52 protein-coding genes and 1 pseudogene (1 of these 53 only partly in view) are annotated in these 57281 nt (G+C 63.2%); 21 read left to right on the forward strand and 32 right to left on the reverse strand.

All coding sequences use genetic code 11. The features are described 5' to 3' along the window. From EOB80_RS05840 to EOB80_RS05860, 5 genes are all read right to left on the reverse strand, one after another. Positions 1-1467 (reverse strand): sugar ABC transporter ATP-binding protein (locus tag EOB80_RS05840; RefSeq protein ID WP_245466255.1); only part of this gene is annotated, 1467 nt, incomplete at its 3' end. Further along, positions 1464-2108, reverse strand: a complete 645-nt coding sequence (locus EOB80_RS05845) for a DUF2291 family protein (RefSeq protein WP_127326977.1) — start codon at positions 2106-2108, stop codon at positions 1464-1466. The genes EOB80_RS05840 and EOB80_RS05845, both read right to left, overlap by 4 nt. A gap of 95 nt (positions 2109-2203) precedes the next feature. Further along, positions 2204-3145: a D-ribose ABC transporter substrate-binding protein gene (locus EOB80_RS05850; RefSeq protein ID WP_127269049.1), complete on the reverse strand. Its 942-nt coding sequence runs from the start codon at positions 3143-3145 to the stop codon at positions 2204-2206. 328 nt (positions 3146-3473) lie between these two features. Then, entirely contained in the window at positions 3474-4301 is an 828-nt protein-coding gene (locus tag EOB80_RS05855) for a phosphogluconate dehydrogenase C-terminal domain-containing protein (RefSeq protein WP_127269048.1), read from the reverse strand. Positions 4302-4592: 291 nt separating this feature from the next. Continuing rightward, complete coding sequence (locus EOB80_RS05860; protein ID WP_013533053.1) at positions 4593-5267, reverse strand: GntR family transcriptional regulator; 675 nt, start codon at positions 5265-5267, stop codon at positions 4593-4595. 219 nt (positions 5268-5486) lie between these two features. Between EOB80_RS05860 and EOB80_RS05865 the strand changes: the two genes are divergently transcribed. The 7 genes from EOB80_RS05865 to EOB80_RS05895 all read left to right on the forward strand — a co-directional run bounded on the left by EOB80_RS05865 (position 5487) and on the right by EOB80_RS05895 (position 13973). Next, positions 5487-6614, forward strand: a complete 1128-nt coding sequence (locus EOB80_RS05865; protein WP_127326978.1) for a sugar ABC transporter substrate-binding protein — start codon at positions 5487-5489, stop codon at positions 6612-6614. 82 nt (positions 6615-6696) lie between these two features. Next, complete coding sequence (locus tag EOB80_RS05870) at positions 6697-8229, forward strand: sugar ABC transporter ATP-binding protein (protein ID WP_127326979.1); 1533 nt, start codon at positions 6697-6699, stop codon at positions 8227-8229. Next, positions 8226-10310 (forward strand): ABC transporter permease, encoded by a 2085-nt coding sequence (locus EOB80_RS05875; RefSeq protein WP_127326980.1) that lies wholly within the window; start codon positions 8226-8228, stop codon positions 10308-10310. The genes EOB80_RS05870 and EOB80_RS05875 overlap by 4 nt, the downstream gene beginning before the upstream one ends. Before the next feature lie 13 nt (positions 10311-10323). Then, positions 10324-11130, forward strand: coding sequence for an SDR family oxidoreductase (locus EOB80_RS05880; protein ID WP_027036215.1), 807 nt, complete (start codon positions 10324-10326; stop codon positions 11128-11130). A 10-nt stretch (positions 11131-11140) separates the two neighbouring features. Then, a complete protein-coding gene (locus EOB80_RS05885; protein WP_127326981.1) occupies positions 11141-12088 on the forward strand; it encodes a 3-hydroxyacyl-CoA dehydrogenase in 948 nt (315 codons plus the stop codon). After that, positions 12085-13047, forward strand: coding sequence for a 3-keto-5-aminohexanoate cleavage protein (locus tag EOB80_RS05890; protein ID WP_127326982.1), 963 nt, complete (start codon positions 12085-12087; stop codon positions 13045-13047). Before EOB80_RS05885 ends, EOB80_RS05890 begins: the two co-directional genes overlap by 4 nt. Before the next feature lie 47 nt (positions 13048-13094). Beyond that, positions 13095-13973: an SMP-30/gluconolactonase/LRE family protein gene (locus tag EOB80_RS05895; protein WP_127326983.1), complete on the forward strand. Its 879-nt coding sequence runs from the start codon at positions 13095-13097 to the stop codon at positions 13971-13973. Between the two features lie 129 nt (positions 13974-14102). Here the strand turns inward: EOB80_RS05895 and EOB80_RS05900 are convergent, their stop codons facing one another. Beyond that, positions 14103-14864 (reverse strand): GntR family transcriptional regulator, encoded by a 762-nt coding sequence (locus tag EOB80_RS05900; protein WP_127326984.1) that lies wholly within the window; start codon positions 14862-14864, stop codon positions 14103-14105. Between the two features lie 149 nt (positions 14865-15013). Between EOB80_RS05900 and EOB80_RS05905 the strand changes: the two genes are divergently transcribed. From EOB80_RS05905 to EOB80_RS05930, 6 genes are all read left to right on the forward strand, one after another. Next, a complete protein-coding gene (locus EOB80_RS05905) occupies positions 15014-16261 on the forward strand; it encodes an enolase C-terminal domain-like protein (RefSeq protein ID WP_127326985.1) in 1248 nt (415 codons plus the stop codon). 62 nt (positions 16262-16323) lie between these two features. After that, positions 16324-17400: an ABC transporter substrate-binding protein gene (locus EOB80_RS05910; RefSeq protein WP_127326986.1), complete on the forward strand. Its 1077-nt coding sequence runs from the start codon at positions 16324-16326 to the stop codon at positions 17398-17400. Positions 17401-17413: 13 nt separating this feature from the next. Further along, a complete protein-coding gene (locus tag EOB80_RS05915) occupies positions 17414-18904 on the forward strand; it encodes a sugar ABC transporter ATP-binding protein (RefSeq protein ID WP_245466256.1) in 1491 nt (496 codons plus the stop codon). 61 nt (positions 18905-18965) lie between these two features. Continuing rightward, positions 18966-19871: an ABC transporter permease gene (locus tag EOB80_RS05920; RefSeq protein ID WP_245466267.1), complete on the forward strand. Its 906-nt coding sequence runs from the start codon at positions 18966-18968 to the stop codon at positions 19869-19871. Continuing rightward, on the forward strand, positions 19868-20806 hold the full coding sequence (locus tag EOB80_RS05925) for an ABC transporter permease (RefSeq protein ID WP_127326988.1): 939 nt from the start codon (positions 19868-19870) through the stop codon (positions 20804-20806). Before EOB80_RS05920 ends, EOB80_RS05925 begins: the two co-directional genes overlap by 4 nt. Next, the gene (locus tag EOB80_RS05930; protein ID WP_164762525.1) at positions 20803-21507 is read left to right on the forward strand and encodes a cyclase family protein; all 705 of its coding nucleotides are present in this window, start codon (positions 20803-20805) and stop codon (positions 21505-21507) included. Before EOB80_RS05925 ends, EOB80_RS05930 begins: the two co-directional genes overlap by 4 nt. A 7-nt stretch (positions 21508-21514) precedes the next feature. Here the strand turns inward: EOB80_RS05930 and EOB80_RS05935 are convergent, their stop codons facing one another. Then, on the reverse strand, positions 21515-22531 hold the full coding sequence (locus EOB80_RS05935; protein ID WP_127326990.1) for a Zn-dependent oxidoreductase: 1017 nt from the start codon (positions 22529-22531) through the stop codon (positions 21515-21517). 374 nt (positions 22532-22905) lie between these two features. Here EOB80_RS05935 and EOB80_RS05940 point away from each other — a divergent pair, with 374 nt between their 5' ends. Continuing rightward, the gene (locus tag EOB80_RS05940) at positions 22906-24345 is read left to right on the forward strand and encodes a DHA2 family efflux MFS transporter permease subunit (protein WP_127326991.1); all 1440 of its coding nucleotides are present in this window, start codon (positions 22906-22908) and stop codon (positions 24343-24345) included. A gap of 107 nt (positions 24346-24452) precedes the next feature. Here EOB80_RS05940 and EOB80_RS05945 read toward each other — a convergent pair whose 3' ends face one another. From EOB80_RS05945 to EOB80_RS05955, 3 genes are read right to left on the reverse strand one after another with little or no spacing between them, the layout of a single operon-like run. After that, complete coding sequence (locus EOB80_RS05945; protein WP_127326992.1) at positions 24453-25715, reverse strand: RhtX/FptX family siderophore transporter; 1263 nt, start codon at positions 25713-25715, stop codon at positions 24453-24455. After that, on the reverse strand, positions 25712-26092 hold the full coding sequence (locus EOB80_RS05950) for a hypothetical protein (RefSeq protein WP_127326993.1): 381 nt from the start codon (positions 26090-26092) through the stop codon (positions 25712-25714). The genes EOB80_RS05945 and EOB80_RS05950 overlap by 4 nt, the downstream gene beginning before the upstream one ends. Position 26093: 1 nt before the next feature. Beyond that, positions 26094-28175, reverse strand: coding sequence for a TonB-dependent receptor (locus EOB80_RS05955; RefSeq protein ID WP_245466257.1), 2082 nt, complete (start codon positions 28173-28175; stop codon positions 26094-26096). Positions 28176-28531: 356 nt separating this feature from the next. On the opposite strand from EOB80_RS05955, the gene EOB80_RS05960 reads away from it, so the two are divergent. From EOB80_RS05960 to EOB80_RS05970, 3 genes and pseudogenes are all read left to right on the forward strand, one after another. Beyond that, entirely contained in the window at positions 28532-29461 is a 930-nt protein-coding gene (locus tag EOB80_RS05960) for an AraC family transcriptional regulator (protein ID WP_164748649.1), read from the forward strand. A 148-nt stretch (positions 29462-29609) separates the two neighbouring features. Then, positions 29610-30266, forward strand: coding sequence for a GntR family transcriptional regulator (locus EOB80_RS05965; protein WP_127327076.1), 657 nt, complete (start codon positions 29610-29612; stop codon positions 30264-30266). A 123-nt stretch (positions 30267-30389) separates the two neighbouring features. Then, positions 30390-31951 (forward strand): annotated as a pseudogene (locus EOB80_RS05970) (putative 2-aminoethylphosphonate ABC transporter permease subunit); the annotation flags it as partial. A 27-nt stretch (positions 31952-31978) separates the two neighbouring features. Here the strand turns inward: EOB80_RS05970 and EOB80_RS05975 are convergent. The 8 genes from EOB80_RS05975 to EOB80_RS06010 all read right to left on the reverse strand — a co-directional run bounded on the left by EOB80_RS05975 (position 31979) and on the right by EOB80_RS06010 (position 39276). Next, complete coding sequence (locus tag EOB80_RS05975; protein ID WP_164762536.1) at positions 31979-32434, reverse strand: MaoC/PaaZ C-terminal domain-containing protein; 456 nt, start codon at positions 32432-32434, stop codon at positions 31979-31981. Further along, entirely contained in the window at positions 32431-33507 is a 1077-nt protein-coding gene (locus EOB80_RS05980; protein WP_127326996.1) for a Gfo/Idh/MocA family oxidoreductase, read from the reverse strand. The genes EOB80_RS05975 and EOB80_RS05980 overlap by 4 nt, the downstream gene beginning before the upstream one ends. Continuing rightward, a complete protein-coding gene (locus EOB80_RS05985) occupies positions 33500-33829 on the reverse strand; it encodes an L-rhamnose mutarotase (protein WP_027036189.1) in 330 nt (109 codons plus the stop codon). The genes EOB80_RS05980 and EOB80_RS05985 overlap by 8 nt, the downstream gene beginning before the upstream one ends. Before the next feature lie 9 nt (positions 33830-33838). Further along, a complete protein-coding gene (locus tag EOB80_RS05990) occupies positions 33839-34951 on the reverse strand; it encodes a mandelate racemase/muconate lactonizing enzyme family protein (RefSeq protein ID WP_127326997.1) in 1113 nt (370 codons plus the stop codon). 5 nt (positions 34952-34956) lie between these two features. Next, the gene (gene ugpC / locus EOB80_RS05995; protein WP_127326998.1) at positions 34957-36054 is read right to left on the reverse strand and encodes a sn-glycerol-3-phosphate ABC transporter ATP-binding protein UgpC; all 1098 of its coding nucleotides are present in this window, start codon (positions 36052-36054) and stop codon (positions 34957-34959) included. A gap of 4 nt (positions 36055-36058) precedes the next feature. Continuing rightward, positions 36059-36925 (reverse strand): carbohydrate ABC transporter permease, encoded by an 867-nt coding sequence (locus EOB80_RS06000; RefSeq protein WP_127267476.1) that lies wholly within the window; start codon positions 36923-36925, stop codon positions 36059-36061. Between the two features lie 2 nt (positions 36926-36927). After that, positions 36928-37824 (reverse strand): sugar ABC transporter permease, encoded by an 897-nt coding sequence (locus tag EOB80_RS06005; protein WP_023808865.1) that lies wholly within the window; start codon positions 37822-37824, stop codon positions 36928-36930. 132 nt (positions 37825-37956) lie between these two features. Beyond that, positions 37957-39276 (reverse strand): sugar ABC transporter substrate-binding protein, encoded by a 1320-nt coding sequence (locus tag EOB80_RS06010; protein WP_127326999.1) that lies wholly within the window; start codon positions 39274-39276, stop codon positions 37957-37959. A 169-nt stretch (positions 39277-39445) separates the two neighbouring features. Here EOB80_RS06010 and EOB80_RS06015 point away from each other — a divergent pair, with 169 nt between their 5' ends. Both EOB80_RS06015 and EOB80_RS06020 read left to right on the forward strand, forming a co-directional pair. Beyond that, complete coding sequence (locus EOB80_RS06015) at positions 39446-40231, forward strand: IclR family transcriptional regulator (RefSeq protein ID WP_127267478.1); 786 nt, start codon at positions 39446-39448, stop codon at positions 40229-40231. A 64-nt stretch (positions 40232-40295) separates the two neighbouring features. Beyond that, positions 40296-41135, forward strand: coding sequence for an amidohydrolase (locus EOB80_RS06020; RefSeq protein WP_127327000.1), 840 nt, complete (start codon positions 40296-40298; stop codon positions 41133-41135). A 9-nt stretch (positions 41136-41144) separates the two neighbouring features. Here EOB80_RS06020 and EOB80_RS06025 read toward each other — a convergent pair whose 3' ends face one another. From EOB80_RS06025 to EOB80_RS06060, 8 genes are all read right to left on the reverse strand, one after another. After that, a complete protein-coding gene (locus tag EOB80_RS06025; protein ID WP_127327001.1) occupies positions 41145-42116 on the reverse strand; it encodes an ABC transporter permease in 972 nt (323 codons plus the stop codon). Position 42117: 1 nt separating this feature from the next. Next, entirely contained in the window at positions 42118-43068 is a 951-nt protein-coding gene (locus EOB80_RS06030; protein WP_127327002.1) for an ABC transporter permease, read from the reverse strand. Next, on the reverse strand, positions 43065-43823 hold the full coding sequence (locus EOB80_RS06035; RefSeq protein ID WP_127327003.1) for an ATP-binding cassette domain-containing protein: 759 nt from the start codon (positions 43821-43823) through the stop codon (positions 43065-43067). The genes EOB80_RS06030 and EOB80_RS06035 overlap by 4 nt, the downstream gene beginning before the upstream one ends. Continuing rightward, positions 43816-44553, reverse strand: a complete 738-nt coding sequence (locus EOB80_RS06040) for an ATP-binding cassette domain-containing protein (RefSeq protein ID WP_127291252.1) — start codon at positions 44551-44553, stop codon at positions 43816-43818. Before EOB80_RS06040 ends, EOB80_RS06035 begins: the two co-directional genes overlap by 8 nt. Positions 44554-44624: 71 nt before the next feature. Beyond that, positions 44625-45812 (reverse strand): ABC transporter substrate-binding protein, encoded by a 1188-nt coding sequence (locus tag EOB80_RS06045; protein ID WP_127327004.1) that lies wholly within the window; start codon positions 45810-45812, stop codon positions 44625-44627. Between the two features lie 25 nt (positions 45813-45837). Next, on the reverse strand, positions 45838-47007 hold the full coding sequence (locus EOB80_RS06050) for an extracellular solute-binding protein (protein ID WP_127327005.1): 1170 nt from the start codon (positions 47005-47007) through the stop codon (positions 45838-45840). Continuing rightward, complete coding sequence (locus EOB80_RS06055; RefSeq protein WP_127255131.1) at positions 47004-48164, reverse strand: CaiB/BaiF CoA-transferase family protein; 1161 nt, start codon at positions 48162-48164, stop codon at positions 47004-47006. Before EOB80_RS06055 ends, EOB80_RS06050 begins: the two co-directional genes overlap by 4 nt. Positions 48165-48166: 2 nt before the next feature. Beyond that, positions 48167-48718: a MaoC family dehydratase gene (locus tag EOB80_RS06060; RefSeq protein ID WP_127270127.1), complete on the reverse strand. Its 552-nt coding sequence runs from the start codon at positions 48716-48718 to the stop codon at positions 48167-48169. 199 nt (positions 48719-48917) lie between these two features. Between EOB80_RS06060 and EOB80_RS06065 the strand changes: the two genes are divergently transcribed. Further along, on the forward strand, positions 48918-50015 hold the full coding sequence (locus tag EOB80_RS06065) for a lactonase family protein (RefSeq protein WP_127327006.1): 1098 nt from the start codon (positions 48918-48920) through the stop codon (positions 50013-50015). Between the two features lie 41 nt (positions 50016-50056). Here EOB80_RS06065 and EOB80_RS06070 read toward each other — a convergent pair whose 3' ends face one another. The 3 genes from EOB80_RS06070 to EOB80_RS06080 all read right to left on the reverse strand — a co-directional run bounded on the left by EOB80_RS06070 (position 50057) and on the right by EOB80_RS06080 (position 52636). Continuing rightward, positions 50057-51043 (reverse strand): Tim44 domain-containing protein, encoded by a 987-nt coding sequence (locus EOB80_RS06070; RefSeq protein WP_127327007.1) that lies wholly within the window; start codon positions 51041-51043, stop codon positions 50057-50059. A gap of 68 nt (positions 51044-51111) precedes the next feature. Beyond that, the gene (locus EOB80_RS06075; RefSeq protein ID WP_127270121.1) at positions 51112-51414 is read right to left on the reverse strand and encodes a zf-TFIIB domain-containing protein; all 303 of its coding nucleotides are present in this window, start codon (positions 51412-51414) and stop codon (positions 51112-51114) included. A 232-nt stretch (positions 51415-51646) separates the two neighbouring features. Beyond that, positions 51647-52636 carry a zinc-dependent alcohol dehydrogenase family protein gene (locus tag EOB80_RS06080; RefSeq protein ID WP_127327008.1) on the reverse strand — a complete coding sequence of 330 codons (990 nt, stop codon included), beginning with the start codon at positions 52634-52636 and terminating at the stop codon, positions 51647-51649. A 102-nt stretch (positions 52637-52738) separates the two neighbouring features. Here EOB80_RS06080 and EOB80_RS06085 point away from each other — a divergent pair, with 102 nt between their 5' ends. Then, positions 52739-53641, forward strand: a complete 903-nt coding sequence (locus tag EOB80_RS06085) for a LysR family transcriptional regulator (RefSeq protein WP_127327009.1) — start codon at positions 52739-52741, stop codon at positions 53639-53641. A gap of 20 nt (positions 53642-53661) precedes the next feature. Here the strand turns inward: EOB80_RS06085 and EOB80_RS06090 are convergent, their stop codons facing one another. The 3 genes in view from EOB80_RS06090 to EOB80_RS06100 are tightly spaced (at most 48 nt apart) and all read right to left on the reverse strand, a layout consistent with a single transcriptional unit that may run on beyond the window. Continuing rightward, a complete protein-coding gene (locus tag EOB80_RS06090; RefSeq protein WP_127327010.1) occupies positions 53662-55689 on the reverse strand; it encodes a CocE/NonD family hydrolase in 2028 nt (675 codons plus the stop codon). Between the two features lie 48 nt (positions 55690-55737). Continuing rightward, a complete protein-coding gene (locus tag EOB80_RS06095) occupies positions 55738-56715 on the reverse strand; it encodes an ABC transporter ATP-binding protein (protein WP_127327011.1) in 978 nt (325 codons plus the stop codon). Beyond that, a protein-coding gene (locus EOB80_RS06100; protein WP_127327012.1) for an ABC transporter ATP-binding protein crosses the window boundary here: on the reverse strand, positions 56712-57281 show its 3' portion. It continues 414 nt past the right edge of the window; only the last 570 of its 984 coding nucleotides appear in the window; its start codon lies beyond the right edge, outside the window; the stop codon is at positions 56712-56714. Before EOB80_RS06100 ends, EOB80_RS06095 begins: the two co-directional genes overlap by 4 nt.

The raw sequence follows: 57281 nt of genomic DNA on the forward strand, positions 1-57281 counted from the left end.
ATCGAACATGCCGGTCAGTTTTCCGTTGCTCATCACCGCGATGCGGTCGGACAGCGCCATCACCTCGTCGAGGTCGGAGGTGGCGAACAAAATCCCCAAACCGTCGCGGGACAGTTTGCGCATGGTGCGGAAGACGTCTGCCTTGGCGCCGACATCGATGCCTCGGCTGGGCTCGTCCATCAGCAGCACCTTGGGTTCGGTGAGCAGCGCCTTGCCGATCACCACTTTCTGCTGGTTGCCGCCCGACAGCGACGACACCTCCTGCGCAGGGTCGGCGACCTTGATCGCCAGCTCCCGCACCATCTGCGTCACCGCCTGCCTTTCGTCGGCGCCACGGATATGGAACAGGCGGGCAAATCGCAACAGGCTGGCCAGCGTCAAATTGCTGGCGACCGAGAGGATCGAGACCAGCCCTTCGCGCTGACGGTCTTCGGGGATCAATGCCAGGCCACGCCGGATGCGCCGCGTCGTATCGCGCTCCTTGACCTTTATACCGCCAATGAAGATCTCGCCCGTCGAATGGCCGTGACGGCCCATGATGCAGTCGAACAGCTCGCTGCGCCCGGCGCCCATCAGGCCGTAAATGCCGAGGATCTCGCCGGCACGCAGCGACAACGAGACATGGTCGACGGCAAGTCCGCCGGTGGCGCGGGGCAGGCAGATCTCCTCGGCACGAAAAATCTCTTCTCCCGGAAGATGGCCGTCGGCCTTGGCGAAGTCCTTGGCGTCGGAGCCGATCATCTGGCGAACGATCCATGCCGTGTCGACGTTCTTCATCTCTTCCTGGCCGGTGATGCGGCCGTCACGCAGCACGGTGATGTAGTCGCCGATGCGGATCAGCTCTTCGAGCCGGTGCGAGATATAAACGATCGCCACGCCGCGTGCCTTGAGGTCGGCGATCACCTTGAACAGGATCTCGACTTCCGCAGCGCTCAGCGCCGAGGTCGGCTCGTCCATGATCAGGATGCGCGCGTCGAGCGAGACCGCCTTGGCGATCTCGACCAGCTGCTGCTGACCGATGCGCAGATCCTCGACCAGCATGTCTGGCCGTATGCCGGCTTGCAGGCGTTCCAGAAATTCCGCAGCGCGGTTTTCCTGTTGCTCGCGGTCGATCTTGCCGAAGCGGTTGGTGATCTCCCGGGTGGCGAAAATATTCTCGGCGACGCTCATATTGCCGAACAGGTTCAGCTCCTGGAACACCATGCCGATGCCGCGGTTCACCGCGTCCGCGGACGAGGAGAAGGAAACCTCTTTACCTTCCAGCAGGATGCGGCCGGCGGTCGGCCGTTCGACACCGGCGATGATCTTCATCAGCGTCGACTTGCCGGCGCCGTTTTCACCGACCAGCACGTTGACCGCGCCCTTGCGCACCTCGAAATTGGCGCGCTTGACCGCAACGGTGCCGGAATAGACCTTGGAGACGTCCTCGAGCTTCAGGATGATTTCGCGCTCAGTTGTCGCGCTCATGGCTTCGGCCCGATCTCTGCCTCCGCCGCCGTCACCAGCGGCAGATCCTGGCCGCTCCCCAGCGTATAGGCGCCGAGCACCTTGGCGCTGCGGCCTTGCAGCGCATCGCGTGGCAGCTTGGAGAGCACCGTCTTGTCGGCATAAGCGTTGAACGCCTTGCCGAACTGGGCGAAGTCGATCTGGTTGGTGAAGTCGTTGAACTGGATGAAGTCCAGGCTGTCGCGCAGCGCGGTACCGCGCACCGCCGGTCCGATCTGCACTCGTGCATCGGCTTTGCCGTCGCCGTCGACATCGACGTCGACGGTTGCTGCCCGCGACTGCGTGTTGGCCGCGACGATCTTGCCTTCCAGGCGAACCGCGAAAGTCCAAGGCGAATTCGCCTGCTTGTTCGGATTGCCGTATTTGGCGCCGGCAGCCGATGGATCGGTTGTCGCCAGGGTGTGAACCTGCGCAAACGGTCCGGCTTTCTGCTGGAGATAGGGCACGACCTTTGCCGCCCATGTCTCTTCGACCATCTTGTCTGGATTGAAGGCGGGAGCGTTGTCTCCGGCTTCCGATTTCGTAGGCAGGATCTTGCAGGCGGTCAGGCTGATGCCGACCATCACGGTAAGGATCGGCCAGTTCGGCTTGGTGTTCAGCATGGCGGCCTGTCGTTCAGCATCGTGGGCGGCCCACGGAAAATGGCGGCGAGGGGCGAAAACCGATGTTCGCCCCTCGCCATTGAAATCACGCTGGCTCAGTTCGTCAGCGCGAAGGTCTCCAGCTTGGCGGCATTGTCGCCATTGATCAGAACGCAGTCCATCAACTGCTTTTCCTTGGCCGGCGACTTCTTGTTCTTGATGAAGTCGTTGGCCTGCTCGACCGCCATCTGCGCCTGCGCGAAGGCCGGCTGCAGGACGGTCGCCTTGATGCCGCCCGACGCGATGGAGTCGCGAACATCGTTCGATCCGTCGAAACCGACGACGATGACATCCTTGCGGTTCGCCGCGGCAAGTGCCGCATAGGCGCCCATTGCCATCGTATCGTTGCCGGAGATCACGCCCTTGATGTCGGGGTTGGCCTGCAGGATCGATTCCATCTTGGAATAGGCTTCCGTCTGGCTCCAGTTGGCCGACTGCTGGGCGACCATCTTCAGGTCCGGATAGTCGTCGATGACGTCATGATAACCCTTGGAGCGAATGCCGGCATTGGTGTCGGATTCCTTGCCGACCAGCTCGACGAAATTGCCCTTCTCGCCCATCAGCTTGACGAATTCCTGCGCGCCGAGCTGGGCGCCCTGGTAGTTGTTGGAGACGATCTGCGCCACGGCCACGCCGGTGGCGTTGATCTCGCGGTCGATCAGAAAGGACGGAATGCCCGCATCCTTGGCCTTCTGCACGGCGGCGACGGTGGCGTCCGCGCCGGCATTGTCGAGGATGATCGCCTTGGCACCGCGGCCGATCGCGGTATCGATCAGCTCGGACTGCTTGTTGGCGTCGTCGTCATGGACCAGCACCAGCGCCTCATAGCCGAGTTCCTTGGCCTTGGCTTCCGCGCCGACGGCTTCCGCCTTGAAGAACGGATTGTCGTGTGAGGGCGTGATAATGGCGATGAGATCCGCCGCATAGGCGGGCACTGCCGTGCCAAGCGCCAGCATGCCGGCGAAAGCCGCAAGCGTCATTCTGCGTGTGAGTTTCATGAAGTCCTCCCGTTTGAAAAATTGCCTTGATCGGCCAATGGCTTTGTCTGCATTCGAATTCGTCAGGCAGCCCGGGCCGCGGATCGCTTGGGTCGAAAACCGTTGCCGGCTTACCCAGGACGGATCGTTGCTCCCCAGCCATCCTCCACTTGCCCAGGCATCGTGCTCCCTGCGAAACCTTGTCGATCCGAGCCATGAACAGCTAAGCCAACTGGTATGATGAGTCAACCACAAATTCAGGTGACATGTACCTGATGAGCTACCAAAACCGAGGATCGGCAATGGCATGCCGGGCCTTCGAGGTGCTGCGTCAAGCACCTGTCTTCTCTCAGGTGATCCGCTGAATGCTGGCGGCGATCTCTTCCGGTTCGAACACGCGCTTCCAGTCGTCACGCATCAGCACCGGCTTGCCGAACTCGATCGCCTTGTTGCAGGCGTCCGAGAAAACGCCCTTGGTCTCGCCGAAAATGACGGCGCCGAGCACGTTCATATGGCCGAGCAGGAAGTCGAGTGCCGCCTGCTGGTCGACGCCGCGCGCCACGACCTCGTCGACGGCTTCTTTCATGACCACCAGCAACGAGGCGCACACCGTCTCCGAAAGGCCAGGCTCGAGCAGCGCCATCTGTTCGACGCTGACGCGGTGCGAACGCATCACCGGCGCCCATATGATCTTCGCGATCGCCTCGCCCTTGGCGTAGTCCTCTTCCGGGCCCTGCATCAGGGCGCTGACCATGTGCTGCTTGGCCTTCACGCCGCCGAAATAGTCCTTCTTGGCTGCCATGTCGGTCTCGTCATTGAAGATCGGCGGATGGCAGGGGTGAGTGACGAAATAGGTGAGGTCAGGCCGCTTCGGCAGATGGCCGGCGAAAGGTGCCGCCGCGTCGAGCACCACCACCATCGTGCCTGGCGCCAGCTTGCTCTCGATGCTGGCCGCGACCTTGCCGATATGCGTGTCGGGGACGGCCAGGATCACCACATCGGCGTCCTTGAGCGCCTCGTCGGCACTGACCGTATCGAAACCCAGTCCGGTCTTCAGCCGTTCGCGGCCGGCATCGCTGACCTCGACATGGCGTATCGTGTAGGGCGACCCGCGAAAATTGGTCGACAGGCGGTAGCCCATTTTCCCGCCAGCCCCGAACAGCGCAATCGTTGTCATCTGGTCACCACTCCTGTTCTTCGCCGACGGCATCGCGCGTCGTCAACTGATCAACTGGTATAATCACGCTACCAGATTTTGGCAATCCGATAATGACCCATGCGATGCGTTCGCCGCGTCATCGGCTGCCGCCGGTAAGCTCCAGCACGAGAATCATGGATGGCGCGCTCGGGATATGATCTCTGGATCACCAGAAGAAGCCCGCGCTTGCCCGCTGAGTGCGCATGAGCGCTGCTCTGCCATCCCCAGAAATAGGAGGCATGTGATAGGGGTCGGAGGTCGGGCCGGGCGCTACTTCAAAAGATCGACCAGCATGTCGAAAGCCGCATCGATATCGCCGCGAACCGCCGCCTGAACTGCCTGCTCGTCCCGGTCGCGCAGGGCCGCAAACATCTGTTGATGGTATGTGTTCGCGGTCGAGTAGGACCCATGCAGCATATTGAAATAGGGGCTGATCTGCAGCCATAGATCCTTGATGATCTTGAGCAGGGTTTCGGATCCCGCTGCTCGGTAGATTGCGAAGTGGAAGGTGTAATTCGCTCTGAGATAGGCCTTTACGTCGTCCGCGCCATTCGCGCGTTCCAGCGAGTCCAGATCGCGCGCGAAAATCGCAAGATCCGCATCACTCCGGTTCTGTGAGGCCCAGCCGGCGGCGATGGCCTCTATCTCAAAACGTACATTGCGCAAATCGGTGAGCCGCTCGCGGCTGAGCGCCGGAATGCCAATGGAGCGCCCGGATACCACGGTCAGCGCGTTGGCTGCCGTCAGGCGCCGCAGCGCTTCCCTGACCGGCATCGGGCTGACGCCAAAGGCGTCGGCGAGGCTCTGAACCGTGACCATCTCGCCCGGTACGATGCTGCCGTCGAGGATCAGTTCGGTGACCTGATTGTAGACCCGGTCCTGCAGAGTTTCCTTGGACAGTGGAATGATCTCGACACCAGGCTTCCTGAACGCCGATCCAGCCATCTCCGGTCAACCTTCCCGCCCAAGGGCGACACTATTGCTTGTGTCGGAATGCAAGGTTCGTGGTGCCACGTCAAGCGGCCGACATAGCACGTTTCGATATAAACGATTTCATCATTGATATTTGATCAAATCATGTTACGGTCGCTGGCATCGAATGGCAAGGGTTACGTTTTGTGCCCTTGGGAGGCATTCGGTCGTTCTGTTTGGGAGGAGTTTCACATGGGTATCGGATCGAAAGTCCGGCGGCTCGCGCTGCTGGCTGGGATGGCTGCATGCGCCTTCGGCCTGTCCGCCGCGCAGGCAGCCGAGAAGCACAAGATCTTTCTCAGCATGAGCTACATCGGCAATGATTGGCAGGCGGAGGCGGCCAACATGGTCAAGGCCATGGCCGCCCACAAGAGCCTGGCCGACAAGGTCGACCTGCAGGTCCAGGTCGCTGGCCCCAACGCGCAACGCCAGATTCAGCAGATCAACGCAATGGTGCAAAGCGGCGCCGAGGCCATCGTCGTATATCCGATCTCGCCGACCGCGCTCAACCAGGTCGTCAAGAATGCCTGCGACAAGGGCGTGAAGGTCTTTGCCTACGACGCCGAGATCACCGAGCCTTGCGCCTACAACGTCCACATCGACCAGCTGGAAGCCGGCAGGGTGACCGCCAAATGGCTGGTCAAGAAGCTCAACGGCAAGGGCAACATCATCGCCATCACGGGTGTCCCGGGAACATCCGTTGACGATCAGCGGACAAAAGCCGCCAAGGAAGTCTTCGCCAAATATCCTGATATCAAGATCGTCGGCGAGGCTGTCGGCATGTGGAGCCAGGCGGTCGCCCGCACCGAGCTTTCGAAAATCCTGGCCACCCGCAATTGGGACGACATCAACGGGCTGTGGATGCAGGTCGGCTGCTTCACCGCCAACTCGATGCAGCTCGAGGCCGGCAAGAAGACCAGCGAACTCCTGCCTTGTGCCGGCGAGGGCTCCAATGGCGGCCGCATCCAGATGCTGCCGGAGGGCACCGCAGTCGAAGGTGCGGCCGCGCCCTACGCGCCGGCCGGCGCACAACGCATTTCCTATGCCTCGCCGCCTTATTCGGGTGCGCTGGCGCTGAAGCTTGCCGTCGAGGCGATCGAAGGCAAGGACGTGCCGAAAACCACCATCCTGCCGCTGCCGGTCGTCACCAATGAGACGATCAAGCTGTGCGACGAAGGCACATGGGCGGAGATGAAGGCCGGCTGCAACGCCTTCAAGCCGTCGCTGGTCTCCAATCCGGGCTGGTTTGCCTCGATCTTCTCGGACCAGACACCCGAGGTCGGCCTCGCGGCTGCCCTCGTGGGACAACCGGAAGAATAAGCCTCCCAAGGCGATCTGACGATGCGCGGACATTTTCTGTCCGTGCATCGTCAGTCCATGCCAAGCCTGGCGATCGAGGACAATGACAGAACATTCCGAGCTCCCCGCCATCGAGATCGACGGCATCAGCAAGGCGTTCGGCCCGACCGTCGCGCTGGACGGCGTGTCGTTTCGGATCGCGCCCGGCAGCGTCCATGCCCTGCTCGGTGAAAACGGAGCCGGCAAGTCGACACTTGTGAAGCTGCTGTCCGGGCTGGTCCGGCCGACCCAAGGCCATGTCCGTGTCTTCGGCAAGGAGATCGCTTACGGCGCCCCGCGCGCAGCCCATGCGCTCGGCATGCAGACAGCATTCCAGGAGATGACACTGGTGCGCGACCTCTCCGTCCTCGACAACATGATGCTGCCTTACGCCCCCGTGGGCGTCTCCGGCCTGATCCGCCGCGGTGCTGCCCGCAAGGCCGTCCGTCGCCATATCGAAAATCTCGGTTTTTCCGTCGACCTCGATGCCGAGGTGGGTGAACTTGAGCTTTCGGTGCGCCAGAAGATCGAAATCGCCCGTGCCGTCTACCGCAAGCCGCGCATCCTTTTGCTTGACGAACCGACCTCGACGCTCGCCGGCCGCGACGTCGACTGGCTGGGCGCGATCATCGCCAGGCTGAAGACGGCGGGTACCACCATCGTCTTCATCACCCATCGCATGCGCGAAGTCCGCGCCTTTTGCGACACGCTGACGATCTTGAGAAACGGCCGCCACATCGTCACCGCGCCGGTTGCGGACGTCTCGGATGGCGACGTCATCGAAAAGATCATCGGCCGCAGCATCGAGCAGACCTTCCCGCCCAAGCCGGACAGCGCCCAGGCTTTCGGGCCGCCGGTTCTGGGCGTGCGCGACCTCAAGGTCGGGCGCAAGCTCGACGGCGCCGGCTTCGATCTGCGCAAGGGCGAGATCCTCGGCGTCGCCGGGTTGCAGGGCATGGGCCAGCAGGACCTGTTCCTGGCCTGCTTTGGCATGGCCGAGATCGAGCGCGGCCACATCCTCGTCGACGGCCGCAAGGTCTGGCTCGGTTCGCCGGCCGATGCCTTGCGCCCCAACATGGCCATCGGCCTGGTGCCGGAAGACCGCAAATCCGAAGGCCTGTTCCTGAAACTGTCGGGCAGCCAGAACGCCACCCTGCCGGTGATATCGCGCTTCACACGGCTAGGCCTTGTCGACGCGCAGGCTGAGACCCGCTCCGTCGAGGCGGCATTCGCCACTGTCGAGGTCGACCGTCGGGCGCTGTGGACGCGGGCCGGTGCGTTTTCCGGCGGCAACCAGCAGAAGATCGCCATCGCCAAATGGCTGGTGGCGCAGAGCCGCATCCTGCTGTTGTTCGATCCCACCCGAGGCATCGACGTCGGCACCAAGCACGAGCTTTATGTGATGATGCGAAACTATGTGGCTTCGGGCGGTTCGATCCTGCTGCACTCGACGGAGATCCCCGAACTCGTTCACCAATGCGACAGGGTCCTGGTCCTCTATGACGGGCGCATCGCCGCCGAACTCGAAGGCGACGCCATCACCGAACCGGCCATCATGCGCCCGGCGCTTGGCCATGCCGGGGAAGCCGCCGCATGAGCAGCGCAGCATCCTCATCCCCTGTTCCCGGCCGCTTCGGACTGCGCCGTGCGCTGGTGCGCAATCGCGGCGCGCTGATCGCCGCGGCCGTCCTGGCGATCCTGCTCTTCGTCGTCGACTGGATCAGCGCCGGGCCGCTGACCTATTTCGACGTGTCGTTCCTGTCGAGCGGCGGCGCCACCTCGGCGCTCGCCGCGATCGGTCAGACCATCGTCATCCTGTCGGGCGGCTTCGACCTGTCCGCCGGGGCGGTGATATCGCTGGTCAATGCCGTGCTGGCATCGAGCATGGACCCGATGGCGCCAGGCGCCAGCATCATCCTGTGGACCGCCGTCGGCATCGGCGTCGGCATGGCGGTGGGCGCCTTCAACGGCTTCTTCATCGCCGTGCTGCGCATGCAGCCCATCGTGGTGACGCTGTCCACCATGTTCATCCTGCAAGGCGTGACGCTGCTGGTGATGGACAAGCCCGGTGGCTTCGTGTCGCCCGATCTCGGTACCTTCTATCTTGGCGACGCGATCGCCGGCTGGCTGCCGATGCCGCTGGTGGTGATCGGCGTCGTCCTGCTCGCCTGGTTCTGGCTGAAGGGAACCCGCTTCGGCACAGCACTTTATGCGGTCGGCAGCGATCCGGACTCGGCCGCTTCCGTCGGCATCAATGTCGTGCTGGTGCGCTTTGCCGTCTATGTCATCGCCGGCGGCTGCTATGGCCTTGCCGGCGTGTTCATCAGCGCCCAGACCGGCAGCGGCGATCCGCTGGTCGGCAATCCGCTGCTCTTGTCGATGTTCGCGGCGGTCGTCGTCGGCGGCACGCGCCTCGGTGGCGGGCAGGGCGGCCCGGTGGGCTCTGTCTTCGGCGCCTACATCCTGATGATCGTGGTGAACATCCTGCTGGTGCTCAATGTCTCGGCCTATTATGCGACCATCGCCGAAGGCACCATTCTGGTGCTGGCAGCACTTGCCGGCTCCATCTCGCATGCATCGGTGCTTGCCGTGCAATTGCGCGCCGCGCGCGCCCGGCTTGCCGCCTGGCGCGCCGGCATATTGCCCTCGCAACTCGAGCGCGTGGACCGGCGTCTCAAGATCGCCGAGCCAGCCCATGCCCAGCGCAGTCCGGCATCGCCGCGCCCTGCCTTCCATCTGCGCAACGCGGAAACGCTGCGCTATGCGCTGCCGGCCTATGTCTGCCTGCTGCTCATCGTGCTCGTCACGCAGATCTGGCTCGGCCGCGCCATCCTCAATCCGGGGTACTGGAATTCGCTGCTGGTGCTATCGTCCTTTCTAGCCGTCCTGGCGCTCGGGCAGGGAACCGTCATTCTGACCGGGGGCCTCGACCTCTCCGTGCCGTGGACGATCGGCATCTCCGGCATCATCCTGGCAGGCATGGTCAACGGCTCCGACGCCGCCCTTGTCTACGCCTTGCCGGTCGTCCTGGTGATGGCCTGCGCCATCGGCTTCGCCAATGGTTTCGGCATCGTCTATCTCGGCATCTCGCCGATCGTCATGACGCTCGCCACCAACGGCATTCTGCAAGGCTGTGCGCTGCTCTATTCGCAGGGAACGCCGGCCGGGTTTTCCTCGCCGATGCTGCGCTGGGTCATGACGGCCAAGCTTGCCGGCCTGCTGACTCCAATCGTGCTGCTGATGGTCGTCTTTGTCGTCGCGGCGGTACTGCTGCTTGGCCGCACCCCGTTCGGAAGGCGCGTCTACGGCATCGGCAATGGGCTGCGCGCGGCGCGCTTGTCGGGCATCGGCGTCGAGCGCACGCTGATCCTGGTCTATATGCTTTCGGCCGTCTGCGCGGCTGTTGTCGGCATCATGCTGACCGGCTTTTCCGGCCAGGCGAGCCTCGGCATGGGCGACGACTATCTGTTGCCGTCGATCGCCGTGGTGGTGGTCGGCGGCGCGCTGATCACCGGCGGACGCGGCCACTATCTCGGCATGCTCGGCGGCGTGTTGTTGCTGACCGCACTGCAGATGCTGCTCGCCGGCACCACGCTTCCCTATGCCACGAGGGCAATTCTTTACGGACTGGTCGTTCTGGGCGCCGTCATGGCGCTGCGCGAACGGCGGCTGCAATGAGAAGGACAGGACCATGAGCACAAGGGCGCCGGCATCGGCGGACGAATTTCTGACCGGGCTGAAAGGCCAGCGCGTGCTGGTGACGGCGGGCGCCGGCGGCATCGGTTTTGCCATAGCCGACACGCTGTCACGCCTCGGCGCCCGTATCGTCGTCTGCGACGTTTCCGACGAGGCGCTGGCCGCCGCTCCCGGCAAGATCGACCTCGTCGCGGCGGTCAAGGCCGATGTCTCGCGCGACGAGGACGTCGACCGCCTGTTCGAGGCGGTCGAGAAAAAACTCGGCGGGCTCGATGCGTTGATCAACAATGCCGGCATTGCCGGGCCGACCGGCGGTGTCGACGAGATCGACCCTTCCGACTGGCGGCGCTGCATCGACATCTGCCTGACCGGCCAGTTCCTGTGCGCCCGTCGCGCAGTGCCGCTGATCAAGGCAGCGGGCGGCGGTTCGATCGTCTCGATGTCGTCTGCCGCCGGCCGCCATGGCTACGCCTTCCGCACACCCTATTCGGCGGCCAAGTTCGGCGTCATCGGTTTTACGCAGAGCCTCGCCAAGGAGCTCGGGCCGCACGCCATCAGGGTCAACGCCATCCTGCCCGGCATCATCGAGGGACCCCGCATCGAAGGTGTCATCTCGGCGCGCGCCAAGCAGGTCGGCATCAGCCACGAAGAGATGACGGATCGTTATCTCCAAAACATCTCGCTGCGCCGCATGACTAGCCCCTATGATGTGGCGTCGATGGTCGCCTTCCTGCTCTCCGATGCGGGGATCAACATTTCCGGCCAGTCGCTCGGCGTCGACGGCAACGTCGAAACACTTTGAGGAATAAGCCATGGCCAATGTCGTGATCGTCGGAAGCGGGTTTATCGGGCGGGCCTGGGCAATCAGCTTTGCCCGCGCCGGCCATGACGTGCGGATGTGGGACCAGTCGCCCGCCGCGACCGGCGGCGCCAGCGACTACATTGCCGGCGTGCTCGGCGATCTCGCCCGGAACGACCTGCTGCGGGGACAGGCGGTCGACACCGTGCTCGGCCGGATCACCATTGTCGCCGAGCTGGCAGAGGCGCTGGCTGGTGCGGTCCATATCCAGGAGAACACGCCTGAAAACCTCGAGGTGAAGCGGGAGGTGTTCTCGCTGATCGACAGCCTTGCCGATCCGCAAACAGTCATCGCCAGTTCCACCTCGGCGCTGTTGCCGTCGAAATTCACCGACCATCTGCAAGGGCGGCATCGCTGTCTGGTCGTGCATCCGATCAATCCGCCCTATCTCATTCCGGCGGCCGAAATCGTGCCGGCGCCATGGACGTCCGCCGAGACGGTCGAGACAACCCGCGCCTTCCTCATCGACGCCGGTCATGCGCCCCTGGTGATGAACCGCGAACTCGACGGCTTCATCATGAACCGCCTGCAAGGCGCATTGCTGGAGGAGGCTTTCCGGCTTGTCGCCGACGGCTACGCCAGTGTCGAGGATGTCGACATCGGCATCCGCGACGGGCTGGCGCTGCGCTGGTCGTTCATGGGTCCATTCGAGACCATCGATCTCAATGCGCCTGGCGGCGTGCGCGACTATGTCGAGCGTTATCAGGGCATCTATTCCAACATCTTTCCCCAGACGCAGCGACGCGTCGACTGGGCCGGCAAGGTCATCGACACGGTCGAGGCTGATCGCCGCAAGCGACTGCCACAGCAAAGCCTGGGCGACCGGCAGGTGTGGCGTGACCGCCGGCTCATGGCGCTCGCCGCCCACAAGAGAAAATCGGATCAGGAGTTTGGAGAATGACGCAAATCAGCCGCAAGCCGGGGCCTGCACAGACCAAGGGCAAGGTCATCATCACCTGCGCGGTGACAGGTGCCATCCACACGCCGACGATGTCGCCTTATCTGCCGATCACGCCGGACCAGATCGCTTCGGAGGCGATCGCGGCTGCCGAAGCCGGTGCCGCAATCCTGCATCTGCATGCGCGCGATCCGGAAACCGGCAAGCCCGACCAGACGCCGGAGGCCTTCGCTCGCTTCCTGCCGCGCGTCAAGCAAGGCACCAACGCCGCCATCAACATCACCACCGGTGGCAGCCCGTACATGAAGGTCGAGGAGCGCGTGCGCCCGGCCGCCCAGTTCAAACCGGAAGTCGCCTCACTCAACATGGGCTCGATCAATTTCGGGCTCTATCACCTCGCCGACAAATACGAGACCTTCAAGTTCGACTGGGAAAAGCCGCATCTGGAAGCGACCCGCGACCTCGTCTTTCGCAACTCGTTCAAGGACATCGAGTACATCCTGGCGACCTGCTACGACAACGGCACGCGTTTCGAGTTCGAGTGCTACGACATCGCCCATCTCTACAACCTTTCCCACTTCGCCGACCGCAGGTTGGTGAAGCCGCCTTTCTTCGTGCAGTCGGTGTTCGGACTGCTCGGTGGTATCGGCACCCATCCCGAAGACGTCGCCCACATGAAGCGCACTGCCGACCGGCTGTTCGGCGACCAGTTCCGCTGGTCGGTTCTCGGCGCTGGCGCCAGCCAGCTCCGCATCGCCGCGCAATCGGCAGCGCTTGGCGGCAACATCCGCGTCGGGCTGGAGGACAGTCTGTGGGCTGGCAAAGGCAAGCTTGCCAAATCGAACGCTGAGCAGGTCTTGCTGGCCCGCAAGATCATCGAAGGGCTCGGCATGGAGGTCGCGACGCCCGACGAGGCACGCGAGATCCTGTCATTGAAAGGCGGCGACAAGGTCGCTTTCTGAGGCGGCCCGAGCAATCGCCGCGAGACGCAAAAACGGAGGAGGACGGCATGAAGATCGAAGTCGTGGTGGACGTGAAGACCACACTGGGCGAGGGGCCGCTGTGGGACGTCGAACAGGAACGACTCTACTGGATCGACAGCTTCGACGGGCGCGTGTTTCGGGCGACCGCCGACGGACGCGAGATCCGGTCATGGGACGTGCCGATGAAGATCGGCTCGATGGCGCTGCGTAAGGATGGCAGCGGCGCCGTGGTGTCGCTGCAGCGCGGCTTCCATCTGCTCGATTTCGCCTCCGGCGATGTGACGCTGATCCACGATCCCGAGCCGGACAGGCCGATGAACCGGCTCAACGACGGCAAGGTCGACCGGTACGGCCGTTTCTTCGCCGGCTCCATGGATACGATGGAAGAGGGGCCGTCCGGCGGGCTCTACAGGCTCGATCCGGACTTCTCCGTCACCCGGATCGATTCCGGCATCATCTGTTCCAATGGTCCATGCTGGAGCCCCGACGACCGCACCTTCTATTTCGCCGACACCTGGACCGGCGAGATATGGGCCTACGACTACGACATCGCGACCGGTGCCGCCACCAACAGGCGCACCTTCGTGCGCGTCGACACCAGCCGAGGCGGTGCGGCGGACGGCTCGACCGTCGATGCCGAGGGCTATCTGTGGAATGCGCTGGTCTATGACGGAAGACTGGTGCGCTACGCGCCCGATGGCAGCATCGACCGTGTCATCGACATGCCGGTCAAGAAGATCACCAGCGTCATGTTCGGCGGACCGAAGCTCGACACCCTCTACGTCACCTCGATGGCCAAGCCGCCGCTGCCCCGTTTTCCCGGCGACGGCGTTTTGCGCGGCAGTCTGTTCGCCATCACGGGCCTTGGCATCACGGGCGTCGCGGAGCCGCGCTTCGGCGGTTGACGCCAGGCAAGCGAAGCGCCCGTAGCATACGCGGATCAGGCCTTGGCGCGCAGGAATTCCTCATCAAAAATGTGGCAGCACGTCCGCGGCGCTGCTCTTCACCCAATGGCACAATGAGCGGTCGACGGATCATTGGCCAAAGAGGTCCGGGCGGGCCACGTTGAGCCGTTGAACCGTGCGGAGCACTTCGCGCAAATGCGCCGCCATACGCGCGCCTGCCTGCTTTGCCTCGCCGGTCTCCACAGCCTCAAAGATCGCCACATGCTGAGCGAGCAGCGTTTCAAGGTGGCCGGGTTCGGGCAGGCTCAGATAGCGCACACGGTCCATCTGCAGCTTGACCACCTGGATCACCCGCCAGCTCTTGGGCAGGCCGGCCTCTTCGCAAAGGCTGCGATGGAAGCCCTCGTCAAGCTCAAGAAACAGCTCGCGGTCGCCCTCGACCACTGCCTTGGCCTGTTGGGCAAGGTTCACCCTGCCTGCCGCGATGAAGGCGCTCGAACCGTGTCCGGCCAGCTTCTGCACGACGGAGACTTCGAGCGCCTCGCGAATGAACTGCGCTTCCTCGACGTCACTCAGCCGGATCGGCGCGACGAAGCTGCCGCGTTGCGGCAGTATGTCGATCAGCCCTTCATCGGCAAGCCGGATCAGCGCCTCGCGCACGGGTGTACGGCTGACACCGAGCTGCTGGGCAAGGTCCTGTTCGCTGAGCGCTTCCGACGGCAACATCGCCAGCGTCGTGATGGCGCGGCGCAGGCGCTCGTAGATCTGCGGCGAGATCGGCATGCGATTGTTGACCGGCTCCAGCACCCGCGAGGGGTCGCGCTGACCGGCGGTTTTCAACCTGGCAGCACTGCCTGAAAATCTGGTCGCCCCCGAAAGCTTGGTCCCCATGACGAATCCGTTGCTGTGAATGGCGCTGCACTGCTCCGGTCATGACACCACGCACGTCCCAACTCAAGCGGCAAGCAGGATTGACGCTGTATTGACATACTACCATGGTAGTGTGTATGACGCCGGTAGGCCAGGGGAGAGGAGCCGGCATGAAGATCACGGACATCAAGGCGACTACCATCACCGTTCCGCTGGAAGCAGCATTGCGGCACAGCAACGGTACGCATTGGGGACGTTTTGTCCGCACCGTGGTCGAGGTCGAGACCGACGAAGGCATTGTTGGGCTCGGCGAGATGGGCGGCGGCGGCGCCGGCGCCGAACTCGCTTTCGCCGGGCTGAAATCCTACCTTGTCGGCCACGATCCCTTCGACCTCAACCGCATGCGCTACGCCATCTGCAATCCGACGGCGTCGCTCTACAACAATCGCACGCAGCTCCACGCAGCGCTGGAATTCGCCTGTCTCGACATTATTGGCAAGAAGCTCGGCGTGCCGGTCTACCAACTGCTTGGCGGGCGTGTGCGCGACCGGATCGGCTTTGCTTCCTATCTGTTCTTTCGCTATGCCGACCGCCGCAGCGGCAAGGGCGAGGTCCGGACCATCGATCAATTGCTCGAACATGCCCACGCGCTCAAGGCCGAGCATGGTTTTCACGCCCACAAGCTCAAGGCCGGCGTGTTTCACCCCGACTATGAGTTGGAATGTTTCAGGGCGCTCGCCGCCGAATTTCCTGCCGACACACTGCGCTACGATCCGAACGCAGCCCTGTCGGTCGAAGAGGCGCTGCGTTTCGGCCAGGCCATCTCCGATCTCAGGAACGACTATTTCGAGGACCCGACCTGGGGCCTTGCCGGCATGCGCCGCTTGCGCGAGAAGCTCTCCATCCCGCTGGCCACCAACACCATCGTCATCGATTTCGAACAGCTCGCCACCAATGTGCGCGATCCTGCGGTCGACGTAATCCTGCTCGACACCACCTTCTGGGGCGGCATCCGCGCCTGCGTGCGCGCCGCGCAGATCTGCGACACGTTCGGCCTCGGCATTGCGGTGCATTCCTCTGGCGAACTCGGCATTCAGCTCGCCACCATGCTGCATCTTGGCGCTGTGCTGCCCAACCTCGTCTTCACCGCCGACGCGCATTACCATCACCTTGCCGACGACATCATCATCGGCGGCAAGATGCCCTACGAGAATGGTGCGATCGCGGTGCCGGAGGCACCGGGCCTCGGTGTCGAGCTCGATCGTGACAAACTCGCAACCTATGCCGAGCTCTATCGCTCGCTGGGCGGCTATGCCTACGACCGCGATCCCGGCCGTCCGGGCTGGTATCCGCTGCTGCCCAACACGAATTTCGCCGACCATTTGAACGATGCCGTGCCTGATCTCGGGCTGGGCTGACTTTTTTCGTTCGAAAGGATCGTCGGGAGGACGCTATGACTTTCAACCGGAGGAGAAAAACAATGAACAGGACCACAGCCTTATTCGTTGCAGCCATGCTCGGCTGCACCAGCTTTGCAGCGCTGGACGCGCGCGCCGATGACGGCGTCGCCAAGGGCGACACTTCGGCCAAGAAGATCGCCTTCAGCAATTCCTACGCCGGCAATTCCTTCCGCCAGGTGATGATCAAGAGCTTCGAGGAAATGGGCGCCAAGGCCGTGGCCGACAAGCAGATCGCCGCAACAGCCGTCGTCAGCTCGAACAATTCGGTGACCGAACAGGCGAGCCAGATCGAGAACCTGATCCTGCAGGGCTACGATGCGATCATCGTCCTTGCCGGCTCCGACACCGCACTCAACGGCGCCATCAAGGATGCCTGCAATGCCGGTATCACGGTCGTCGCCTTCGCCAGCGGCGTCACCGAGCCTTGCGCCTATGTCGTCGACTACAACCTCGATTCCTATGCCAAGGCCGAACTGGATTTCATCTCCAGCAAGCTCGGCGACAAGCCGGCCAACATCCTCGAGATCCGCGGTATGGCCGGCGACGGTTTCGACAAGCGCTTGCATGAGGGCGTCGAGAAGGCCATGAAGGCGCACGCCAGCTACAAGGCTGTCGGCGAGGTCTATGGTCAGTGGACGGCCACCGTGGCACAAAAGGAAGTGTCGGGCATCCTGCCGTCGCTGCCTCAGGTCGATGCGGTGCTGACGCAGGGCGGCGACGGCTATGGCGCGGCGCAGGCATTCAAGGCCGCCAACCGGCCGCTGCCGATCATCATCATGGGCAACCGCCAGGACGAATTGGCGCTGTGGAAGCAGGAGCATGATGCCGGCGGCTACGAAACTTTCTCGCTGGGCGCCACGCCCAGCGTCTCGCAGGTCGCGTTCTGGGTCGCGCAGCAGATCCTGGCCGGCAAGCAGGTGCCGAAATTCGTCGAGGTGCCGCTCCTGCAGATCAATCAGCCTGACCTCGACGCCTGGCTGAAGACGGTTCCCGCAGGCGGCGTTGTCAATGCCGAATATCCGCAGGAGCTGGTGGCCAAGATCATCGACGCCAACGTAAAGAAAGAACCTCTGCCCGGCGTACCCGCGCCGAAATGAGCAGCATGGCCGAATGATGAACGATCCCACGTCGCCCAAAAAGGACGCAGCAGAGAGAGGCGATGCTGACAGCCCTCTTGTCGAGGTAGGCAATGTCCGCAAGAGCTATGATGCCGTGCATGCCTTGGGCGGCGTGGATTTTCATCTGAACCCCGGCGAGGTCGTTGGCCTAGTCGGTCACAACGGCGCCGGCAAGTCGACGCTGATGAACGTGCTGGCCGGCACCATCGAGCGCAGCAGCGGCAGCTTTCGCCTCGGCGGACGTGAGATCGGTGCCTGGAGTGCGGCCAGTGCCCAGCAGGCCGGTCTGCGCTGTATCTTCCAGGAACTGTCGCTCTGCGCCAATTTGACGTCGGCGGAAAATGCCCGGATCGTGCACAGGTCCTTGCGTGGGTTGGGCTGGCGGCGGCGCGCGCGACAGGTAATCGGTCCGGTGCTGGACGAGATCTTCCCTGGCCACGGAATCGACCTCGACAGGAAGGTCGCCGACCTGCCGATCGGCGAGCGACAGATGGTCGAGATCGCTCGCGCCTTCACGCAGACCAGCATCAAATTGCGCGCCGTCATTCTCGATGAGCCAACCTCGGCGCTCGGCCATGAGGCGACGGAGCAACTGCTCACCCACATTCGTCGTGCCGCCGGACGTGGTATCGCCTGCATCCTGATCACCCATCGACTGAACGAGATCCTCGCCGTCTGCGACCGCACCGTCGTCATGGTCGACGGCAAGGTCGTCGCCGAGCGGGCGACCGTCGGCCTGTCGCGCGCCGCGCTTGTCGAATTGATGGGCAGCATCGAGCGGCCCCGCGATCGCTCCGCAGGCAAGGCGTCGTCGGTGCAAGCTCCGGTTATCCGGCATGCCGGCCGCGACACCGCTGATCTGACCATCGAAGTCGGCAAGGGCGAGATCATCGGTTTCGCCGGGCTCGACGGCCACGGCCAGCGCGAGCGGCTGCGCGCGATGTTCTATGCCGCGCGCCGGCAGCGCGAGGCCTTGCCGGGTGCCTATGTCGCCGGCGACCGCGGCTCTGAAGGCGTGTTCTCACTGTGGTCTATCGCCGACAATCTGACCATCCGCAGCCTGAATGCGCTGACGCGAGGCGGCATGATTTCAGGCACCGCCGCCCGCAAGCTGGCCGAGACCTGGTCGGACCGGCTCAAGGTCAAGGCGCCTTCGATCGACACGCCGATCCTGTCGCTGTCCGGCGGCAACCAGCAGAAAGTGCTGTTCGCCCGCGCGCTGGCGTCGGATGCGCAGGTAATCTTCCTCGACGATCCGATGCGCGGCGTCGATGTCGGCACCAAGCAGGAGGTCTACCGGCTGATCCGCGCGGAGGCCGAGAACGGACGCGCCTTCGTCTGGTACACAACCGAACTCGAAGAGCTAACCAATTGCGAGCGCATCTATGTCTTCCGCGAGGGCCGCGCCGTGACCAGGCTGGAAGATGAGGCCATCGAGACCGGCCGTATCCTGCAAGCGTCGTTCGGAGGCGACCATGTCTGACGCGGCTGCCCGAGTTCCGGCCCGTTCTCCTTCCAATCCGCGTTCGGCCTTGCTCAATGCCATGCAGGTCGGCCTGCCGGCTATCGCGCTGCTGGTTATGCTGGCCATCATCTTCAGCATCCGCCCGGCGGCGATGAGCTATTTCGGCTTCCATCTGCTGTTCAAGCTCTCGGTGCCGCTGGTCTTTGCCGCGCTGGCGCAGATGATGGTGATCATGCTGGGCGACATCGACCTGTCGAACGGCGCCTTTGTCGGGCTGATCACCTGCGTCACGGCGCTCTATCTCGGGGACGCGCCGGCAATCGCGGCGCTGTGCTACATCGTCCTGATCGCCGCCTATGCCGGTTTCGGCCTGCTTATTCATGCCCGGCAATTGCCCTCGATCATCGTGACGCTGGGCATGTCCTTCATCTGGCTCGGCATCGCCGTCATCCTGTTGCCGGCACCGGGTGGCTCGGCACCCGCATGGCTTGCCGCCTTCATGAGCTGGCAGCCGCCTTTGATGCCGCTGTCGATCTGGCTGGCGGCACTGGCGGCGCTCGCCGGCCATCTCGTCATCTCACGCTCCTCCTATGGCGTGGTGCTGCGCGGCGCAGGCGGCAATCCGCGCGCCGTCGAGCGCGCCGGCTGGTCCGTTATCGGCATCCGGGTCGCGGTCTATGCGGTCGCCGGCCTGCTCGCCTGTCTGGCCGGGCTGACGCTGACCGGCCTCACCACATCGGGCGACGCCAATGTCGCGCCGGCCTATACGCTGCTCGGCGTCGGCGCGGTGATCCTCGGCGGCGGCGCCTTTACCGGCGGCGTCGTATCGCCGGTCGGCACGGTGATCGGCGCTCTGACGCTGTCGCTCGCGGGCTCGCTTCTGTCTTTCCTGCAGGTGCCGCCGACATGGCAGATCGGCGCCCAGGGCGTCATCCTGTTTCTCGTGCTGGCCGGGCGCGTGCTTTTGTCGGAGCGGACGCGATGACCCGGAGATTGAGCCTCGCGCCGTGGACCTACGGCTTCATCGTGGCGCTCGCAATGTGGCTGGCGACGACAGCCTATTCGGGCATCGGCAGTGCCGGCGCCACGCTGTCGGGCGCACTCGCCTTCGGTGCCTTCAGCGTGGTGGTGGGAACCGGGCAGATGTTCGTGGTCGCTTCCGGGCCGGGCAATATCGACCTGTCCGTGCCATCCGTGCTGACGCTGGCCGCCTATGTGTCGATGACGGTGATGCAAGGGTCCGACGGCATGCTGCTGCCTGGCCTGCTTGCAGCACTTGCCGTCGGCGCTGTCGCGGGTGCCGCGAACTTCCTTGCCATCGTCGCGCTCAGGCTGCCGCCGATCATCGCGACGCTCGCCTGGAGCTTCGTCTTCCAGTCGCTTGCCTTCAATCTCGGCGGCCAGGCGACGCTGAAGCCGCCGGCAGGCCTTTCCCGGTTCACCTCGATGAGCCTTGGCGGTGTGCAATTCATGCCGATCGCGGTGATGCTGCTGACGCTGGCCGCCATGATCGCTCTCAAACGCACGGTCTGGGGCCGGCAAGTGCTGGCCACCGGCCAGAGCGAACCGGCGGCGCGGCTTGCCGGCATCAACGTCGCACGGGTGCGGTTGATTGCCTATATGCTGTGCGGCACGGCGGCGGCGCTCGCCGGCTTCCTGCTTGCCGGCTTCAGTGGCGGGGCAGCACTCAACATGGGTGACGCCTATCTGATGGAATCGATCGCCGTGGTGGTGCTTGGCGGCACCAGCGTCGCTGGTGGGCAGGCCAACGCGGTCGGCATATGGGGGGCTGCGTTGTTCTTCAACCTGATGTCCACCATGCTCAACACCTTTGGCATCCAGGCAGGCGTGCGCTTCCTTTTGACCGGCGTGCTGATCATCCTGATCGTCGCTCTCGTGCCGAGGCCTCGCGTCAGATGAAACCCGCCACCGATACGCTCGCCGGGCTGTTCGAAACAAAGGCAGTTTCTTTCGTCGATCTGACGCATCCGATGAAGCCCGGCATGCCGGTGTGGCCGACGCACCCGCATTACTGCCAGGAGATGGTGGAATCCTATGACCGCGGCGATGTCGCCTGCAATCATGCGTTGGCTATGAGCGAGCACACCGGCACGCATTTCGACGCGCCGGTCCATTTCATCCGCGGCGGTGCTGCCATCTCCGGCATTCCGGTCGAGCGTTTCTTCGGCCGCATGGTGACGGTCGATGCGCGTGGCTGTCGGCCGCGGCAGGCGGTCGAGCCGGATGCTATCTTCGCTTTCGAGGCCGAACAGGGCCGCGTACGGCAGGGCGACGCCGTGTTCTTCCATTTCGGCTGGGACCGGTTCTGGGACGATCCGGCCACGTTTCTCGCCGACTGGCCCGGCCTGTCGCGGCAGGCAAGCGAATTGCTGGTCGAGCGCGGTGCGCGCATCGTCGGCTCGGACTGCCTGTCGATCGATTGTTTCGGCAGCGAGGATTTCCCGGCGCACAACACGTTGCTTTCAGCCGGCATCCTGATCGGCGAGAATTTCGCACGGCTTGGTGACTTGCCGCCTCGGTGCTTCCTGATCAGCTTGCCGCTGGCGATCGAAGGCGGTACCGGATCACCGCTGCGCGCCGTCGCGCTGGTCGAGGGCTAATTCCGGCTTACGAGAAGTCCAGCTGAACCTTGAGCGTTCGCTCCGGTTCCTTCTCGATCAAGTCGAAGGCTGCGCGTGCATCGGCCGCCGCGAACACCTGCGTGATCATGCCTTGCGGATCGAGCCGCTTGTCGGCCAGCCATTCGACGACGCGCGGCAACAGCCGGCGGTTCAGGCGCGAGCCGACGATGGTCAGTTCCTTGCGCACCACTTCCTGCTGGCTGAGGTTGGATGGGGCGTCCGAAAAGCCGAGCAGGCCGATGCGGCCCGCCGGGCTGGCCAGCCGGCAAGCCTCGTCAAGAAGTGCGGGAATGCCGGCGCCGTCAATGACCAGCGTCGGGCCAAGACCGTCATTTTCACCGCGCACCGCGGCCGGCACGGGATCGCGCACGGAGTGGATCACCCTGTCGGCACCGAAGCGGAGCGCTCGCTCCAGGCGGGCTTCGTCGATATCGGCAACGATGCAGCGTGCGCCCTTGAGCTTGGCGACCTGCAGGACAGTGACGCCGACCGTGCCGGCGCCATAGATCAGCACCGTGTCCTCGGGTCCGCAACCGGTACGATCAAGCACATTGGCGGCGATGGAAAACGGCTCGGCCAGTGCCGCCAGCCCAAACGGCATATCCCTTGGAACCGGTATGGCATTTGCCGCCGGCACCGCGACGAAGGCGCGAAAACCGCCGTCGCGGTGAACGCCCATCACTTCGAGGTTGGCGCAGACGTTGGAGCGGCCGACCCGGCAGGGATAGCAGTGGCCGCACGACACCACGGGATCGACCACCACACGGTCTCCCGTCGCAATGCCGGTCACATTGCGTCCGAGCGCTGTTACGGTGCCGGCGAATTCATGGCCGATGATACGTGGATAGACGGCGAACGGATTGGAGCCATGCAGGATGTGAATGTCGGAGCCGCAGATGCCGGCACGGCTGACATGAACGACGACTTCGCCTGCCCCGGGCTGGGGTATCGTGCCCTGCCGGACTTCCAGCGACTGCGGCGCGCGAACGAGAACTTCAAGCATGGCCTCACCACTTGTATACTAGTCGACAAGTGGCTCAATCTCGCTGCTTCGTCAAGCGCTCATGGCGGCTGTTAGACAGCCTCTTACCCGACACGTTGCGACACGAAATCGGAACTGGCGTTCACTGAAACGCAAATGCCCTGGCGTCCGCAGTTTGGACGCTCAATGCGCTGTCTTGCCGGTCTCCTCTCGAAGGGGGGGCAGTCAAAATTTGTTGACTTCCATCAAGGAGGAAATGACTACCGCTTGCCTATCCGTCGGACCATAAGACAGGCTGTGCGATCGGGGCCTCGGCCGGCTTGCCGCACGGAAGGCGACCTTGCCTTTGAACGCGGACGCGCCATCTGGAATGGGGCAGCCGCCTGCATGACGGAATGGCAACAGCATTGGAACAGCCTCAATTTGCCACCGAGCGCGACCCGAGGCTGAGACTGATTATTCCAATCATCGTCGCCATCGCCTTTCTGATGGAGCAGCTCGATTCCACCATCATCACCACCGCGATCCCCGCCATCGCGCGCAGCCTCGACACGACGCCGGTCAGGCTGAACCTGGCGATCACCACCTACATCCTGACGCTGGCCGTATTCATTCCCGTCAGCGGCTGGTTCGCCGACAGGTTCGGCGCACGAAAAGTGTTTGCGCTGGCGCTTTTCACCTTCACACTCGGCTCGGCGCTGTGCGGCATGGCCAACAGTTTCGGCATGCTTTTGGCGATGCGCGCCCTGCAGGGGCTGGGCGGCGCCATGATGACGCCGGTCGGGCGGCTGATCCTGCTGCGCAGCTTTCCGCGCAGTGGGCTGATCACCGCCATGACCTACATGACCTTGCCCGCCATCATGGGGCCTGTGATCGGGCCGCTGCTCGGCGGCCTGTTGACCACCTATGCATCGTGGCGCTGGATATTCTATGTCAACGTGCCTTTCGGTTGTCTCGGCATTCTGGCGGCGCTGCGCTTCGTTGACGATTTCCGCGAGGAAGCGATGCAACGCTTCGACTTCGCCGGGTTCCTGATGGTGGGATGCGGAGTCGCGCTGCTGCAGTTCGGACTGGAAAGCATCGGTAGGCCGATCATCTCCGTTTCGGCGACAGCGTTGGTGTTGGCCGCGGCGATCCTGCTGCTGCTCGCCTTCGGGCGCTATGCGCGCCGCGTCGTTGCACCGGCAGTCGATCTGACACTGTTTCGATTTCGCTCGTTCTGGGTCGGTACGCTCGCAGGCGGCCTGTGCCGCGTTGGCCTCAACGGCGTGCCTTTCCTGTTGCCGCTGATGCTGCAGGTCGGCTTTGGCATGAGCCCGGTCACCTCGGGCTCGCTGACATTCGTCGGCAGCTTCGGCGCCTTGCTCATTCGGCCGCTGCTGTCGCCGCTGTTGCGGCGCTTCGGCTTCAATGTCGTGCTCATCGGCAGCGCGGTGGTCGGCTCCGCCGCTGTCGGGGGCTTCGCCTTGATCGAAGCCGATACGCCGCACTGGATGATCGGCCTTTACGTCTTTGTCTTCGGGGTCATCCGGTCGGCGCAGTTCATGACCTCCAACACGCTGTCCTATGCCGACCTGCCGGACGACAAGCTCAGCCGCGCCACCAGTCTCGGCGGCGTCCTGCAGCAACTCAGCGTTTCCCTGGGCGTCTCGATCGCCGCCATGGTGCTGGGCCTTGTCGCAGGAGAAACCCACATCGTGACAGCGGAACGCTTCCACCAGGTGTTCCTGCTGACCGCGGTCATCCCGCTGCTGTCCGTCCCCGGCTTCCTGTACCTGCGTGCCGAGGACGGCGTGCAGGTCAGCGGCCATGTTCGACCACGAAATTCTCGTTGACGCCGCGCCTTCGGCTGTCCTGGAGACATCGAGCCCGCCTGTCTGCCTGGCTGCCACCAATCGGCCCGGACCAGCTCGTGGCGCTCGATGTCTTCCATGCTGGAATTTCAGGCGAAGTCCGCTCCCGCGCTTTTCTTCGAGAGCCGCGAAAGAAGGTGAGCAGTCAGCACGACGGCCAGACCGGAGACGAGCGTCGAGAGGGTGAAAAGTGCGCCATAGCCGATGCGGTCGGCGATCGCACCGGCCATCATCGAGCCGATCAGGTAGATGATGATCTGGGCGCAGGACAGAATGGTGAAGTCCGTTCCAGGCTGATCTTTCGATGACACCGCCATGAACAGGCTGTAGAGCGCCACAATCTCCATATAGCGGATCAAGGTCTGAAACCCCGCCGCTCCCAAAAGAGTCCATATGCCCGTGATTTCGCCGGCCGCATGCAGGGCAAACAACAGGAAGCAGATCGTGCGCAAGGCACCGAGCAGCAGCAGCGTTCGGCCGGCGCCGGAACGTCGAACAAGCATGGCCGCTATGAAGGATCCGGCAATGTCGGCCGTCGCCGCAGAAATACCGCTCAGATATCCGATCGCCGACAGCGGCAATCCGACGTCGACGAGATAGGATCCCTCCATGGATTTCACCAGCCCTTCGCTCGCCCGGTAGGTCAGTGCGATCATCAGGACGGTCACGGCTTCCGGGCGCTTGAGAAAGCTGGAGATCGAAGGTTTCGCCCGCGGTTCGGCATTTTTTGTAGCGGTGTCCTCCGGCATGAAGGCGATCGCAATCAATGGCAGGGCTGAGACCGCCGCGATCGTCAGCACCATCGCCTGCCAGCCGACCCAGCCATAGAGAAGCAGGGAAACGGTGCCGCCGACGATGACGCTGAGTGCGACCGCTCCGCCCTGGATTGCGTTTCCAACGGCGCGATCCTCTTGCCTCAGGGCGAGCGTGGCATAGCCGTCGGTTGCAATGTCCTGCGTCGAGGTCAGCACCGCGATCGCGAAACCTATTGCGAATATGGCTTTCAGATTGGTCGGTTCCACAAGGGCGAGTGCCGCTATGGCGATCACAGTCCCGATCTGCGTGGGAAGAATCCATCCGCGGCGGTGCCCGATCGCCATCGGCCTGATCCGATCGACGAGCGGTGCCCAGAGGAATTTCACCGTCAGCGGGATCATCAGGACGGCAAGCATGCCGATGGCCGTTCTCGACACGCCAAGCTCGCGCATGATCGGCGGCACCGCGGCGACCAGGAGATAACCCGGAATACCCTGGGCGAGGTAGAGACCCGCCAGCACGGCGAACAGCCGCAAACGCTGCCAATCCCGCCGCTCTGCCGGCCGGCTGATGGTCTCGGATGCGAGCCCGCTCATGGCCGAACTGCCTTGTCGAGATGTTTGGCGGCGAACTGCCGCGCTTCCTCTCTGTCGCTGGTGACGTGGACCGGAATAGCCCAGAGCCGCTCGAACGATTGCCGCGATCGTGGGTTGGGATTGTCACGCACCAGTGCCAAGGCCCGGCATGCGCTGGAGATGCGCTGCCGCGTCGCCTTGGCCCATGCGGCCTGACGGACTTCCCCCTCTCGGGAGAGATGAGTGCTGCCGGCAATATCCACCACGATGGCATAGGGTCCATCGAGGTTGCCGATCCGTTCGAGCGCCTCGAGGTAGTCGGCCTCGTCGGTTGCCGCGTGCGGAGGGTAGAGGCACAGGTCGACGATGCCGTCCTTGTGCATCTCGAAACGAACCATCTCAGAAGGTGACCTTGTAGCCGAGCGATACCGTGCGGCCGAAACCATTGACGACATTGTTGCGCGTGGCGCTAGCTGTCGGATTCATGTAGTTGGTGTCGAAGACGTTCTCGACGCCGACACTGAGATCGCCCTTGCCGACCTTGTGGCTCGCAAGGATATTTACCAGTGCCGCGCCCTTGATCTCGGGTACGGTCGTTATCTTGTCCCGGCTGGTGAAGAACTGGACCTCGCTGCGAAGATTGAGGCCGTTGTCGAAGACATAGGTCCCGTAGACCGTGCCGTGCACCGGGGTCGCTATCCTGTTGTTCGGCAGCCACGCATCGATATTGCCATCGCCGTCATTGTCGTAGCGCCCCTCGGTATAGCCAAGGAGGCCACCGACGGTGAGGTTGCCGGTCAGGTTCCACCATGCGGTGACTTCGACGCCCCAGATTTCCTCCTTCTGCTGCGACACGCGGTTGGAGGCGATGTCGTAGTTCACGCCTTGGTCGGAGGTGGACAAAAAGGCCGACAGCGAGCCGCCATAGTCGACATCGCCGCCGCGAATGCCGATCTCGTAATTGTTGACGACCTGAGGGCTGGGAGCGATGTCAGCGTAGCTGACCGTATAGTCGGGTGCGCCTGCGCCGGGACATGCCAGCGCCCCGTAGGCGTCGCACAGTTCGGCACTGCTGTTGGCGCCGGCTCGCCGCGTGAAGCTGCCGATGTCGGTCAGCGAGAACCCCTGCGAGAAGCCACCGTAAAGCTGGACATCGGGCGTGAGATCGAATGTGCCGCCGACATTGAAAGTCAGATTGTCGTAGTCAAAGGACCCGCCGATGACGTTGATCGCCGGATATGGCCGGTTGATGTAAAAGATGGCTGGGCGGTTGAAATCCTCGATGTCGAGGAAGTAGCGTTCGTAGCGCAATCCACCTTGCAGGCGCAGCCGGTCGGTCACAGGGACCTGCAACTGGGCAAAGCCGGCGACCGAGTTCTGCTTCATCGGACTGATGACGTCCCAGCCGTTCTCGAGTTTCTGGAAGGTCTTGTCGTGGATGAAGTCCAGGCCCCAGGTTAGCGTCGACCCCTCCAGCAGCATGTCGAGAGGGGTCTCGACCGTAGCGGTGACGCCGGCGCGCTTGCTGAAGAGCGTGGTCTGGGCAAAGCTGGCCTGCGGGTTGAGCGGGTTGCCCGAATAGTAGACCTGATTGTTCACGAAGCGATCGAATCGGGTGAAGGGAAAGCGCTTCTCCATATCGTTGTAGAACGACTTCACTTCGAGCGATCCCAAGGCGAAGGCGGTGTCGGTATAGCGCGCGGTGAAATATTTTGAATTCTCTTCCACGGATTCGCCCGTATACGGCGCCGTGTAGTCGGGCGCCGCTGGAGTGGCCTGGAAATTGGAAAACCAATCCGGATTCTGTTCCATGCGGACCAGTTCGCCGGAGACCTCGAAACGACGGGCCCCGTCCTCATATCCCAGTCTTGCATAGAGGTTGCCGAAGTCGGTGCGATCGCCCCCGCCTTGGCCGAGCATGGCGTCGGACGGCAGTTCGCGACCGTCTCCGTCATAGGTCCGGCGCGTCCGCTGGCCGCTGGCCGAGAACATGTAGTCGAATTTGCCGATCTTCTGCGTCGCCGAAACCGAAACTTCCGGCGCCAGGGACTTGCCGGGATTTGCAGTGAACGCCTTCACCTTGGTCTCGACGGTGACGGTTGGTCTTTCGGTCGCGTCCCGCCTGGTGATGAAATTGATGGTGCCGCCGGTCGCGCCGGAGCCGTAAAGGCTGCTTGCCCCGTTGACCACCTCAATGCGCTCGACTTTGCCGAGATCGATAAGCGAAAGCGTTCGTGAAACGTCACGCAACGGGGTGTTGCGGGGAATGCCGTCGACGAGAATCAGCACGCCGCGACCGCGAAAGCTTTCCGAGGCACCTGAAATCGTCTGGTTTGCGATCGAAAAACCGGGAACCAGCTTGGAAATCAGGGTCGCCGGGTCGCTCGTCAGCTTGAGCTGTTGTGCCAGCTCATCACCCTCGATGACCTGGACGGACCCGGGGATGCTGGAGATCGGCTGCTCCGTTCTGCTCGCCGTCACCAACACTGTTTCCAGCTGTATCGCGGGTGCCGAATCTCCAGTGTCCTGCGCCTGCACGGGCATGGTCGTGAAAGCAAGTGGCAGCAGTGCGAGGCAAGTTCCCGCGATCAGTTCATTCCGCATAGTCGCACCCCAAATTGGCCCCTCGGGTGCCGCAAAGGCATTGAGGGCCACAAATCGCTGGCTCCCTTTTCCCGGATCGATTAAATATGTCTCAATTACTCATGTTATCGATCAGGGCGATGGCGCGCTTGGAGTGAAGCGAAGCCGGCACTGCTGAAAACGAACTCCGACGATCCGAATTGAAAATGTTGCAGTTATATCACAGGTCGACCAACCCCAGCGGGATCAGCCCGGTGAGCTTCGACATGTCGGGTCACGACGACGCGGAAGCCGAGCGGTTGTGCGCCGGCCATTTTTTAACGGTCATCGGGGAGGTCGCGATCGAAACAGGGCTGGGTGTCCTCTCCGCTGTGCGTGGCGTGACATGTGGCCTCGCCGATCTGAACGTTATGACGTGTTTCTTCCCGCCCTCGCCGTTACGGGTGCGGGGGATTGGAATGCCGGGTTCGGACAAGGTGCTCATGTTGCGAAGCATGGAAGGTCCGCTGGTCGTTGAGCAGGATGGACGGAAGATAGAAGCCGCGCTTGGAGATTTCCTCTTTGTATCCGGTGAGATGGCCTACGACTGGTATCTGCCCGAAGGGGGCAGGCTGGACTGCGGCAGCCTGCCCGGCGCCGCTTTCCGCGTTTCCGGCGAGACGCTTTCCAGGCTGATGCTGCGACCGATCCCGAGAACGTTTCCTCCGCTCCAGCTTCTGATCACCTACGGCGCTTATCTGTTGATGCGTGGCCCGCATTCAGCCAACGAGGCGGAGATGGCCAATGCCCATTTCAACGAAATACTTCCGCTCGTCGTCGCCTATCTGGAAACCCCATCAACGGTGGAACGTGACCGGCTGCACCCTGTAAAACGCTATATCGATGATCACCTGGGGGATGGCGATCTGAGCATTTCCGCTGTGGCCGCTGTCCTCGATGTTACACCACGATATGTCCAGAAGTTGTTTCAGCGCGAAGGGACGACATTTTCGAGATATCTTCTCGAACGGCGCCTGGCCGAGGCGCGCAAGCTGCTGTTGCGGGGAACGGGAACGCTTTCGATAGGCGCCACTGCCTATGAAGTCGGTTTCGGGGATATCTCCTACTTCAACCGCACCTTCCGAAAGCGTTATGGCGTGGCGCCTTCCAGCGTTCGGGATGAAGCGCGGCAGACCCTTGGTTGAGTGGCCAATAGCCCGGGCAGAGACCGTCGGAATAGTGCGGCGAACCCTTGGGCGTTGCCGATACTGCGTATACGAGGATACCTACATCCGTTAGGCTGAGCGCCGCGTCAAACGGGAGCATCGATTGCGAGGATTTGCGGACAGCGTGATGCAGGGGCCGCGAACCGTGGCCGAACAGGTCGCCAATGTCCTGCGCGAAGCGATTGCCGGTGGAACCATCAAGGCGGGCACTCCGCTGCGCCAGGACGAATTGGCCGAGCAGTTTGGCTTCAGCCGCATGCCAATCCGTGACGCCCTTCGCCAATTGGAAGCCGAAGGTATTGTTACCATCCATCCGACAAAAGGCGCGCAGGTCGCCCGGATGGACGGCGCCGAGATCGGTGAAATCTATGCGCTGCGCGAACTGCTTGAATGCGAGGCGTTGCGGCTTTCGCTTCCCAACCTCGCCGGCGCGAAGCTCGACGAGGCGGAACAGGTGCTCGACCAGATCGACGCGGAGCGCAATGTCGGCCGATGGGGTGCGCTGAACCGTGCCTTTCATCTGGCTCTCTACGACGCCTGCGGTAGCCGTCGATTGCTCGGCCTGATCGAGGCGCACCACAATGCCGCAGATCGCTACGTCCGCATCCTCCTGTCGAACCTGGATTATCGCAGCCGCTCGCAGACGGAGCACCGCGACCTGCTGGCCGCCTGCAGGGCGCGCAAGGAGGACAGGGCCATAAGCATTCTGAGGCAGCATCTTCGCGAGGGAAGCGAGACGCTGGTCAGCGCGATCAGGGAAGATGGCCTGTCGCGAAAATCCTGACGGCGTGGCTTGAGCTCCGGTTGCCTCTGCGCGCGATCACTGCCACATATTGCAACATCGATACTCGATCCAGGATCATCATGTCCCCCGACAGCAGCCTGCCGGCGCGCGCCCTTGCTCACCTTTCGGCGCATTATGCTGAGGCCCGCGCGCGAGCTTGGGTTGGACAACTACACAACCTACTTCTCGACGCCAACGCTGTTCCGCTCGATCCAGAACTCCTTCCTGATCGCGCTGATCAGCACCATCATCACGGTCGGCATAGCCTTCGGCTTCGCCTACGCTTTGAACCGAAGCAAGATGCGCTTCAAGGGCCTATTCAGGCTCATCGCCATGGCTCCCATCCTGGTGCCGTCGCTACTGCCCGGCATCGCCCTCATCTATCTGTTCGGCAACCAGGGCCTGTTGAAAAGCCTGCTTGGCGGCATATCGATCTATGGTCCGTTGGGGATTGTCGTCGGCTCGATATTCTTCACCTTTCCCCATGCTCTGATCATTATCTCGACGGCACTGGCGATCTCCGACCAGCGCCAATATGAAGCCGCCGCTTCGCTGCGCGCCAGCAAGTGGCGGACGTTCTGGGTCGTTACCATTCCGGGCGCGCGCTACGGTTTGATCTCCGCGGCGTTTGTCGTGTTTACGCTCGTCATAACCGATTTCGGCTTGCCGAAGGTCATCGGCGGCCAGTTCAACGTGCTCGCCGTCGATATCTACAAGCAAGTGATTGGTCAGCAGAATTTCGAGATGGGGGCGGTGGTCTCGGTCATCTTGCTGATCCCGGCCATCGCCGCCTTCGTCGTCGACCGCCTGGTCCAGCGCAGGCAGGTTTCGCTCCTGTCGGCCCGCTCGGTGCCTTACGAGGCAAAACCCAATCGCCGCTTCGACTTGGTCTGTCTGGCTTATTGCAGCCTGGTCGCGTTGTTCATCGCCGGCATCATCGGCATTTGCCAGTACGCAGCGCTGGTCAAGTTCTGGCCCTACGACCTCAGTCTCAGCCTGAAGAATTTCGCGTTCGGTCGCATGGATGGCGGAGGCTGGGCTTCTTACTACAACTCGATCACGCTCTCGTTGCTCACCGCTGTGTTTGGAACCGTCATCGTCTTCGTCGGCGCTTACATCGTCGAAAAGACCGAAGGCTTCAGGACCGGACGGGCAGCCTTCCACTTCCTCGCCATGCTGCGATGGCGGTGCCGGGGCTTGTGCTTGGCCTGGCCTATATTTTCTTCTTCAACAATCCGGCCAATCCGCTGCACGCGATCTACGGCACAATGGCGATCCTGGTCGTCTGCACCGTGACGCACTTTTACACGGTCGGTCATTTGACGGCCCTGACGGCGCTGAAGCAGATCGATCGTGAGTTCGAGCCGGTCGCGGCCTCGCTGAAGCAGCCTTTCTATCGCCTGTTCACGCGGGTGACAGTGCCGATCTGTCTGCCGGCAATCCTTGACATCTCGATCTATCTTTTCGTCAACGCCATGACGACGGTTTCCGCGGTGGTCTTCATCTATACAACACACACGGCGCTCGCCTCGGTTGCAGTGCTCAACATGGACGACGCTGGCGACACCGCGCCTGCTGCTGCCATGGGCATGATGATCTTCTACACCAATGCATTCGCGCGGATCATTCACGTGGCTGTTTCGAAAGGTATCCTTAAAAGAACTCAGGGTTGGCGGGTACGATAATGAAATGCTCTAGGACTTTCCCAAGTCTCAGCCCTGCGCCGGCCTGCGTTCGACGATGTAGATGTGGTCGGCCGCCAGCACCACTTCCCCGCGCTGGTTGAACACCTCGCAGCGTTCGATCACCCGTCCCGACCCCGGCCTCTTCGGGTCGTCTTCCCTGGCCGCAATTGTGGTGCGCGTCCGGATCGTGTCGCCGATGAACACCGGCTTGATGAAGCGCAACCGGTCGTAGCCGTAGGAAAAGGCGACAGGATTGATGACGGTTGCCGTCAGCCCGATGCCGACCGAGAACACCAGAGTGCCGTGTGCGATGCGCTGGCCGAATGGCGTCGTCTTCATGAACTCGGCGTCCATGTGGTGCGGGAAGAAATCGCCGGTGTGGCCGGCATGGACGATGAAGTCGGTCTCGGTGATGGTGCGGCCGCTGGTCAGGCGCGACGCGCCAATCTCATAGTCTTCGAAATACTGTATCTGTTCCATCAGGGTCTTTCCGCGATCGGCGTCGCCGGTGCCGCACTCGACTGATACGCCGCCTCGACCAGCGCCATCGTGCTCCAGGCATCCTCGACCGGACTGATCAGCATAGCATCTTCTCCGGTGGCAAAACGCTGGACATTGGCCATGCGGCCGACGAAGGCGTCTGGAAACCACTCGCCGGCCAAGGGCACCTCGACCCAGTCCGTTCCACCCTTGGGGTAAATCTCCAGCACATCCGGTTCACCTGTGGGATAATCGAGGTTGAGACCCAGCTTGAGATAGGCGGCACCTTCTGTGCCGCAGATGCGGAACTCGCAGGCCTGGTGCCGGCGGCCGAACTTATGGTCGTGGTTGATCGACAGCGCGCAGCGCACGGTGTCGCCATAGTCGAGAATGGCGCTGGTGCGCGTCTGCGCCACGGCATGGTTGGGATGGCCGAGCGTCTTGGCGTGCACACCCTTGGGGTCGCCGAGCAATTGCCTGATCAGGTCGAGATAGTGGATCGAATGCATGGCGATCTCGACGCGCGGCGCCTTGAGCAGGAATTCCCAAAGCTGCCATGGTGTCGCCAGCGCCAGCCAGGCGTCGAAGTCGACGATCTCGCCGAGCCAGCCCTTGCCGATAGCACCCTTGAGCGCCAGCATCATCGGCGCGAAGCGCAATTGGAAGTTCACCGCTGCGTGCAGCTTCCGGGCACGGCAGATCTCGAGGATCGCGGTCGCCTCGGCAAGATTGCTGCCCATCGGCTTCTGGATCAGCGCCACTGCGCCATCAGGCAAGGACTTCAGCACATCGGCATGACGCGACGGCGGGGTGGCAAGATCGAAGATCGCGCCCTCGACGGCAGCAGCTTCTTCGACCGAGCCAAAGGCCGTCACGCCCCATTGGCTGGCCAGCTTTTCAGCCCTGGCGTGGTCGGGATCATAAAGCCCGGCTACTGGAAAGCCGGCCTTCCTGTAGGCCGGGAAATGCGCGTCGCCGACGATCGATCCGGCGCCGAAAGTGACGATCGGCCGGGGTTTTGAGGGTTTTGGCCAGGATTGAACGAGCAAGGCAGGGTCAAAACCGCCTTCAGTCATGATGGAAGACCTCGTCCATCTCTGCCCACCATTCACCTTCCTTGCGCGTCGCCAGCGGCTCCTGGCATGGCATGCAGACCGCCCACCATTCCTGCGTCTTCGGGTCGGCCGCCATCTTGGCCATGTCGGCTTGGTAGTCGCTGCCGTGGTATTCAAAGGTGCTGAACAGCAGGTTCTCCGGCCGCTTTAGGTAGATCGAGTAGTTCTTGATGTTGCAGGCGGAGATCATGGCCAGCACGTCGGGCCAGACGGCGGCATGGAGGCGGACATACTCCTCGACCTTTTCCGGCTTCAGCCCCAGAACCATCCCCATCCGCTGCATGCCCGTCTCCTATTTCGTGATCGCCGTGGTGAATTCGGCGATGCTCATGGCCTTGACCGCGTCCCAGTCCCAGTCGATGCCGATGCCCGGTTCGTCGGGCGCCAGCGCCTGGCCATCCTCGATGCGGAGGCGCTTGCCGGTCAACTGGTCGAGTTGCGGAATGTACTCGACATATCGGCCGTTCTGAACAGCGCAGGTCAGGCTGACATGCAGTTCCATCAGGAAATGCGGGCAGACCGGAATGTCGAAGGCCTCCGCCGCGTGCGCGATCTTGAGCCAGGGCGTGATGCCGCCGATGCGGCCGACATCGACCTGCACGATCGAGCAGGCGCCTTTCTGCATGTATTCGCGAAAATGGCGAATGGAGTAGAGCGACTCGCCGATCGCGATCGGCGTCGGCGTCGAGTTCGACAACCGCACATGCCCGTCAATATCGTCGGCCGGCAGCGGCTCCTCGATCCAGGCGAGGTCGAGCTCGCGCAATCTTGCGGCGCGCCGGATCGCCTCGTCGATCGAAAATCCCTGATTGGCATCGGTCATGATCTCGTAGCCGTCGCCGACCGCCTTGCGTACCGCCGACAGGCGGGCAAGATCTTCCGAGCCGTGCGGCCTGCCGACCTTCACTTTCGAGCCACGAAAGCCCTTCGCCTTGGCGGCTAGCGCATCGTCAACCAGCGCCTGCGTCTCGATGTGCAGCCAACCGCCTTCGGTCGTGTAGAGCGGGCAGCGATCCTTGGCACCGCCGGCCAGTTTCCACAGCGGCAGGTTCTGTTTCTTGGCCCGCAGATCCCATAGTGCCGTGTCGATCGCCGCGATCGCTATAGCGGTGATCGCGCCAATCGTGGTGGCATGCGTGGCGAATTCGAGATCGTGCCAGATCGCCTCGATCATGTCGGGGTCGCGGCCGATCAGGCGCGGCACCAGATGGTCTGACAAAAGCCGCATCACCGACGAGCCGCCGGTGCCGATCGTGTAGCTGTAGCCGGTGCCGACCGCGCCGTCGGAATCGGTGATGGTCACGATCGGCGTTTCCTGGCTGACGAAGCTCTGGATGGCGTCGGTGCGTTTGACCTTGGGCACAAGGTCCACCATCCGAAGGTCGACTTTCTCGATTCTGGTCATGCCGATCAGCTCCGCAATGTCTTTCCGGTCTCAGTGGCAAACAGATGCGCCTGCGACATGTCGAGGCTCATGGCGACGCGCTCGCCCGGCCGGAGTGGCCTCGGGTTCAGCATGCGCGACACCCAGTCCGTACCGTTGAATTCGACGAACACCAGCGTCTCGTTGCCGAGCGGTTCGGTAACGGTGATCGGCAGCTCGACCTGGTGGACGTCTGCCGCGCCACCGGAACTGATGCCATGGCCGGTTGGATAGATGTCGTCCGGCCGTAGCCCGAACACAACCTTGTCGCCGGTCGTGACATTGGCCTTGAACTGAGCGGGCAGCGGCAGCTTTTCGCCGTTGGCGAAAACCATCTGGCCGTCATCGATCGTGGTCTCGTGCAAATTCATCGGCGGCGAGCCGATGAAGCCGGCAACGAAGCGGGTTGCCGGCCGCCGAAAGACCTCGTCGGGCGTGCCGACCTGTTCGATATGGCCGTCGCGCATGATAACGATGCGATCGGCCAGCGTCATTGCTTCGACCTGGTCGTGGGTGACGTAGATCACCGTCGACTGCACCTTGGCATGCAGCTTCTTGATCTCGGTGCGCATCTGCGTGCGCAATTTGGCGTCGAGATTGGAAAGCGGCTCGTCGAACAGGAAGACGTCTGGATCGCGCACGATGGCGCGGCCCATGGCGACGCGCTGGCGCTGGCCGCCGGACAGTTGTGAGGGGCGGCGATCCAGCAGCGTGTCGAGGCCGAGGATGGCCGAGGCCTCGGCGACGCGGCGCTCCATGTCTTCCTTGGCGGCACCTGCGATCTTCAGAGAGAAGCCGAGATTTTCGCGCACCGTCATGTGCGGATAGAGCGCGTAGGACTGGAACACCATCGAAATGTTGCGCGAGCGTGGCGGCAAATCGTTGACGATGCGCCCGCCGATCTTGATCGAGCCGGCGCTGATCTCTTCCAGTCCGGCGATCATGCGCAGCGTCGTCGACTTGCCGCAGCCGGACGGGCCGACCAGCGCGATGAACTCGCGGTCGGCGATGTCGAGATCGATGCCGTGCACGATCCCGACAGTGCCGTAGCGCTTGGTCAGCTTGGTGAGGGTAACGGTTGCCATGGTATCAGCCTTTCACCGCGCCGGAGGTCAGGCCGCCGACAAGGTGTTTCTGGACGACGTAGGTGAGGGTGAGCGCCGGGATGATCATCACCACGGCCAGCGCGCACATGCCGCGCCAGTCGATGGTGAACTCGGCCGTGTAATCGAGCAGGCCGACCGGCAGCGTCTTGGCGCTCACCGAACGGGTCAGCTGCGAGGCCAGAGCGAACTCATTCCAGCAGGTCAGGAAGGCGAAGATCGCGGCCGACGCGATGCCCGGCCCGGCAAGCGGGAACTCGACCTGCCAGAACGCCTGCCAGCGCGTGCAGCCATCGATCTGCGCGGCCTCCGCGAGGTCCTTGGGCACCTGACGGAAGAAGCCGTCGATCAGCCAGATCGTGAACGGCACGTTGAGCGCGACGTAGGCAAGGATCAGTCCGAAATGCGTGTCGATGATGCCGAGCCGCACATAGAGGAAGAACAGCGGCAGCGAGAGTGCAATGCCCGGCACGGTGCGCGTCAGCATCAGCCCGAGGAAGACGCTCGATTTGCCGCGGAAGCGGTAGCGCGCGAACGCATAGCCGCCGGCCATGCCGATGGCCACCGCAATGACCGTCGAGGTCACCGAGATGATCAACGAGTTGCGGAAATATTCGATCACTGGAATGCCGCCTTTGCCGATACCGCTGAACATGGCGACATAGGCGTCGAACGAAATCTCCTGCGGGATCCAGACCGGCGGCTTGGCCATGATCTCGACCGCCGGCCGCAGCGACGAGAGGACGATCCACAGGCCCGGCAGGCAGATCGTCAGCATCGCCAGGAACAGGCCAATGCGATAGACGATGCCCAGCAGCCGGCGCTTCAGGCGGGCGGAAGAATTCTCGTCCATCTTCACCACTCCGCACCAATCTGCGTGCGCGCCGCGGCGAGCTTGTTGAAGAAGTAGACGGTGAAGGCGATCGACAGCAGGATCGAGAAATAGGCCATGGCGTTGGCCATGCCCATGCGCCCGTCGCTGTAGGCGGTGCGGGCCACCAGGGTCCATAGCAGTTCGGTGCGGCCCGCCGGTCCGCCATCGGTCATGATCTTGACGATGTCGTAGGCGCGCGCCACGTCGAGCGAACGGATAGTCATGGCTATGTAGGCGAAAGGCATGACGAACGGCCACGTCACATAGCGGAATGTCTGCCACGGCGTGCAGCCGTCGACACGCGCCGCCTCGATCGGCTCCTTGGGCATGGCGAGCAGGCCGGCGAGGATCAGGATGGCGAAGATCGCCGTCGACGACCAGATCTCGGCGATCGAAATGGCGATGAAGGCGAGATGGCCCTCGATCAGCCACGGTATGGCGTCTTGCGTGATGCCGAGCGACTGCAGCGCATTGTTCACCAGGCCGATATTGTCGTTGAACATGAACTTGAACTGGAAGCCGACGAGGATCGGCGAGAACATCATCGGGAACATCATCAGCGTGCGCAGGATGCGCTGGCCGCGTGTCGCTTTCTCGACCAGCATGGCAAGCCCAAGGCCGAGCAGCATTTCGAGATTGAGCGCGATGGTCAGTAGCAGCACCGTGCGGCCGAACGCCCACCAGAAATCGGTGTTGGACAGGATCGAAAGATAGTTCCGGATGCCGATGAAGACGTAGAACGTTTCGGGCCGCGTCAGGCGGAACGGCGTGAAGCTGGAGTAAAGGGACAACAGCAACGGCACAACGACAACTGCCGCCAGCACGATCATGGCCGGAAGCAGCAGCAGGAATGGCGCGGATGGCTTGAAGCCCTTCATCAGAATCCTTGAGGTGTTTGCATTTGGACGGCGGTGCGTGGGCCGGGGGCGATGGGTTAGCGCAAACCGCTGGCCGCGAAACGCGATCGCCTCCCCCATTACCAATGGGGGAGCAGCCCTGGGAGCCCGTTTCTAGAGCTTGCCGGCGTCCTGGAGGATTTGCGTCGCCTTGGCGGCCGCATCGTCCAGTGCCTGCTTGGAGGTCTTGTCGCCGAGGATCGCCGCCTGCAACTCGGGATAGACGGCGTTCGAGATCTCGATCCATTCAGGCGTCTGCGGCACGGCAAAGGCGTGCTTGGCCTCTTCCTGGAAGGCGGTAAGAACCTCCTTCTTGTAGGGATCGTTTTCGGCCTGCTTCAGGTCCCAGTCCCAGACCGCGGTGCGGGTCGGCAGCGGGCCGGCGGCGGCCTCGAGCTTCTGGCTGTCTTCGTTGGTCAGCCACCACACCAGGGAAGCCGCGGCCTCCTTGTTCGGGCAATTCTGGGTCACCGAGAAGCCATGGAAGCCGGACCAGCCGGTGCGCTTGCCGGACGAGCCCTTCGGCGCGACCTTGACGCCGACATTGCCGGCGACCTTGGATGACTTTGGATCGTTGAAGAAGCCGGCCCAGCCCGGCCAGTCCAGATTGATGGCGACGGTGCCGGAAGCGAAGCCCTGGCCGAGATCGTCCCAGAGATAGTTGGTCGTGCCGGCCGGTACGGCCTTGGCCTTGTAGAGGTTTACGAACCAGTCGAGCGCCCGGATGCCGGCGTCGGAATTGAAGACCGGCTTGCCGTCCTTGTCGAGATACTCGCCGCCTTCAGCGACAACCATCTCGTAGAAGCGGCCGTTGATCGCCTCTTCCTTGCCGGCGAACTGCGTGCCGTAGAAATTGGGCGGGTTGGCGAAGAACTCAGCTTGGTCGGTGACTTCCTTCCAGGTATCCGGCGGCACCAGATCATAGCCGTATTTCGCCTTGAACTTGGTCTTGTTGTCGGCGTTCTCGTACAGGCTCTTCTGGTAGTAGAGCGCCGAAACGTCGAACTGCGCGCGCGGCAGCATCTCCAGCTTGCCGTCGATGGTTGCCGACTTGATGGTCGACGGCACGAAAGCGTCGATCTCTTCCTTGGGCAGCAATTTGCTGAGGTCGGTGTAAAGGCCCGTATATTGCGGCGCAAAGGACGAATGGTTCCAGCCGACGCACCAGTTGGTGCTACCCGAGGCGATGTCGGACTTGAGCTCCTTATCGATGTCGAAGCCGTTCTTCTTGGTCAGGATGTTGACCTTGGCGCCGGTCGCCTTCTCCCATTCGGGAATGCGCTCGTAGAGCTTTTCATATTGCTGGCCGCCGATCAGCTTCACGTCGACGGTCACGCCTTCGAACTTGCCGGGCAGGTCGCCGGCAAGGGCAGCGCCCGCACCTGACGCGAGCAACAATGCACCGGCGCACACGCCGGACAGCAGTCTGTTCATTGGTATCCTCCCTTGGTGCCGCCTCCGCGGCGACCGCAACTCGTCTGATGACAAGAAGTGCTACATTCATATACAAACAAAACATTCATAGACACGTCAAGGCGAAATTTGTTTCCGCCGCGCACGTTCCTGCGTATATGAAGGGTGAAATTCACTGGAGGATGAGCCCATGGACGACAGCGAAGACGAGCGCTATCGCGCGCCGGCGCTCGACAAGGGGCTCGATATCCTTGAACTGCTGGCGGGCGTCGACGGCGGCCTGACCCAGGCCGAAATCGCCAAGAAACTCGACCGCAGTCCCAACGAATTCTATCGCATGCTCGACCGGCTGGTGCGGCGCGGCTACGTCACGCGCCTCGACGGCGACCGCTATTCGCTGACGCTCAAGCTGTTCGGTCTGGCACAGTTGCACGCGCCGGTACGGCGGCTGGTCTCCTATGCGACGCCGCTGATGCGTGAACTTGCCGAGACATCGCAGCAGGCCAACCAACTCGTTGTTTTTGATCGCGGTTCTGCCGTCGTCATCGGCCAGCAAGAAGCACCGAATTATTGGGGCATCTCGATCCGGGTCGGCTCCCATATCAGTCTGTTCGACACCGGCTCGGGACATGTGCTGCTCGCTTTCCGCTCACCGGAAGAGCGCCAGATGATGATTTCCGAACACGTCCGCAGCACCGACAAGACGGCGCAATCGACCGAGTTCTTCACCCGTCTCGACCAGATCCGCGACCGTGGCTACGAGATGATGGCCTCGATGCAGACAGCCGGGGTCTTCAACCTGTCGGCCCCGGTGCGAAGCTCCGACGGCAAGGCGATCGCCGCGCTGTCGATTCCCTACATCACGGTGGTCAACGCGCCTTCCGCGCCCGACATCACCAGGACGATCGAACTGTTGCTGGCAACGTGTGAAAAGCTGTCGCACCTCGCTGGATCAGCAGTCGGCTCATCGGCGTGAATTCTTATTTGAATGAAGAATTCCCCTGTGAGATGATTTGAAAGCAAGAGGGAGGAGCCTCACCATGATCATCGATACCCATCTTCACCTCATCGATCGCTCGGCCCTGGGCTATCCCTGGCTCGCCGGCGTGCCGGCGCTCAACCGCGATTTCTCTTATGAAGACTACGCGATGGAGGCGCAGCGTGTCGGCGTCGGGCGTGTGCTGCATATGGAGGTCGATGTCGATGCGGCCGACATCGAAGCCGAGACCGCTCGTGTGGAAGGACTGTCACGGCAGTCCGGCAGCATGCTGGCCGGGGTTATCGCGTCCTGCCGTCCTGAGGAAGGGGATTTCGCGGCCTATCTCGAACGGCAGCGGGCAAACCCGTTCGTAAAGGGCTTTCGCCGCGTCCTCCATGTCGTGCCCGACGAGCTCTCGGAAGGTGCGGTGTTTCGCGACAGCATAAAGCGGCTTGGCGGCACCGGTCTGACCTTCGATCTCGTCGTGCTGCCGCACCAGATCCCCAAGGCGATCGCGCTGGCCGATCTGGCACCCGATGTCCAGTTCGTCCTCGATCATTGCGGCGTCCCCGACATCAAAGGCAAGAGCGAACATCCATGGCGCGAGCATATGAGCGACATCGCCCGGCGCCCGAATGTCATGGCCAAGATTTCCGGTGTCGTCGCCTATGCCGATGCCGGCAGCTGGACGGTTGAGACGTTGCGGCCGTACGTCGAGCACACCATCAATTCATTCGGCTGGGACCGCGTCGTCTGGGGCAGCGACTGGCCGGTCTGCACGCTAGGCGGCGGCCTGTCGACCTGGGTGGCGGCGACCCATGCATTGCTCTCGGGCTGCAGCATTGCCGAGCGCGACAGGCTGTTGTCCGGCAATGCCCGCAAGCTGTGGCGGCTCGATTGACTGGTCCTTTCAGATGGTGGTCGAGACGTGCCGTTCGCGGCCATAGAGCGAAACCAGCAGCACGATGACGAAGCCGAGCGCGGCCTGCACCGCTGCGGGCTGGAAGCCGAGGCCTGTCAGCAGCGTGTTGATCTCGGTCAGCACCAGCACGCCGGCGATCGTGCCGAGATAGCTTCCCCGGCCGCCGACAAGTGCTGCGCCTCCTACGACGACCGCCGCGATGGTCTGGAACAGATAGGGCTGGCCGACATCGCCATAGGCCGAACCGGTGAAGCCGAGCAGAAGCACCCCTGCCACGGCGGCGAAGAAAGCGCTTGCCGCATAGGTGATGACCCACATGCGAACCGGGTCAATCAGCGCCAGCGGCGCCGCGCCCGGATTGCTGCCCAGCGCGTAAAGCCGGCGGCCATAGGGCGTTCGCTCCAGCACCAGCACGACGAGTGCGGCCAGCACGACCAGGCTCGGCACCAGCCACGGCACCGGCAGCGGTCCGGCCGATCCGCCGATCGACACGAAGCTGGAAACCGCTTGCGGTGCGGAGCCCGACGGGAAACCCGCGGTCCACAACAGCACAAGGCCTTGTACGACCATGCCGATGCCGAGCGTGACGATGAGCGGCTGGATGTCGAGGCTGCGCGAGATCAGTCCGTTCAGCCCGCCGATGACGAGCGCCAGCGCGCCGACGAGGCCGCAGACCAGGACAAAATTCCAGCCGTCGCCATAGAGCTGTGCCGCCACGACATTGGCAAAGCCGATGACGAAGGGGATCGACAGATCGATGCCGCCCATGATGACGACCAGCGTCTGCCCGATCGAGGCGACGGCAAGCAGCGAAGCGAGCACCAGCATGGCGCGTATCGCAAACGGCGCCGAATAGCCGGGAATGAGGACCGTGCCGGCAAGGTGCAGAAGGGCGGCGACGCAGAAGGCGCCGACGACGCGGGCGTTGGTTGTGGCGAAGAGGTTTTGGCGCAAAACCATGTCAGCGTCTCTCCATGGCAAGACGTTCCTGCAGCGCTGTCAGCATCACGGCCAGCACCAGGATCGCGCCGTAGGCGATCTGCAGCACGAAGGTCGAGACGTTGAACGTCGTCAGCACGCTTTGCAGCAGGAAGATGTCGATGGCGCCAATGGCTGCACCGGCGACGCCGCCACGCCCGCCGGCCAGGCTGACGCCGCCGAGCGCTACGGCGGCGATGGCGATCAGCGTGTAGGTCGGCCCGATGTTAGGGTCGGCGGAGCCGATCAGCGCGGTCAGCATCAGCCCGGCGCATCCGCCCAGGATGCCGGTCATGACATAGGCGATGAAGCGCACGCGCGTGACATCGACGCCGGCGGTGTAGGCCGCGCGGTCGTCGCTGCCGACCGCCATCAACTGGTCGTAGTAGGGGGTGCGCCGCACCAGCCACCAAGCGATGAACATCAGTGCCAGCGGAAGCATCGAGAGCGGGCCGGACAAGGCCTTGAGCCAAGCCGGCGCCGGGCCGATCGGCGCCGGCAGGATCGTCAGCGTGACGCCGGTCAGGATCAGATAGGTGCCGAGCGTGGCGACGATCGGCTGGATGCGCACGATTGTCGCGAGAAAGCCGTTCGCAGCACCCACCAGCGCGCCGACGAGCAACGCCGCCGGAACGAGCACCAGGGGCGATGAGATGCCGGCGCCGAGGAACAGCACCTGGATCGCCAAAGCGTTGACGAAGCCCATCAATGGCCCGACCGAGATGTCGATTCCGCCACGCCCGGCGAGGATGACAGGCGTGGACGCAATGGCCGCACCGATCAAGGGCGCCGCCAATCCGACCAGCGCGCCCCAGGAACCCGGCTGGAACCGCCCGGGGCTGAGGATAAGATTGATCGCAAGCAGCACGACCAGCAGCACCACCGCGAAGCCGAAATTTCGCCCAAGGGACAGGAGGCGCGCAACAGGGTTCATGCCGCACGTCCGAACATGGCTGATATCACGCTGTCGGTGGTGAGCGCGTCGCCAGAGATTTCGGCCGCGACTTCATTCTCACGGAACACCAGCACGCGCTGGCACAGGAGAAGAATCTCCTCGATTTCACTGGATAGGATGACGAGCGCCATGCCGTCGGCCGCCAGCCCGCGAAACACGTCGTAGAGCACATGCCGCGTCGCCACGTCGACGCCACGCGTCGGATCGTTGAGGAGCAGGATCGCGGGCTCCAGCGCCAGCGCCCGCGCCAGCAGCACCTTCTGCTGGTTGCCGCCCGACAAAGTGGTGATCGGCGCATCGGGCCGGGGTGCGGCGATCGACAGTTTTTCGCGGTAGATGTCGTACCGCGCCTTGCGCGCCGCGGGGCTGATCAGCCCGAGCCGAGTGTCGCGCGACAGAGTCGAAACGGCGAAATTGTCGAGCACCGACTGCGTCGGGAAAATGCCGTTGGCGCGTCGGTCGCGCGGCAAATAGGCGATGCCGCTGGCGACAGCCTTGCGAAACCCGGTAATCTTTCGGGAGGCATCTGATGAACCGAGTTCGATCGAGCCGCCATGGGACTGTTCCAGGCCGGCAAGCATCTTGAGAAACAGCTCCTGGCCATGACCATCGAGACCGGCAAGCCCGACGATCTCACCCGGAGCGATGGCCTGCGTGATCGGGCTGGCGCCGGGCGCGATGACGAGTTCGCGAACGGCAAGACCACCAAAATCGAGAGCAGTGCGATCAGCCATGCGCCAATTCCGCAGCGGTACGTGGCGCCATCGCCTTGAGAAGTTCCGCCGGCGTGGAAGCGCCGCGCTCTTCGGTGCGCACGACGCTGCCGCCCCGCAGGATCGAGATGCGGTCCGAAAGCGACATCACCTCATCCATGCGGTGGGTGATGAACAGGATCAGGCAGCCTTCGCCGGCAAGCGCACGCATCAACGAAAAAACCGATTCGCGGTCGGCGAAGTCGAGCGCGGCGGTGACCTCGTCGAGGATCAGGATCTTTGGGTTGCGCACGATCGCGCGGGCGAGAACGACCAATTGCTGCGCGGCAAGCGGCAGCAGGCCGGCTGGCTTGTCGAGGGGGACGTCGGTGACCGCGAAGCGCTTCAGCGCGGCTTCCGCCCGGTCACGGCGCTCATGGCGGGGAACGGCACGCCGGACCAGTCCGTCGAGGCCGAGCAGGATGTTGTCGGTTACGCTGCGGTCCGGCGCGATCAGCACCTCCTGGAATACCGTGGCGAAGCCTTGCGCCTGGAAGGCCGATGGATTGGCGCCAGAGAATGGCTTGCCGTGCAGCAGGATCACGCCGCTGTCCGGCTGGACGATGCCGGACAGCAGCTTGACCATGGTGCTCTTGCCCGAACCGTTCTCGCCCAGAATGGTGTGGATGGTCCCCGCCCGGAACGCGATCGATGCGTCCGCGAGCGCGATCGTCTCGCCATAGCGTTTGGATATGGTTTTGATTTCAAGCATGTCACAATTCGATGCTGGCAGGCCGGCTCCGCGAAAGGAGCCGGCCTGCTGAGAGGCTAGTTCGCGCAGCGTTATTTTGCGCAGGCGTCGGGGACCTTCGAATAATCCCAGCCCTTGGTCGGCGCCGGGTTCGAGAAATAGGCGTCGAGCCATTCCTCCGGCATCGGATCTTTCGGCGGGATCGGGAAGATCGACACGGCATCGGTCGTCATGCAGTCCTTGTACCAGGCACCGAGATCGGCGGTGTGGACAGGCGGGATCGGGATCAGCAGCGTGTTCAGCTTCGGCTTCTGTCCGTCGAGCATGCGCTCGCCGACGCGGAACAGCGTTTGCGCGGTCCAGTGCGGCAGCACCGCATGGCCTTCGAAGCGGTACTTGTCGGGGTTGGCCTTCCAGTAGCCCAGCGCATCGCCGGTGATCGAGCCGGTGATCAATGGCGCCGGCCGGCCGGCTTCCGCGAAGGCTTCGGCAACGACACGGCTCTCGCTGCCTGTCGTCCACACCGCATCGATCGGCGCCGGGTTGGTGGCGATCGCCTGCAGCACCACTGTCTTGGTGACGTTGGCCGTCCAGTTGCCGTTGACGTTGCGCGAGATCTTCAGCTTCGGATTTTCGGCCAGCGCCTTGTCCGCGCCCTGGCGCTCCTGCACGACGATCGGGTGTCCCGCGATGCCTTCGACCAGAAGGATGCTGGCGCCGTCCGGCTGCGCCTTGCCGATCGCCGCCATCATGTCATAGCCCCAGCGCGCATAGTTGGAATCGACATTGATCGCGTTCGGGCTGGTCACCGAGCCGGCCGCCGTGATGAACGGAATGCCGGCCTTGGCGGCAGCGTCGATGGCGTCGTCAAGCGCCGTCGCCGAACCCGGGATCGAGGTGATGATCGAGCACTTCTTGTCGATGAAGGCGCGGATCTGGTTGATCTGCTGGCTGGCATCGTTGTTGGAATCAGACACTTCGAAGCTGGACACCATTCCGTCGGCGATTAGCCCGTCGACAAGGCGCTTCAGTTCCTTGGTCACCGTGACCCGCCACGGATTGCCCTGATATGATTCCGAGTGGCACCATTTCCACGGCATGGGCGGCGCGGTGAAATTGTCCCAGGCCGAGGGCAGCACCTTCTGGGGCGCGCCGTCATACTGCGCCTTGAGTTCGGTCGGCAGCCCGCCGATGACGCCTTGCACATCCTGGGCAAAGGCGGTCGTTGCAAGCGAGGCAAGCGCCGTTGCGGCCAGCAGGCCGCGGATCATTCCTGTCATTCTTGTTCTCCTCCGTTCGGTTGGTTCAGGCTCCTCCACCGGCAGCGCCGGACACCTGCGCCGGGAAACTCTCCCGAAACAGGCGATTGAGATCGGCAACGACCTGTCGGGCTTGATGCCGGGAGGTCATGCCGGAAAGGATGCGTTCGGAAGCCGCCTGCTGGAACGCCATGTAGCCGTCATGGCGCGGCCGCACCCATGCGCCCTCCAGCGTCGCGCGCGTATCCCGATAGAAGTCGCCGGTCGCTTCATTGACGGCTTGATCTTCCCAGGCCGCTGCATGGCCGGGCTGGCCCCCGGCGGCGGCATAGGGGCCGCGCTGAACATCGCCGCTCGCGACCCAATAGGCGAAGTCGATCGCGGCATCCCTGGCTTTGGAAAAGGCTGAAACCGCTATGCCGGTGCCGCCAAGCGCCGAACCGACCGGGCCGCCGGAACCGATGACCGGAACATCGGCAAAGGCCAGCCGGTTCGCCCGAAAGCCATCCGTCGCATAGGACACGTAGCCATAGATCAGTGGCGCGCAGACGAACCTGGAACTGGCCTCCGCCATACGTTCGGAGACGGCAATCGGGTCCATCTCGAAACACGCGGGATCGACCAGCGCTGTGATCTCGCGCATTGCCTCGAAGACTTGGCTACCGATCTCCACATCGATCAGATCGTCGGATGAATCGGTCGTGCAGGCATGCCCGAGATTGCCGGCAAGCGTGTAGAAAACCATCAACACGTGAGGCGGCCGCAACGGCAGCAGCACGCGGTCTTGACGGGCGAGATCGAGCACCTCGCTCCAGCGCGCCGGTGGCGCACTGATCGCATCCGGCCGCCATGCCTGGACTTGGGTTGCCGCATCGATCGGGAAAGCCCATTGCCGTCCTTGCCAGTTGTAGCTCGGATAGGACTGGCCGACGCTGCCCGAGGCAAGGGCCGTGCGTTCCGCCTCGCGTCCGGCGACATCCAGCGGCTCCAGGCAGCCTTCGGCCGTGATCTGGCCGACATGCGGATGGTCGATGACGATGAGATCATAGGCGCGCGCCAGTTCCTCGACCGGAAAGGATTCGAAGTCCTGAAGTGAGCGCTTGTCCCATTCGATCACGACGCCGGTCTTCTGCTGCCATAGCGACGAGCAGGCGACCATCGGATTGTAGCCACGCGGATGGCTCCAGGTCATGCCCTTGAGGATGGGCACGCTCACAGGCCGAACTCCGCGCGGATGGCGGCACTGTGCTCGCCGATGCGGGGCGCCGCCCGATCGACCTTGGCCCTTATGCCATCGACCCGGAGCGGCGAACTGGTGGTGAGGATCGAGACATCGTCCTCGCGCGTCACAGTCTGCAGCATGTCGAGGGACTGGAACCCTTCGCTCGCCAGCATCTCCGGCCAGGTCAGCACTTTGGCGCACCAGATGTCGGCCGGCTCGAGGATATCAAGCCACTCATCGATGGTCTTGGTCGCGATCCGCTGCGCGATGATCGCCTTGATGTCGTCGCGCGCGGTGAACCAGGATGCCGGCTTGTCGCGATAGGGTGCGAGTTCGCTGAGCGACAGGAGATCGGCCAGCTTGGGGATCGGCGTCATGGCGATGGCGAGATAGCCGTCCTTGGCCGGATAGACACCGTAAGGCGCCGACAGATAGGCATGCGCACTGCGGAAACTGGAGCGCCTGGGCAGCCGGCGGCCGTCATTGAGATGCGTGGTCAGCACCTCGAACTGGAAATCGACAAGCGCTTCCAGAAGGCTGGTTTCGATGTGGCTGCCCTGACCGGTGATACCGCGCCGCACGAGTGCGGCCAGAATGCCCTGCGCACAGGCCGCACCGGCCAGCATGTCGCCGATGGCGAGGCCGAATGGCACCGGCCCCTGGTCCTCGTCGCCGTTCAACCACATCACGCCGGAACGCGCCTGCGCCAGGAGATCCTGGCCCGGGCGTTTGACCCACGGGCCGTCCTCGCCATAGCCGCTGATCGAGGCATAGACCAGGCGTGGATTGATCTTGCGGACCGCCTCATAGTCCAAGCCGAGCCGTTCGATGACGCCCGGCCGGAAATTCTGGATCAGCACGTCGGCCTTGGCCAGAAGGCCGCGCAGCGCCTCGAGGTCGGCCTCGTTCTTGAGGTCGATGGCAAGACTTTCCTTGGCCCGGTTGATGGCATGGAAGATGGTGGAATCGCCGCCGATCTCGGTGTCGCTGAGATAGAGCCGGCGCGACAGGTCGCCGCCATCCGGGCGCTCGATCTTGATGACGCGCGCGCCGAGATCGAGCAGCCTCAGCGAGCAATAAGGCCCGGACAGGAACTGGCTCATGTCGACGACGACGAGACCGGCGAGCGGCAATTCGGCTGCTGCCGGCATCGTTATTTCTCCGTCTTGCCGACGAAGTCGGCCGGGTTGCGGTACTTCACCGTCTGCAGATGCTCGCAATAGAGAACCAGCTCGCCTTCGCCCTTGAACACCTCATAGCTGGCGCGGATCAACCCCATCTCCTGGTAGCGGGGCTTCTTGTCGAGATTGGAGCGGATCGAATAGATCGTGTCGCCAATGAAAACGGGTTTTATGAAGCGGAGCTTGTCGTAGCCATAGGAAAAGGCGTTGACGCAGTTGGTGGCGACCAGTCCCAGGCCAGCCGAGAAGACGAAGGCGCCGGCGATCAGCCGCTTGCCGAAAATGCCTTCGCTCTCGGCAAACATCTGGTCCTGCACATAGGGGTGGATGTCGAGCACCAGCGTGTTGAACAAATGGCTGTCGCCTTCGGCCATGGTCCGTCGCAACGAGCGGATCTTCTGCCCGACCGGCCAATCCTCATAGAACCAGTTTTCGGCGTTCCATACCGGCAGCGCGGCATGATCCGCCGGCATGTTCTTGGGATGCGTCGAGGCGACACCGACGGTGGATGCGAAATCGTTCATGACCGAATCCGCCAGTCCTGCCGAAGGGACCGCGCAACCATTTGAACACGCATCAAGGCGCCTGAATCCAAGACGTCTCCTCCCGTCAATCTTCTTTTGTAAATAGTATTTTCACATATGGGGTTGCGTTGCAAGCGTGAACAGGCGAAATTTTGGCTGCTCCCGCGCGCCGAAGCGCAGGCGGGCAGGGAGGAAAATCATGCGCAAGGATTGTCTGGTCTTTGTCGGCAGCCTGAACCGGGAGGCGCCGTATTTTCAGGGCGCTCGGGGCGTCGGCCTCAGCGTCTACAGCTTTGACGAGACGACGCTGGAAACCCGAAAGCTGGCTGAAGCCGATGACGTCGACAATCCAACCTTCTTCTCGGTGACGCCGGACGGTTCACACGTCTACGCCAATTCGGAAGTCTTCACCTGGCGCGAGGGAACTGTCTCCGCCTACAGCTTCGATCGTGCCTCGGGCGCGCTCACCTATCTGAACAAGCAGCCATCGCTGGGCAGCATCACCGCCCACAACACCATCACCCGCGACGGAACAAAACTGCTGGTCGCCAATTACGGCATGGGCGGGGGCGGCCCGGACCGCGCCGTGGCGGTTTATGGTTTCGAAAAGGACGGCGCGCTGACGGCCCCGCTGGCCAGCGTCTCGCATTCCGGCACCGGCCCGAATGCGGCACGACAGGAACGCTCGCACGCCCACAGTATTACCGAAACCATTGCCGGCGGGACAGCCATCGTCGCCGATCTCGGCATCGACCGGCTGGTGTCCTACCGGATCGAGCACGACGGCAACCTGACCAAGCTTGCGGAATCCGCTTTGCCGGCGGGCGCCGGTCCACGCCACCTCGCACTGCATCCGAACGGACGCTTCGTCTTCGTTATGAACGAGCTGGATTCGACCATCGTGGCGATGGCGCTGGACGAAGCCTCGGGCAAGCTCACGCTCATCGACGCCAAGCCGGCGGTGCCGGCCGAGGCGCGCGACAGCAACCATTGCGCCGACATCCAGATCTCGCCGGATGGCCGTTTTGTCTACGGCTCCAACCGTGGCCATGACAGCGTTGTCATCATGGCGGTCGACCAGCAGACGGGTTCGCTGAGCCTCGTCGGCTATATCTCTTGTGGTGGCGCGACGCCGCGCAATCTGGCGCTGACGCCGTCAGGCGGCCATCTGTTTTCCGCCAACCAGAACGCCGACCGCATCTCGATCTTCGCTCGCGACGCCGAGACCGGCATACTCAGCGACACCGGGCGCGCCATCGAGATCGGCACGCCGATGTGCGTCAAGATCGTGCGCTGAACGCCGACAACTGTGAAGCCTTGGACAAAATCGCCCGGGGCTCAAGCCTGTTGTATTGCCGAGAGCTTCCAGTTCGAGCCATTCTCACGCACGAATGTCCACAGCTCGGTCGTCTCTGTCGGATGATCATCGTCGCCCGCGACGACCTTGCCGCTGGCCCGTTCGCGCGTCACGTCACGAGACTCGTAGCGCAATGCGGCCGTGGCGTAGTCGCGGTCATCCTCACGCCAGCTTTCAGCGACGTCGGCCTGCAGCAACGTGATGTCCGTTACCTCGTTCCTGAGACCTTTCTGGGCATTGTCGGCCAGCTCTTCCGACAGATAGGATACCATTTCGGGGGTAACAGCCCGGCGCAGAGCGGCATGGTCTTCGCGCCCGAATGCTTCCTGGACATCGGTCAACAGCTGCTGGAATGCGTCGAGGTCGGTCTGAGCCAGCGTGATCTCATCAGAACCGATGGCCGGAGAGCTTCCGCCCGAACCACCGCCAAAGCCGGGAATTGTGAAGGAGCCTGCAGTCTGCTGCCCTGCCGTTGCGCGGTTCTCAAATCTCGAAGCCTGGGCATTGCCGACACCGGCGAGCGCTGGCGCAGGACCACGCGCCGATTGCGAGCGGAAGAAGCGGATAGCCAGCATGATCGCGCCACCGATGAGCAGGGCCTGAAGCAGGAAACCGAACATTCCGGCCAGGCCGCCGAAGCCTTGGCCGACGAGCAGGCCGATCAGGCCGCCGAGCAGCAGGCCCCGCATCATCGTTCCCCCGAAGCCGCTCATGAAGCCGGGCCTCTGCAGGCCGGCCTGTGGCTGCCGGGCCGCGTTGTTCACACCGGTGTTGGGCGTCATCGAACGCTCGACCGGAGCGGTCGGGGCCGGTGCGGTCCTGGTCGGCGGTGCCGATTGGAACGTGCGCATGCCACGACTGCCGAAACTGCCGCCGCGGCGCGCCTCGGCATGGTCTATCGCGACCATCGAAAACGCCAGGAACAGTCCTGCAAAGAGGGCTGCAAATCGGCTTGTACGGGAAGTCATCGGAGATGAACCTTTGTCTCTGCGGTTTCGGAAATTTTCAGCCGTCGCCGGGTGCCGGCGTTATACGGTCAATCGAACAACTCTTCGAAAAATGATTTCTTCCGCTTTGGATAGCGGTGGCCGTGGGAGCGGGAATAATCGTCGTCGCGGCCCTGGCCGTGTTGCGGTTGGGAGAACGCTGCCGGCTGTGGCTGCGGCGCCGGCGCCGCTTCCCTGCCGGAACGCTCGATGATCTTGTCGAGTTCTCCCCGATCAAGCCAGACGCCGCGGCACTGCGGACAGTAGTCGATTTCGATACCCTGGCGTTCGCTCATCACGAGCGCAACGCGGCAGGAGGGGCAAGTCATGCCAAGGAGAGAAGGAGATGTCATACGGCGCTCCAAACCAAAAAGAAGGAACCCGCTCGACCGAAAAGGATGAAAACGGGCCCGTTACAGCGGTCCGACATCACAGTCGCCAAAAGCGACAGTCAGAGGGGCCCGGCCCGCAGGGGACAATTAGGAATGCAGCGCCGCGCCTTCAAGGGGCGATATTGCCCGCAAGAGTGATTTGTTCGCCATCTCGCTCAGACCGTGACCACGATTTCAAATCGTCACCACGATTTCAGATCGTCACCACGATCTTGCCGAACTGCTCGTTCGACTCCAGGTGGCGATGTGCCTCGACGATTTGGTCGAACGCGAAGGTCCTATCGATGATCGGCTTTAGAGTCCCGGTCTCGAGTCCTGCGAGGATGAAAGCCTTGGCGGCCTCCAGTTTCGCCGGGTTGCCGGTGATCTCGTGGACGAGATAGCCGCGCAGCGTCAGCGTCTTGGCCAGCACGGCGAATAGCGGAAACGGTGTCGGCGCCTGGCTCAGTCCGCCATATTCGATGAGGATGCCGCTATGCGACATGGCCGCCGTCAGCGGCTCGAAGATCGGGCCGCCGACCGCATCGAACACGACGCGCACGCCTCGCGGCCCGGCGATCTGGTTCAACCGCGCCGCCAAATCTTCCTCCGTCGAGGACACGACTTCGGCCGCACCTGCCTCGAGCAGCGCCCGCATCTTCGCCGATGTTCGCGTCACCGCAATCGTCGTCGCGCCCACACTGTTGGCGATCTGGACCGCGGCAAGCCCGACACTACTCGACGCCGCGGTGATCACCACGTGGTCTCCGCTGTGCAGCCCGGCGATATCGATCAGCGCGCCATAGGCGGTGAGGTACTGCATCCAGACCGCCGCTGCCGTTTGCCAGTCGAGCGACGGCGGGTGCTTGACGATAAGTTCCGCGGGATAAGTGGCAAGCTCGCCATAGGCCGGCCAGCGGATCATCGATTGCGGCGGGATGACACTGACGCCGTCGCCCGGCGCGAAATCCTTCACGCCGTCGCCTATAGCCTCGATGACACCCGCCGCTTCGAGACCAAGCCCCGAGGGCAGCTTCGGCGTCTCGATATAGGAACCCGCGCGCAGCAGCGCTTCGGCGCGATTGAGGCCGAGGGCCTTGACGCGGATTTGAACTTCGCCCGGACCCGGTCGGGGAAGCTCGACGTCCTCGATGCGCAGAACCTCGGGGCCGCCATGCTGGTGAAAGCGAACCACACGTGTCATTCGGGATACTCCAAATCATCTGAACTGAATGAGCTATGCAGATAGACCTTCCGGGGATAAATGGCTGCAAGAGAAGAACAGTAGAAACCAGGAGTTCCGAATATGGATCGGCTCGAAAGCATGGCTGTGTTCGTCAAGGCCGTCGATCTCGGCTCGTTCGCGGCAGCAGCGGTCGCCCTGGACGTCTCGGGACCGATGGTTGGCAAGCATGTCCGGTCTCTCGAAGAACGACTTGGCGTTCGCCTGCTCAACCGGACCACACGCCGGCAGAACCTGACCGATTTCGGCCGCGCTTACTATGAACGCTGTCGGGTGGTGCTGGCCGAGGCCGACGCCGCAGATGCGCTCGCCGCCGACCAGTTTTCGGAGCCACGCGGAAAACTGCGCGTCACCATGCCGGCGCATTTCGGTCGCCACTGCGTGACGCCCGTGCTGCTGAAACTCGCCCGGCAATATCCGATGCTGGAACTCGATCTATCTCTCAGCGATCGCTTCGCCGATCTTGCCGAGGATGGCTACGATCTCGCCATTCGGACCGGTGCTCTGGGCGACAAGGCGGGGGTGATCGCACGCCGCGTCGCGCGCCAGGACATGGTCGTCTGCGCCGCACCTTCCTATCTTAGAATTCATGGCGAACCGCGACAGATCGAGGATCTCGCCGACCATCAGGCAATTGTCTACCGCCGGCTCGGCCAGATCATTCAGCCCTGGCTATTTGCGCGAGAGGGGCAACCGGTGCAGGAGATCATACCGACCGGCCGTCTGCGGCTCGACGATCTCGATGCCATCGCTGACGCGGCTGCCGACGGCATGGGCCTTGCCTGGTTGCCCTGGTGGCTGGTGCGCGAGCGCATTGAAGCCGGCGTTCTGCTGGCGCTGTTGCCGGATCAGCCGCGATATCTCTACGACTGCCACGCGCTTTGGCTGCAGACGCCGCATCTGCCGCTGAAGGTGCGGCTGGCCGTCGATGCGCTGGCGGCTGCCTTGCCGAAGTCGATGGCCTAACCGCAGCGTCGCAGTCGCTCTCAGTTGAGATCGCGCGGATACTCCTTGACCTCGTTGCGGTCGACGATCAGCTCATCGCCATCATGGGCGGTGATGTGGGTCTCGATCCGCCAGACCTTTCGCAGCGCCCTTACCGTCGCCTTCACTGAAAGCCGCACCTGCCAGTCGCCGCGACCATAGGACTTGTCCCAGGTGCAGGTGCCGACCGCCGAGTTCGGATTGTCGGGGTGGATGATGAACCGGTCGACATGCCTCGCCGAGAGCACCATTCCCGTATGTGGATGCCGCACCGTGCCGCCATCATTGGCGACCTGATAGACGGTCTCGCCGGTGACCTGGTCCGTCGACACCGAACGCTGGAAGCCGTCGCCCTTGGCCAGCACCTCTTGCTCCATCGGCGCGGCGCTTTCCGGAGTCAGGAAAACCCCCAGTGTGTCGTCCAGCTTCTGCTGCGCGCGCACCGGCAGGATCAGCCGGCTGTCGCCGCAATGGATCGACAACGTCGCCTGCTCGGCCGTCGGGAAGACGATCGGCCAATGCGATGTCGCCAGCGCCAGCCGGATACGCTCCCCGACCTCGAAACGCTGCCCGCAGCAGCGCAGCTTGACGCGGACGGTCTCCGCCTGGCCCGGCACCATGGGTGCGATGTCCAGATCATCGTTGCGATGGCTCAGATTGAGAATACCGTAGCTGATACGCGAGGCGGCACCTTCAGGAAATACCTGCGACAGCGTGGCGGACAGAAGGGCGACGGGCTTGTCGGAGGAGAGTTTAACTTCGAATTCGGGGAAGCCAAGGATCTCGATCGCCTCGGTCAACGGCACCGTCTCGAAGATCAGGGCATTGCCTTCCTCCGTCCGCTGGTCGACCGGCAAGGTCGGCATGACGCCATAACCGCACCAGGCGCCGGACGACAGGCCGCCCGTCTGCGGCGATGAAATCTCCAGAACCGCGTTTTCGCCCTTGGCTTCGCTCAGCACATGCGGCGCAAGGTGCAGCACCTTTTCGCCGACGCCGGGTCCCGGCCACGCCGGTTCCGCCACCCAGCGGCCGGGCCGCTCGTCATAGATCGCCGCCGGCCGTGCGGGATCCTGGATCCAGGCGCGCAGCATCGGCTCGTCGGCAATGCCGGTGTCGATGCCCTTGAGATATTGATCCCACCAGCGCAGGCACTCCTGCAGGAAGCCGATACGCGGGCCGGGCATGGCGAAGTGCGGATATTTGTGGCCCCAGGGTCCGATCAGGCCCTTGCGAGGACCGCTCAGCTTTTCCAGCATCCGGAAGATCGGATTGGGATAGCCGTCGGCCCAGCCGCCGACGGCATAGACCGGGATCCCGACATCGGCATAATCCTCGCAGATCGAGCCGTGCTTGTAGAAATCGTCGCGGCGCTGGTGTTCGAACCAGTCCTGCATCCAGATGCCGTTGCCGTTCAGCCGTTGCTCCCAAAGCTCGCGCCAGCGGTCGCCGACAACAAGCGGATCCGGTGGCGTCATGGCGATGGCCCAAGCGGTGGTTCCCCACATCAGATTGTCGCACATCATCGCGCCGCCGAGATAATGCACGTCATCATTATAGCGGTCGTCGGTCGAGCACAGCGAGACGACGGCTTTCAGCGCCGGCGGGCGGCGGGCGGCGACCTGCAGCCCGTTGAAGCCGCCCCAGCTGATGCCGATCATGCCGACGCTACCCGAGCACCAGGATTGCCCAGCCAGCCATTCGATGACCGCCAAACAGTCATCCTGCTCCTGCTTCAGATATTCACCCTTGCACAATCCCTCGCTGTCGCCCGAGCCGCGCATGTCGACCCGCACGCCGGCATAGCCGTGACCGGCGAAATAGGGATGCGTCAGCGCATCGCGCTCCACCGTTCCGTCACGCTTGCGATAGGGCAGATATTCGAGGATCGCCGGCACCGGATCGGCCTCCGCGTCTTCCGGCAACCAGATGCGTGCGGCCAGCTTGACGCCGTCCGGCATCGGAATCCACAAATTCTCGATCTCGCGGACTTTGCGCGGGAAATCGGTGACGACGCGGATATCTTGCATGGCGGCTCCTCTCAACGCCCCGGCCGACACTTGCGCCGGTGGCGATCCTTATGTGTTCAGCGGGAAATGGCAGGTCAGACGGCTGTCGCCAACTGCGACCGGGACGGGGACATCCACCGCGCAGCGGCGCTGGGCCTGCGGACAGCGTGTGTGGAATTCGCAGCCTGAGGGGCGCGCCAGCAGGGAGGGAACGTCGGCCGGCAGCGTGATGCGCTGATGCACCCTGTCGGGATCGGGCTCTGGATTGGCCGAGAGAAGGGCCGCCGTATAGGGATGATGCGGCGCGCGGAAGATCGCTTCGGTTTCGCCCTGTTCGATGAAGCGTCCGAGATACATTACCGCCATGCGGTCGGCGATCTGGCGCACGACATGCAGATTGTGGGTGATGATCAGCATCGACAGGCCCATGCGGTCACGCAGGTCGTTGAGCAGGTTCAGCACCTCTCCCTGCACCGAGACGTCGAGGCCGGCTGTCGGCTCGTCGGCGACGACCAGAACCGGGTCCAGCGCGATCGCCCGCGCCACACCGACGCGGCGCGCCTGGCCGCCGGAAAGCTGGTGCGGGTAGCGGTCAGCGAAATCGCGCGGCAGCCCGACCAGTGCAAGAAGTCGTGTGACTTCGGCGTTGAGATCGCGATCCGACAGTCCGTGGATGACGAAAGGCTCCGACAGCAGCGACCGCACGCTGAGCCGTGGTGACAGCGATCCGACCGGATCCTGGAACATCATCGGCATGCGCCGCCGCACCGGTTTCATGGCGGCGTTGGACAGGCCTTGCAGTTCCTGCCCTTCAAACAGGATCGTGCCCGCTTTCACCGGCTGAAGACCGTTGAGCGTGCGCGCCAGCGTCGTCTTGCCCGAGCCGGATTCGCCGACCAGCGCGAAGGTGCTGCCTCGTTGAAGCGTGAAGCTGACACCGGACACCGCTTCGATCTCGGTGGCCCGCCCCGCGAGCCTGGCGGACAGGCCGCCAACCCGGAACGAGACTCGCAAATCGCTGACGCGGAGCAGGTCGTCGGAGCTCATGCGTTCATCGCTCCCAAGGGAATGTCCGCATGCCAGCAGTGGGCGATGTGAGACCCACCGAGGATTGCGCTGGGAGGCGTCGTCAGGCATTGGGCGTCGGCGCGATCGCAGCGCGGCTGGAAGACGCAGCCGCTTGGTCGGCGGCGCAGATCCGGCAAGGTCCCGGCGATGGTCGGCAGGCGGGCAACCCGCTGCGACAGCCGCGCGGGATCACAGGCCAAAAGCTTCTGCGTGTAGGGATGGCGCGCATCGTGGAAGATCTCGCGAGTCGTGCCGCTCTCCACCACCTCACCGGCATACATCACGATCATCTCGTCGCAGAGTTCGGCAATCACGCCCAGATGATGCGAGATGAACAGCACCGAGCAGCCGATGTCGCGCTGCAGATCCTTGAGCAGTTCGATAGTGGCCACCTCCAGCGTGGCATCGAGCGCAGTCGTCGGCTCGTCGGCGATCAGCAGCGCCGGTTCCATCATCAGCGCCATGGCGATGGCGATCCGCTGCTTCATGCCGCCGGAGAACTCGTGCGGAAACTGTGTCAGCCGGCTTTCCGGATCGGGAATCCG

It is taken from the genome of Mesorhizobium sp. M7A.F.Ca.MR.245.00.0.0, from assembly GCF_003997415.1.
GTDB lineage: Bacteria > Pseudomonadota > Alphaproteobacteria > Rhizobiales > Rhizobiaceae > Mesorhizobium.

Excerpts from the sequence above, each read along its gene's own strand:
- EOB80_RS06090 (WP_127327010.1), bottom strand. The coding sequence starts at position 55,689 with ATGCAAGATATCCGCGTCGTCACCGATTTCCCGCGCAAAGTCCGCGAG.
- EOB80_RS05915 (WP_245466256.1), top strand. The coding sequence starts at position 17,414 with ATGATGAACGATCCCACGTCGCCCAAAAAGGACGCAGCAGAGAGAGGC.
- EOB80_RS05980 (WP_127326996.1), bottom strand. The coding sequence starts at position 33,507 with ATGACTGAAGGCGGTTTTGACCCTGCCTTGCTCGTTCAATCCTGGCCA.
- EOB80_RS06015 (WP_127267478.1), top strand. The coding sequence starts at position 39,446 with ATGGACGACAGCGAAGACGAGCGCTATCGCGCGCCGGCGCTCGACAAG.
- EOB80_RS05845 (WP_127326977.1), bottom strand. The coding sequence starts at position 2,108 with ATGCTGAACACCAAGCCGAACTGGCCGATCCTTACCGTGATGGTCGGC.
- EOB80_RS05990 (WP_127326997.1), bottom strand. The coding sequence starts at position 34,951 with ATGACCAGAATCGAGAAAGTCGACCTTCGGATGGTGGACCTTGTGCCC.
- EOB80_RS05910 (WP_127326986.1), top strand. The coding sequence starts at position 16,324 with ATGAACAGGACCACAGCCTTATTCGTTGCAGCCATGCTCGGCTGCACC.
- EOB80_RS05875 (WP_127326980.1), top strand. The coding sequence starts at position 8,226 with ATGAGCAGCGCAGCATCCTCATCCCCTGTTCCCGGCCGCTTCGGACTG.
- EOB80_RS05935 (WP_127326990.1), bottom strand. The coding sequence starts at position 22,531 with ATGCTTGAAGTTCTCGTTCGCGCGCCGCAGTCGCTGGAAGTCCGGCAG.
- EOB80_RS05965 (WP_127327076.1), top strand. The coding sequence starts at position 29,610 with ATGCAGGGGCCGCGAACCGTGGCCGAACAGGTCGCCAATGTCCTGCGC.
- EOB80_RS06025 (WP_127327001.1), bottom strand. The coding sequence starts at position 42,116 with ATGGTTTTGCGCCAAAACCTCTTCGCCACAACCAACGCCCGCGTCGTC.
- EOB80_RS05870 (WP_127326979.1), top strand. The coding sequence starts at position 6,697 with ATGACAGAACATTCCGAGCTCCCCGCCATCGAGATCGACGGCATCAGC.
- EOB80_RS06070 (WP_127327007.1), bottom strand. The coding sequence starts at position 51,043 with ATGACTTCCCGTACAAGCCGATTTGCAGCCCTCTTTGCAGGACTGTTC.
- EOB80_RS05945 (WP_127326992.1), bottom strand. The coding sequence starts at position 25,715 with ATGAGCGGGCTCGCATCCGAGACCATCAGCCGGCCGGCAGAGCGGCGG.
- EOB80_RS06045 (WP_127327004.1), bottom strand. The coding sequence starts at position 45,812 with ATGACAGGAATGATCCGCGGCCTGCTGGCCGCAACGGCGCTTGCCTCG.
- EOB80_RS06030 (WP_127327002.1), bottom strand. The coding sequence starts at position 43,068 with ATGAACCCTGTTGCGCGCCTCCTGTCCCTTGGGCGAAATTTCGGCTTC.
- EOB80_RS05865 (WP_127326978.1), top strand. The coding sequence starts at position 5,487 with ATGGGTATCGGATCGAAAGTCCGGCGGCTCGCGCTGCTGGCTGGGATG.
- EOB80_RS05925 (WP_127326988.1), top strand. The coding sequence starts at position 19,868 with ATGACCCGGAGATTGAGCCTCGCGCCGTGGACCTACGGCTTCATCGTG.
- EOB80_RS05950 (WP_127326993.1), bottom strand. The coding sequence starts at position 26,092 with ATGGTTCGTTTCGAGATGCACAAGGACGGCATCGTCGACCTGTGCCTC.
- EOB80_RS06020 (WP_127327000.1), top strand. The coding sequence starts at position 40,296 with ATGATCATCGATACCCATCTTCACCTCATCGATCGCTCGGCCCTGGGC.
- ugpC (WP_127326998.1), bottom strand. The coding sequence starts at position 36,054 with ATGGCAACCGTTACCCTCACCAAGCTGACCAAGCGCTACGGCACTGTC.
- EOB80_RS06000 (WP_127267476.1), bottom strand. The coding sequence starts at position 36,925 with ATGGACGAGAATTCTTCCGCCCGCCTGAAGCGCCGGCTGCTGGGCATC.
- EOB80_RS05855 (WP_127269048.1), bottom strand. The coding sequence starts at position 4,301 with ATGACAACGATTGCGCTGTTCGGGGCTGGCGGGAAAATGGGCTACCGC.
- EOB80_RS06055 (WP_127255131.1), bottom strand. The coding sequence starts at position 48,164 with ATGCCGGCAGCAGCCGAATTGCCGCTCGCCGGTCTCGTCGTCGTCGAC.
- EOB80_RS05885 (WP_127326981.1), top strand. The coding sequence starts at position 11,141 with ATGGCCAATGTCGTGATCGTCGGAAGCGGGTTTATCGGGCGGGCCTGG.
- EOB80_RS05940 (WP_127326991.1), top strand. The coding sequence starts at position 22,906 with ATGGCAACAGCATTGGAACAGCCTCAATTTGCCACCGAGCGCGACCCG.
- EOB80_RS05895 (WP_127326983.1), top strand. The coding sequence starts at position 13,095 with ATGAAGATCGAAGTCGTGGTGGACGTGAAGACCACACTGGGCGAGGGG.
- EOB80_RS06035 (WP_127327003.1), bottom strand. The coding sequence starts at position 43,823 with ATGGCTGATCGCACTGCTCTCGATTTTGGTGGTCTTGCCGTTCGCGAA.
- EOB80_RS05920 (WP_245466267.1), top strand. The coding sequence starts at position 18,966 with ATGCAGGTCGGCCTGCCGGCTATCGCGCTGCTGGTTATGCTGGCCATC.
- EOB80_RS06085 (WP_127327009.1), top strand. The coding sequence starts at position 52,739 with ATGGATCGGCTCGAAAGCATGGCTGTGTTCGTCAAGGCCGTCGATCTC.
- EOB80_RS05900 (WP_127326984.1), bottom strand. The coding sequence starts at position 14,864 with ATGGGGACCAAGCTTTCGGGGGCGACCAGATTTTCAGGCAGTGCTGCC.
- EOB80_RS06005 (WP_023808865.1), bottom strand. The coding sequence starts at position 37,824 with ATGAAGGGCTTCAAGCCATCCGCGCCATTCCTGCTGCTGCTTCCGGCC.
- EOB80_RS06060 (WP_127270127.1), bottom strand. The coding sequence starts at position 48,718 with ATGAACGATTTCGCATCCACCGTCGGTGTCGCCTCGACGCATCCCAAG.
- EOB80_RS06010 (WP_127326999.1), bottom strand. The coding sequence starts at position 39,276 with ATGAACAGACTGCTGTCCGGCGTGTGCGCCGGTGCATTGTTGCTCGCG.
- EOB80_RS05860 (WP_013533053.1), bottom strand. The coding sequence starts at position 5,267 with ATGGCTGGATCGGCGTTCAGGAAGCCTGGTGTCGAGATCATTCCACTG.
- EOB80_RS05905 (WP_127326985.1), top strand. The coding sequence starts at position 15,014 with ATGAAGATCACGGACATCAAGGCGACTACCATCACCGTTCCGCTGGAA.
- EOB80_RS06080 (WP_127327008.1), bottom strand. The coding sequence starts at position 52,636 with ATGACACGTGTGGTTCGCTTTCACCAGCATGGCGGCCCCGAGGTTCTG.
- EOB80_RS05850 (WP_127269049.1), bottom strand. The coding sequence starts at position 3,145 with ATGAAACTCACACGCAGAATGACGCTTGCGGCTTTCGCCGGCATGCTG.
- EOB80_RS06095 (WP_127327011.1), bottom strand. The coding sequence starts at position 56,715 with ATGAGCTCCGACGACCTGCTCCGCGTCAGCGATTTGCGAGTCTCGTTC.
- EOB80_RS06065 (WP_127327006.1), top strand. The coding sequence starts at position 48,918 with ATGCGCAAGGATTGTCTGGTCTTTGTCGGCAGCCTGAACCGGGAGGCG.
- EOB80_RS05890 (WP_127326982.1), top strand. The coding sequence starts at position 12,085 with ATGACGCAAATCAGCCGCAAGCCGGGGCCTGCACAGACCAAGGGCAAG.
- EOB80_RS06075 (WP_127270121.1), bottom strand. The coding sequence starts at position 51,414 with ATGACATCTCCTTCTCTCCTTGGCATGACTTGCCCCTCCTGCCGCGTT.
- EOB80_RS05985 (WP_027036189.1), bottom strand. The coding sequence starts at position 33,829 with ATGCAGCGGATGGGGATGGTTCTGGGGCTGAAGCCGGAAAAGGTCGAG.
- EOB80_RS05930 (WP_164762525.1), top strand. The coding sequence starts at position 20,803 with ATGAAACCCGCCACCGATACGCTCGCCGGGCTGTTCGAAACAAAGGCA.
- EOB80_RS05880 (WP_027036215.1), top strand. The coding sequence starts at position 10,324 with ATGAGCACAAGGGCGCCGGCATCGGCGGACGAATTTCTGACCGGGCTG.
- EOB80_RS06040 (WP_127291252.1), bottom strand. The coding sequence starts at position 44,553 with ATGCTTGAAATCAAAACCATATCCAAACGCTATGGCGAGACGATCGCG.